This window comes from Variovorax davisae (assembly GCF_030316845.1).
Taxonomy (GTDB): Bacteria; Pseudomonadota; Gammaproteobacteria; order Burkholderiales; family Burkholderiaceae_C; genus Variovorax; species Variovorax davisae.
The window spans coordinates 224,514-279,176 of record NZ_JASZYS010000003.1 but is presented as its reverse complement, the minus strand read 5'-3'; the positions used below and the strand labels follow the sequence as shown (position 1 = coordinate 279,176).

At 63.6% G+C, this 54,663-nt stretch carries 59 protein-coding genes and 7 pseudogenes (1 of these 66 cut by a window edge); 24 read left to right on the top strand and 42 right to left on the bottom strand.

The window, feature by feature from the left end; genetic code table 11:
* Window positions 1-222: 222 nt before the first annotated feature.
* A complete protein-coding gene (locus QTI33_RS08820) occupies window positions 223-2,616 on the top strand; it encodes an AsmA family protein (RefSeq protein WP_286505404.1) in 2,394 nt (797 codons plus the stop codon).
* 52 nt (window positions 2,617-2,668) lie between these two features.
* Here QTI33_RS08820 and QTI33_RS08815 read toward each other — a convergent pair whose 3' ends face one another.
* The 7 genes and pseudogenes from QTI33_RS08815 to ligD form a co-directional block, all read right to left on the bottom strand.
* On the bottom strand, window positions 2,669-3,196 hold the full coding sequence (locus tag QTI33_RS08815) for a DUF4142 domain-containing protein (RefSeq protein ID WP_286505403.1): 528 nt from the start codon (window positions 3,194-3,196) through the stop codon (window positions 2,669-2,671).
* A 423-nt stretch (window positions 3,197-3,619) separates the two neighbouring features.
* The gene (locus tag QTI33_RS08810) at window positions 3,620-4,408 is read right to left on the bottom strand and encodes an alpha/beta fold hydrolase (protein WP_286505402.1); all 789 of its coding nucleotides are present in this window, start codon (window positions 4,406-4,408) and stop codon (window positions 3,620-3,622) included.
* 177 nt (window positions 4,409-4,585) lie between these two features.
* On the bottom strand, window positions 4,586-4,969 hold the full coding sequence (locus QTI33_RS08805) for a DUF2934 domain-containing protein (RefSeq protein WP_286505401.1): 384 nt from the start codon (window positions 4,967-4,969) through the stop codon (window positions 4,586-4,588).
* A 160-nt stretch (window positions 4,970-5,129) separates the two neighbouring features.
* The gene (locus tag QTI33_RS08800) at window positions 5,130-6,317 is read right to left on the bottom strand and encodes an OmpA family protein (RefSeq protein WP_286505400.1); all 1,188 of its coding nucleotides are present in this window, start codon (window positions 6,315-6,317) and stop codon (window positions 5,130-5,132) included.
* Window positions 6,308-8,107 carry a protein kinase domain-containing protein gene (locus QTI33_RS08795; protein ID WP_286505399.1) on the bottom strand — a complete coding sequence of 600 codons (1,800 nt, stop codon included), beginning with the start codon at window positions 8,105-8,107 and terminating at the stop codon, window positions 6,308-6,310. The genes QTI33_RS08800 and QTI33_RS08795 overlap by 10 nt, the downstream gene beginning before the upstream one ends.
* Before the next feature lie 381 nt (window positions 8,108-8,488).
* Window positions 8,489-9,082, bottom strand: coding sequence for an alpha/beta fold hydrolase (locus QTI33_RS08790; protein WP_286505398.1), 594 nt, complete (start codon window positions 9,080-9,082; stop codon window positions 8,489-8,491).
* Window positions 9,083-10,329: 1,247 nt separating this feature from the next.
* Window positions 10,330-10,489 (bottom strand): annotated as a pseudogene (ligD, locus tag QTI33_RS35265) (non-homologous end-joining DNA ligase LigD); the annotation flags it as partial.
* 256 nt (window positions 10,490-10,745) lie between these two features.
* Between ligD and QTI33_RS08785 the strand changes: the two are divergent.
* On the top strand, window positions 10,746-10,922 hold the full coding sequence (locus QTI33_RS08785; RefSeq protein ID WP_286505397.1) for a hypothetical protein: 177 nt from the start codon (window positions 10,746-10,748) through the stop codon (window positions 10,920-10,922).
* Window positions 10,923-11,003: 81 nt separating this feature from the next.
* Window positions 11,004-11,816, top strand: coding sequence for a methyltransferase, TIGR04325 family (locus QTI33_RS08780; protein ID WP_286505396.1), 813 nt, complete (start codon window positions 11,004-11,006; stop codon window positions 11,814-11,816).
* 341 nt (window positions 11,817-12,157) lie between these two features.
* Here QTI33_RS08780 and QTI33_RS35100 read toward each other — a convergent pair whose 3' ends face one another.
* Complete coding sequence (locus tag QTI33_RS35100) at window positions 12,158-12,406, bottom strand: DUF3606 domain-containing protein (protein ID WP_353506312.1); 249 nt, start codon at window positions 12,404-12,406, stop codon at window positions 12,158-12,160.
* A 177-nt stretch (window positions 12,407-12,583) separates the two neighbouring features.
* On the opposite strand from QTI33_RS35100, the gene QTI33_RS08775 reads away from it, so the two are divergent.
* Window positions 12,584-13,057, top strand: coding sequence for an OmpH/Skp family outer membrane protein (locus QTI33_RS08775; protein ID WP_286505395.1), 474 nt, complete (start codon window positions 12,584-12,586; stop codon window positions 13,055-13,057).
* 268 nt (window positions 13,058-13,325) lie between these two features.
* Here QTI33_RS08775 and QTI33_RS08770 read toward each other — a convergent pair.
* The 11 genes and pseudogenes from QTI33_RS08770 to QTI33_RS08715 form a co-directional block, all read right to left on the bottom strand.
* Window positions 13,326-13,622: pseudogene (locus QTI33_RS08770) on the bottom strand (IS481 family transposase); the annotation flags it as partial.
* Window positions 13,623-13,660: 38 nt separating this feature from the next.
* The gene (locus tag QTI33_RS08765) at window positions 13,661-14,140 is read right to left on the bottom strand and encodes a hypothetical protein (RefSeq protein WP_286505394.1); all 480 of its coding nucleotides are present in this window, start codon (window positions 14,138-14,140) and stop codon (window positions 13,661-13,663) included.
* A gap of 58 nt (window positions 14,141-14,198) precedes the next feature.
* Window positions 14,199-15,799: pseudogene (gene tnpC / locus QTI33_RS08755) on the bottom strand (IS66 family transposase).
* Between the two features lie 85 nt (window positions 15,800-15,884).
* Complete coding sequence (tnpB, locus tag QTI33_RS08750) at window positions 15,885-16,232, bottom strand: IS66 family insertion sequence element accessory protein TnpB (protein ID WP_286505393.1); 348 nt, start codon at window positions 16,230-16,232, stop codon at window positions 15,885-15,887.
* Window positions 16,229-16,627, bottom strand: coding sequence for an IS66-like element accessory protein TnpA (gene tnpA / locus QTI33_RS08745; protein ID WP_286505392.1), 399 nt, complete (start codon window positions 16,625-16,627; stop codon window positions 16,229-16,231). Before tnpA ends, tnpB begins: the two co-directional genes overlap by 4 nt.
* Before the next feature lie 100 nt (window positions 16,628-16,727).
* Window positions 16,728-17,072: pseudogene (locus QTI33_RS08740) on the bottom strand (leucine zipper domain-containing protein); the annotation flags it as partial.
* A gap of 182 nt (window positions 17,073-17,254) precedes the next feature.
* Entirely contained in the window at window positions 17,255-17,623 is a 369-nt protein-coding gene (locus tag QTI33_RS08735) for a hypothetical protein (RefSeq protein WP_286505391.1), read from the bottom strand.
* Window positions 17,624-17,814: 191 nt separating this feature from the next.
* Window positions 17,815-18,279: a CPBP family glutamic-type intramembrane protease gene (locus QTI33_RS08730; protein WP_286505390.1), complete on the bottom strand. Its 465-nt coding sequence runs from the start codon at window positions 18,277-18,279 to the stop codon at window positions 17,815-17,817.
* Window positions 18,280-18,342: 63 nt separating this feature from the next.
* Window positions 18,343-18,768: a serine/threonine protein kinase gene (locus tag QTI33_RS08725; protein WP_286505389.1), complete on the bottom strand. Its 426-nt coding sequence runs from the start codon at window positions 18,766-18,768 to the stop codon at window positions 18,343-18,345.
* A 100-nt stretch (window positions 18,769-18,868) separates the two neighbouring features.
* Window positions 18,869-20,002 carry a YsnF/AvaK domain-containing protein gene (locus QTI33_RS08720; protein ID WP_286505388.1) on the bottom strand — a complete coding sequence of 378 codons (1,134 nt, stop codon included), beginning with the start codon at window positions 20,000-20,002 and terminating at the stop codon, window positions 18,869-18,871.
* Between the two features lie 59 nt (window positions 20,003-20,061).
* The gene (locus QTI33_RS08715) at window positions 20,062-20,514 is read right to left on the bottom strand and encodes a YsnF/AvaK domain-containing protein (protein ID WP_286505387.1); all 453 of its coding nucleotides are present in this window, start codon (window positions 20,512-20,514) and stop codon (window positions 20,062-20,064) included.
* Window positions 20,515-20,985: 471 nt separating this feature from the next.
* On the opposite strand from QTI33_RS08715, the gene QTI33_RS08710 reads away from it, so the two are divergent.
* Entirely contained in the window at window positions 20,986-21,255 is a 270-nt protein-coding gene (locus tag QTI33_RS08710) for a GlsB/YeaQ/YmgE family stress response membrane protein (protein ID WP_286505386.1), read from the top strand.
* A gap of 516 nt (window positions 21,256-21,771) precedes the next feature.
* Here QTI33_RS08710 and QTI33_RS08705 read toward each other — a convergent pair.
* A complete protein-coding gene (locus QTI33_RS08705) occupies window positions 21,772-22,251 on the bottom strand; it encodes a hypothetical protein (RefSeq protein ID WP_286505385.1) in 480 nt (159 codons plus the stop codon).
* 412 nt (window positions 22,252-22,663) lie between these two features.
* On the opposite strand from QTI33_RS08705, the gene QTI33_RS08700 reads away from it, so the two are divergent.
* A complete protein-coding gene (locus QTI33_RS08700; protein ID WP_286505384.1) occupies window positions 22,664-22,978 on the top strand; it encodes a hypothetical protein in 315 nt (104 codons plus the stop codon).
* A gap of 28 nt (window positions 22,979-23,006) precedes the next feature.
* Here QTI33_RS08700 and QTI33_RS08695 read toward each other — a convergent pair whose 3' ends face one another.
* Entirely contained in the window at window positions 23,007-23,282 is a 276-nt protein-coding gene (locus tag QTI33_RS08695) for a hypothetical protein (RefSeq protein ID WP_286505383.1), read from the bottom strand.
* Window positions 23,283-23,473: 191 nt separating this feature from the next.
* On the opposite strand from QTI33_RS08695, the gene QTI33_RS08690 reads away from it, so the two are divergent.
* The 3 genes from QTI33_RS08690 to QTI33_RS08680 all read left to right on the top strand — a co-directional run bounded on the left by QTI33_RS08690 (window position 23,474) and on the right by QTI33_RS08680 (window position 24,769).
* Window positions 23,474-23,845, top strand: a complete 372-nt coding sequence (locus QTI33_RS08690; protein ID WP_286505381.1) for a hypothetical protein — start codon at window positions 23,474-23,476, stop codon at window positions 23,843-23,845.
* 38 nt (window positions 23,846-23,883) lie between these two features.
* Window positions 23,884-24,012, top strand: a complete 129-nt coding sequence (locus QTI33_RS08685; RefSeq protein ID WP_286505380.1) for a hypothetical protein — start codon at window positions 23,884-23,886, stop codon at window positions 24,010-24,012.
* 493 nt (window positions 24,013-24,505) lie between these two features.
* Entirely contained in the window at window positions 24,506-24,769 is a 264-nt protein-coding gene (locus QTI33_RS08680) for a hypothetical protein (RefSeq protein ID WP_286505379.1), read from the top strand.
* 409 nt (window positions 24,770-25,178) lie between these two features.
* Here the strand turns inward: QTI33_RS08680 and QTI33_RS08675 are convergent, their stop codons facing one another.
* The 14 genes and pseudogenes from QTI33_RS08675 to QTI33_RS08610 all read right to left on the bottom strand — a co-directional run bounded on the left by QTI33_RS08675 (window position 25,179) and on the right by QTI33_RS08610 (window position 34,621).
* Window positions 25,179-25,919 (bottom strand): site-specific integrase, encoded by a 741-nt coding sequence (locus QTI33_RS08675; RefSeq protein ID WP_286505773.1) that lies wholly within the window; start codon window positions 25,917-25,919, stop codon window positions 25,179-25,181.
* 59 nt (window positions 25,920-25,978) lie between these two features.
* A pseudogene (locus QTI33_RS08670) lies at window positions 25,979-26,299 on the bottom strand (phage integrase family protein); the annotation flags it as partial.
* 22 nt (window positions 26,300-26,321) lie between these two features.
* On the bottom strand, window positions 26,322-26,591 hold the full coding sequence (locus tag QTI33_RS08665; protein ID WP_286505772.1) for a hypothetical protein: 270 nt from the start codon (window positions 26,589-26,591) through the stop codon (window positions 26,322-26,324).
* Entirely contained in the window at window positions 26,588-26,995 is a 408-nt protein-coding gene (locus tag QTI33_RS08660) for a hypothetical protein (protein ID WP_286505378.1), read from the bottom strand. The genes QTI33_RS08665 and QTI33_RS08660 overlap by 4 nt, the downstream gene beginning before the upstream one ends.
* 77 nt (window positions 26,996-27,072) lie before the next feature.
* Window positions 27,073-27,318, bottom strand: coding sequence for a hypothetical protein (locus QTI33_RS08655; RefSeq protein ID WP_286505377.1), 246 nt, complete (start codon window positions 27,316-27,318; stop codon window positions 27,073-27,075).
* Between the two features lie 10 nt (window positions 27,319-27,328).
* The gene (locus QTI33_RS08650; RefSeq protein ID WP_286505376.1) at window positions 27,329-27,880 is read right to left on the bottom strand and encodes a hypothetical protein; all 552 of its coding nucleotides are present in this window, start codon (window positions 27,878-27,880) and stop codon (window positions 27,329-27,331) included.
* A 221-nt stretch (window positions 27,881-28,101) separates the two neighbouring features.
* A complete protein-coding gene (locus tag QTI33_RS08645; RefSeq protein WP_286505375.1) occupies window positions 28,102-28,407 on the bottom strand; it encodes a hypothetical protein in 306 nt (101 codons plus the stop codon).
* A 279-nt stretch (window positions 28,408-28,686) separates the two neighbouring features.
* Window positions 28,687-29,103: a type II toxin-antitoxin system VapC family toxin gene (locus QTI33_RS08640; protein WP_286505374.1), complete on the bottom strand. Its 417-nt coding sequence runs from the start codon at window positions 29,101-29,103 to the stop codon at window positions 28,687-28,689.
* A complete protein-coding gene (locus tag QTI33_RS08635) occupies window positions 29,103-29,372 on the bottom strand; it encodes a type II toxin-antitoxin system Phd/YefM family antitoxin (protein ID WP_286505373.1) in 270 nt (89 codons plus the stop codon). Before QTI33_RS08635 ends, QTI33_RS08640 begins: the two co-directional genes overlap by 1 nt.
* Before the next feature lie 1,289 nt (window positions 29,373-30,661).
* Complete coding sequence (locus QTI33_RS08630; protein ID WP_286505372.1) at window positions 30,662-30,841, bottom strand: hypothetical protein; 180 nt, start codon at window positions 30,839-30,841, stop codon at window positions 30,662-30,664.
* A gap of 393 nt (window positions 30,842-31,234) precedes the next feature.
* Window positions 31,235-31,501, bottom strand: coding sequence for a hypothetical protein (locus QTI33_RS08625; RefSeq protein ID WP_286505371.1), 267 nt, complete (start codon window positions 31,499-31,501; stop codon window positions 31,235-31,237).
* 58 nt (window positions 31,502-31,559) lie between these two features.
* Entirely contained in the window at window positions 31,560-31,904 is a 345-nt protein-coding gene (locus QTI33_RS08620; protein ID WP_286505370.1) for a hypothetical protein, read from the bottom strand.
* Window positions 31,905-32,081: 177 nt separating this feature from the next.
* Window positions 32,082-33,716 carry a sensor histidine kinase gene (locus QTI33_RS08615; protein ID WP_286505369.1) on the bottom strand — a complete coding sequence of 545 codons (1,635 nt, stop codon included), beginning with the start codon at window positions 33,714-33,716 and terminating at the stop codon, window positions 32,082-32,084.
* 296 nt (window positions 33,717-34,012) lie between these two features.
* Window positions 34,013-34,621 carry an HD domain-containing protein gene (locus QTI33_RS08610; protein ID WP_286505368.1) on the bottom strand — a complete coding sequence of 203 codons (609 nt, stop codon included), beginning with the start codon at window positions 34,619-34,621 and terminating at the stop codon, window positions 34,013-34,015.
* A 289-nt stretch (window positions 34,622-34,910) separates the two neighbouring features.
* Here QTI33_RS08610 and QTI33_RS08605 point away from each other — a divergent pair, with 289 nt between their 5' ends.
* Window positions 34,911-35,108 (top strand): hypothetical protein, encoded by a 198-nt coding sequence (locus QTI33_RS08605; protein WP_286505367.1) that lies wholly within the window; start codon window positions 34,911-34,913, stop codon window positions 35,106-35,108.
* Between the two features lie 190 nt (window positions 35,109-35,298).
* Here QTI33_RS08605 and QTI33_RS08600 read toward each other — a convergent pair whose 3' ends face one another.
* Window positions 35,299-35,772 carry a MerR family transcriptional regulator gene (locus QTI33_RS08600; protein WP_286505366.1) on the bottom strand — a complete coding sequence of 158 codons (474 nt, stop codon included), beginning with the start codon at window positions 35,770-35,772 and terminating at the stop codon, window positions 35,299-35,301.
* 525 nt (window positions 35,773-36,297) lie between these two features.
* On the opposite strand from QTI33_RS08600, the pseudogene QTI33_RS08595 reads away from it, so the two are divergent.
* The 4 genes and pseudogenes from QTI33_RS08595 to QTI33_RS08580 all read left to right on the top strand — a co-directional run.
* Window positions 36,298-37,014: pseudogene (locus QTI33_RS08595) on the top strand (histidine phosphatase family protein); the annotation flags it as partial.
* Between the two features lie 136 nt (window positions 37,015-37,150).
* On the top strand, window positions 37,151-37,450 hold the full coding sequence (locus QTI33_RS08590; RefSeq protein WP_286505365.1) for an NAD(P)H-hydrate dehydratase: 300 nt from the start codon (window positions 37,151-37,153) through the stop codon (window positions 37,448-37,450).
* Complete coding sequence (locus QTI33_RS08585) at window positions 37,447-37,923, top strand: ADP-dependent NAD(P)H-hydrate dehydratase (RefSeq protein WP_286505364.1); 477 nt, start codon at window positions 37,447-37,449, stop codon at window positions 37,921-37,923. The genes QTI33_RS08590 and QTI33_RS08585 overlap by 4 nt, the downstream gene beginning before the upstream one ends.
* 281 nt (window positions 37,924-38,204) lie before the next feature.
* Window positions 38,205-38,834: a hypothetical protein gene (locus QTI33_RS08580; protein WP_286505363.1), complete on the top strand. Its 630-nt coding sequence runs from the start codon at window positions 38,205-38,207 to the stop codon at window positions 38,832-38,834.
* 78 nt (window positions 38,835-38,912) lie between these two features.
* Here QTI33_RS08580 and QTI33_RS08575 read toward each other — a convergent pair whose 3' ends face one another.
* Window positions 38,913-43,541 (bottom strand): CheR family methyltransferase, encoded by a 4,629-nt coding sequence (locus tag QTI33_RS08575; protein ID WP_286505362.1) that lies wholly within the window; start codon window positions 43,539-43,541, stop codon window positions 38,913-38,915.
* Window positions 43,542-43,566: 25 nt separating this feature from the next.
* Window positions 43,567-44,562: a chemotaxis protein CheB gene (locus QTI33_RS08570; protein ID WP_286505361.1), complete on the bottom strand. Its 996-nt coding sequence runs from the start codon at window positions 44,560-44,562 to the stop codon at window positions 43,567-43,569.
* Between the two features lie 327 nt (window positions 44,563-44,889).
* Between QTI33_RS08570 and QTI33_RS08565 the strand changes: the two genes are divergently transcribed.
* The 3 genes from QTI33_RS08565 to QTI33_RS08555 are packed head-to-tail and all read left to right on the top strand — an operon-like array spanning window position 44,890 to window position 46,610.
* Window positions 44,890-45,555, top strand: coding sequence for a response regulator (locus QTI33_RS08565; protein WP_286505753.1), 666 nt, complete (start codon window positions 44,890-44,892; stop codon window positions 45,553-45,555).
* 54 nt (window positions 45,556-45,609) lie between these two features.
* On the top strand, window positions 45,610-45,912 hold the full coding sequence (locus QTI33_RS08560; RefSeq protein ID WP_286505360.1) for a hypothetical protein: 303 nt from the start codon (window positions 45,610-45,612) through the stop codon (window positions 45,910-45,912).
* 29 nt (window positions 45,913-45,941) lie between these two features.
* Window positions 45,942-46,610 (top strand): DUF3606 domain-containing protein, encoded by a 669-nt coding sequence (locus QTI33_RS08555; RefSeq protein WP_286505359.1) that lies wholly within the window; start codon window positions 45,942-45,944, stop codon window positions 46,608-46,610.
* A gap of 18 nt (window positions 46,611-46,628) precedes the next feature.
* On the opposite strand, the gene QTI33_RS35095 is transcribed toward QTI33_RS08555, so the two are convergent.
* Window positions 46,629-46,736 (bottom strand): hypothetical protein, encoded by a 108-nt coding sequence (locus QTI33_RS35095; protein WP_353506327.1) that lies wholly within the window; start codon window positions 46,734-46,736, stop codon window positions 46,629-46,631.
* A 235-nt stretch (window positions 46,737-46,971) separates the two neighbouring features.
* Between QTI33_RS35095 and QTI33_RS08545 the strand changes: the two genes are divergently transcribed.
* The 5 genes and pseudogenes from QTI33_RS08545 (at window position 46,972) to QTI33_RS08525 (ending at window position 50,198) form a co-directional block, all read left to right on the top strand.
* Complete coding sequence (locus QTI33_RS08545) at window positions 46,972-47,199, top strand: hypothetical protein (RefSeq protein ID WP_286505357.1); 228 nt, start codon at window positions 46,972-46,974, stop codon at window positions 47,197-47,199.
* 123 nt (window positions 47,200-47,322) lie between these two features.
* Window positions 47,323-47,670 carry a histidine kinase dimerization/phospho-acceptor domain-containing protein gene (locus QTI33_RS08540; protein WP_286505356.1) on the top strand — a complete coding sequence of 116 codons (348 nt, stop codon included), beginning with the start codon at window positions 47,323-47,325 and terminating at the stop codon, window positions 47,668-47,670.
* Between the two features lie 84 nt (window positions 47,671-47,754).
* A pseudogene (locus QTI33_RS08535) lies at window positions 47,755-49,105 on the top strand (sigma-54-dependent transcriptional regulator).
* A 152-nt stretch (window positions 49,106-49,257) separates the two neighbouring features.
* Complete coding sequence (locus QTI33_RS08530) at window positions 49,258-49,581, top strand: proteophosphoglycan ppg4 (protein WP_286505355.1); 324 nt, start codon at window positions 49,258-49,260, stop codon at window positions 49,579-49,581.
* Between the two features lie 38 nt (window positions 49,582-49,619).
* Window positions 49,620-50,198 carry a L,D-transpeptidase gene (locus QTI33_RS08525; RefSeq protein WP_286505354.1) on the top strand — a complete coding sequence of 193 codons (579 nt, stop codon included), beginning with the start codon at window positions 49,620-49,622 and terminating at the stop codon, window positions 50,196-50,198.
* Between the two features lie 253 nt (window positions 50,199-50,451).
* Here the strand turns inward: QTI33_RS08525 and QTI33_RS08520 are convergent, their stop codons facing one another.
* From QTI33_RS08520 to QTI33_RS08510, 3 genes are all read right to left on the bottom strand, one after another.
* The gene (locus tag QTI33_RS08520) at window positions 50,452-50,799 is read right to left on the bottom strand and encodes a hypothetical protein (protein ID WP_286505353.1); all 348 of its coding nucleotides are present in this window, start codon (window positions 50,797-50,799) and stop codon (window positions 50,452-50,454) included.
* Window positions 50,800-51,107: 308 nt separating this feature from the next.
* Entirely contained in the window at window positions 51,108-51,335 is a 228-nt protein-coding gene (locus tag QTI33_RS08515; RefSeq protein WP_286505352.1) for a hypothetical protein, read from the bottom strand.
* Window positions 51,336-51,835: 500 nt separating this feature from the next.
* Entirely contained in the window at window positions 51,836-52,999 is a 1,164-nt protein-coding gene (locus tag QTI33_RS08510; RefSeq protein WP_286505351.1) for a sensor histidine kinase, read from the bottom strand.
* An 873-nt stretch (window positions 53,000-53,872) separates the two neighbouring features.
* Between QTI33_RS08510 and QTI33_RS08505 the strand changes: the two genes are divergently transcribed.
* Together QTI33_RS08505 and QTI33_RS08500 are read left to right on the top strand one after the other, a co-directional pair.
* Window positions 53,873-54,034: a hypothetical protein gene (locus QTI33_RS08505; RefSeq protein WP_286505350.1), complete on the top strand. Its 162-nt coding sequence runs from the start codon at window positions 53,873-53,875 to the stop codon at window positions 54,032-54,034.
* A 122-nt stretch (window positions 54,035-54,156) separates the two neighbouring features.
* Window positions 54,157-54,663 carry the 5' portion of an HAD family hydrolase gene (locus QTI33_RS08500; protein WP_286505349.1) on the top strand. The gene runs 159 nt beyond the window's last position, so only the first 507 of its 666 coding nucleotides appear in the window; the start codon lies at window positions 54,157-54,159; the stop codon falls past the right edge of the window.

Genomic DNA, 54,663 nt, shown 5'->3' with positions numbered 1-54,663 from the left:
GGCATGATCCGATGTCATGGCCCTGCACCGCCACTCGGCCGGGAGGACGATACTCCAGGGGCGTGAAATCTTAGGAGTGTTTTAGGCCGTCCGATGTTGGGGCACTGTTGGGATGGGCGGTCTGACAGGAGCCCGCTGCGCCGCAAAGGGTTGTCGTCCGACGCCCGGTTCCAACGCGCTTGGCAATGATGGCCTTCGTTCGTGTACTCGCATTGAATTCCCATGCCCTCGCCCAGCCCCAACCTGCTGCGCCGCCATCCGGTCTGGGCCACCCTGGCGGCGCTCGTTGCGCTGCTCGTCGCGTTCGTGCTGCTGTTCGACTGGAACTGGGTGCGCCCACCGCTCGAACGCTACATCTCGAAGAAGACCGAGCGCGAATTCCGCACTTCGGACCTGCACGTCAGGCTCGGCTTGACGCCCACGATACGGATGCGCGATGTCTATTTCGGCAACGCCGCGTGGTCGAAGGACGAGCCCGCCATGGCCCAGGTCGAGATGGTCGAATTTTCGGTCTCGCTGCGCGACCTGCCCGAGAAGATCCTGGTGCCGAGGGTCGCGCTCACGCGGCCCAACCTGGTCTTCGAGCGGCTGCCGGACAACCGGAAGAACTGGATCCTCTCCGACCCCTCCGATACCTCGCCCAGCAAGCTGCGCATCAGCACGCTCTCGGTCGACCACGGCCGGCTGCGCTACATCGACCATGGCGAGCCCTTCGACCTGGACATCCAGGGCACGACCTTCGACCCGGCGGCGCAGCAGAAATCCAAGGACGCCGACGCCAAGCCGGACAACAGCCGCTCCACCACCCAGTACGACTTCAAGGGCAGCTACCACAAGGCGAAGTTTTCGGGCCAGGCACTCACGGGCGACGTGCTGAGCTTTCAGGAATCGGGCGTTCCGTTCCCGCTGCAGGGCCGGCTCGATGCCGGCACCACACGGGTGGCGGTCGACGGCACGATCGCCGATGCCGCGAACATCTCGGGCATCGACGTCAAGCTCCGCATCGAAGGCCAGACCCTCGCCAACCTCTATCCGTTCCTGCTGCTGCCCCTGCCGGCCTCGCCGCCGTACCGGCTGCAGGGCCACCTCGTGCTCAAGGGCAATCGCTACACGATGGACGATCTCGCCGGCAAGATCGGCTCGACCGACGTGACCGGCAAGGGCGCCTACGTCGATCGAAAGCCGCGTCCGCTGCTGACGGCCGACCTCCACAGCAAGCTGCTCGACATGGCCGACCTGGGTCCGCTGGTCGGGGTGCAGACCAAGGAAAGCGGCGGCAAGCCGAAGGCCTCCCAGGCCGAGACGAGCAACCGGCCGGCCGCCAAGGCCAAGGAGAAAGCGGACGACCCGAACCATGTGCTGCCCGCTGGCAGCTTCGATGGCAGCCGGCTGCAGAAGATCGATGCCGAGGTCGACCTGGTCGCCACCAAGCTCGTGGTGCCCGACGCGCTGCCCCTGGAGAGCCTCAAGGCCTCGCTGCGGCTGCGCGATGCGCAGCTCAGGGTGGACCCGCTCGACTTCGGTTTCGCCGGCGGCACGCTGGCGGCCAAGGTCGCCCTCGATGCGCGCGAGCCGACGATCAAGTCCGACGTGCAGGTCGACCTGCAGCGCATTCGCGTCGCCGAGCTGTTGCCCGACAGCTCGGCCCTGATCGCCAAGGGCGCGGGCCGGGTCGGCGCCACGCTTCGACTCAAGGGCACGGGCAACTCGATCGCGGACGCGGCCGCGAAGGCCGACGGTCGCATCGCCGCCACCGTGGTGAACGGCAGGATCTCGAACCTGCTCGACGCGGCGAGCGGACTCAACGGCGGCAAGGTGCTCGCGCTGCTGGCCGGCGGCGACAAGGACATCGTGATCCGTTGCGGCGGCGTGAACTTCGACGTCGCCAAGGGCCGCGGCAAGTCCACGCTCTTCGTCGTCGACACCGAGCAGACGCAGGTGCTGGGCAGCGGCAGCTTCGATCTCGAACACGAGCGCTTCGACATGACCGTCGCGCCCAAGCCCAAGGAATTCGGGCTGCTGTCGCTGCGCACACCGGTGCGCCTGCACGGCTCCTTCAAGCAGCCGGCATTCGGTCGTGAAGGGTCCGCTCGCGGCTCGCCTGGGCGCAGCACTCGGGCTCGCGGCTGTCAACCCGCTGGCCGCCCTCGTGCCCCTGATCGAAACCGGGCCGGGCGAAGAAACCAATTGCGGCGACGTCCAGCGCCAAGTGTCGGGTGCGGCGCGCCAGGCGGGCGGGCCGAAGACCGCCCGCAGCCCGGTGGGCGCGAAGCCATGAGGTCGTCGCCGGTTCTGAGGCGCTGCGATGGGGCCGAGCCGCTCGATTTGTACGATCTGCACGCTGGTTGGCGTTGCGCGTACCCGGCGCCCTACCCGGACGACAACTGGGACGCGCCCAAACATAGCCTGGATCGTTCAGTTCGCAACACCTACCGAAGCCAGTGCGAGTGCCCGGCCCCACCGGGCCCTTGCCGCATGTCTTGGATTCACAGCCGATGCCCTTGGCCGGATGCGACGGGGCTGCCGACCGGGATCGCGAGCTTCGTACGAAGTTTTCAGAATGCTCACCACTCCGTGGCTCTAAATGATAGTCGGCGCTCGCAAGCTCGCATTTGACGAGGCATACCGAACGAGCCCCCGCGGCCGCGCCAGAGCGACCAGCAGGTTTTTACTTAGCAGCCGTCCTGGCCAATTGCTCCGCGTGCTTCAGATGACCTTGCACTACTGGCAACATTTTTCCCGCCAAAGCCTTCAAATCAGCGTCATTTGCATCCGCCTGAACTTTCTTCAAGAGCTTTTCAGTGGATTCATGATCTCCCACTCCAGCTTGCTTGACGTAGCGTGAATCGAAGGTGTCTCCTTTCAGGGTCTTAAATTCGACCATAGCAGCCTTATGTTTGAGATCAGGACTATCCGGCAAGTCAATGGCCTTGGAAATGCCCAGGGTCTTGACCTCATTCAGTGCCTTCGTATGGTCGTCGACCATCATCTGAGCGAACTTCTTGATGTCGGCGTTCTTGGATTTTTCCATTGCCAGCCTACCGGTTTCGACCTCTGCGATATTGGCCGCGGCGATGTCCTTAAGCATGGACGAATCCGCGCTATCCAACTTACCCTCCGCCACAGAAAACTGAGAGAAGGTCCCCACGACAATCACTATAGTCACTGCGGCCAGGGACTGAACATGTTTTTTCATCCGATACTCCTTCGTGGTAATCATGGCAGTTCGCCCACCGTGAGCCTTCGTGTTAGCAGGCCCTGTAGTCCGTAGGCAGGTTGAGGGGTAGGAAGGGGAAGCGCTGCGATGGCTGCGATTAGTCCCCCACTCTGCTCAATCGTGGCGGATTGGCCGCTGCGAAAAAAGGGGCACTCCCCATGGCTTACTAATGGCAGATCGCTCGTCCGCACCGGCACGCGCGACTTACGTGGCGGCGGTGGAGCTGGCAGCGTCCGAGCTGGTTGTCGAGGCCGGCGACGGGGACCAACTCTCGCATCGGCTTGGCAGGCTACGGGGCTGCGTGAAAGGAGACGGACTCAGCGCGCGACAGTGGAAGAGCGCTCACACGCATGACGAAACACAACGATTCAACATATGCAAACTCCGTGAAGCTTGTGGATTTCAGGCGAAGGCCGGGTAGCAGCGCGCGAGGAATTCGCTGACCACGCGGTTGAAGTGCTCGGGCTCTTCGAAATACGCCGAATGTGCGGACTGCGGAAAGTCGTAAAGCTCCGCGCCCGGAATCAACGTCGCCACGTGGCGGTGGCTGTCGGGCGTGAGGAAAAAGTCCAGGGCGCCCCCCATCATCAGAGTCGGCACGCCGTAGCCTATGAAATCTTGCGGGTGCAGCTTGACGTCGTCGTCCTGCATGCGGCGTGCGTTAAACGGTTGATTCAGCAAGCGGATCTGGTCATAGAGGAATTTCATGCCCGGGTTCTGTTCGATGAAGTGCGGCGCCAACAAGCCAGTGGCAACGCCGCGGCCCGCGCGGTTCATGAAGCGCTCGCCGGACTCCTGGAGCACCTTCCAGTTCTGTTCGGAGTAGGCGGGCGTTGGCGAGCCGGTTAGCACGAGGCTCGCCACGCGATCGGGGTGGCGAGCCGCCAACGGCAGGCCTGCCCACGCGCCTAACGACTGACAGACGAACGCGGCTTTGTCGATGCCTTCGGCGTCGAGGATGGCCCGCATGTCGTCAGGAAAATATTTGGGATGCACGTCCTCAACCGGGCACTTCGAATTCTTAAAGCCGCGCAGGTCGACGGTGATGACGCGGTATTGCTTCGCGAAGTGCGGAACCTGCTGGAACCACGAGAGGGTGTTGCCTCCGCCTCCATGCACGAAAACGATGGGGCGACCCTCGCCGTGGACTTCGTAGTAGAGCTTGATGCCCTTCGAATCTGCAAAAGACATGTCAAGGATCTCATGGTTGCAGCCAGATGCCGGTCCCGACGGCCGCAGGGAAGGCCGATCCACAAGCCATTGCACTTACGCTAGCACCGACCATAGATACAGGATCAAGCCCGACCGGGCACAAGACGGGGCAAATAGGTATCGCACCAATTCCCAGTACGCCGCCGTGGCCAGCCGCTACTCAAGGCCTGCCTTTCCAGGCTGTGGAAAGAGTGAACGCTCGGCGTCAAGCCAGTCGTCGAGCTCGCTCCCTGGCGGCAGGCCACCACGCCGTTCCCAAGCCGCATGAGCGGCTTCGCGGATGCGCGTCTGGCGTTGTTCCTCGTCTTCCGCCTCATCGGCCTGTTGCCCGGCTTTTGAAGGCTCTGGGGTCCCGGCTTTCGGATCGATTCCCTGGATCGGGTTGTGCGTCAACTCCTGGCCGATCTCGACCACCTTGTTCTCGTTGGCTTGGTCGCGGAATTCGGCGGGCTCCTTCTCGGTCGCCTTCTCCATATTGCGCTTGACCGCCCCCCGTTCGGGGTCGGACGCCTGGCTGTCCTGCTGATTCCTGGTATTCACGAAGAACTCCTAGTTATGTCCAAGGGCACGCCGTCACGGTGTCCGGCGACCTTGTCGGCGTTTCTCGATGCGGGTCGCACTTACTCTAGCGCGAAAACGAAGCGTGGGCCCGCTGGATCCTGGTCTACGCCGCCGCGAGTATTCGCTGCTCGAGCGGTGGCTAGGCGGGGCAATCGACAATGGTGAAGTCCACGCGGCGGTCGGGTGCATCGACGACGTCGTCGGTACCGCTGCCCACCAGATTTTTCCGCGAGCCCATGCCCACGGTCCGGGTCCGGCTCGCCAAGTCGTTCGAATCGGCAGTGAGCTTCTGGCGGATGAGCGAGGCGCGCCTGGCCGACAAGGTGTCATTGGCGGCCTCCGGCCCGGTCTTGCTGGAGTGGCCGACGATGTCCATGCAAATCTTAGAGATGCTCGCCTGCCGAGCAATCTGGCGCAGCCACATGCTGTAGGCACTGGTGAGTCTCGGGTCGGCCCAAAACTCGGTGCTGCCCGGGTTAAAGAGGAACTTCACGCTCAGGTTTTTCTGCTTGAGCCCGTAGGCCGCCAGGCGCCCGAAGGCCTCCTCGGCCTCGGCAGCCCGTCCGAGCTTTGCGCTGCTTAGATAGATGCCATTCAGGACCCGGATCTGGTTGCCGGCGGGGGTGCCATGCAGCTTGCGGTACTCGGCGAGCGCGTCCGCGTAGCGGCCGGCGTTGTACAGCGTGGCCGCTTCGTTGATCGCCGTGCCCGCGGCAATGCGTCCGAGATACGTAGCGTCGCCCGCCTTGCCAGTGGGCGTGCTGGTGGTGCGCAAGTAGCCCTCCACCGTGTCATCCTTCGTCAGCACCGGGCTGTCGCGATAGTAGTTCAGCGGCTTCATGTCGATACCGTCTTGGCGCGCAAGGGCAGAAGCCTGGGCCACCACGAGGCCGGTCTTGATGTCCAGCAAGGCGAAGTTCAGCCGGTAGCCACCCTGGGCACGTGCGATCGAGCCGACGAGCAGATAGTGGGCGGAAGCCATGCTGCCCGACTCGAAGGGGAGGAGGTCGAACTGCGGCGCCTTCCGTACGCGCTCGCCGAGAGAGCGGTCAATTCGCTGGGTCGCCACGGTCTGCTGCCCGCTGTCAGCGTCTAGCGTGGGATCGAGTACGACAGTCTGCTTTCCTGGCTTGGCAAGGAACATCGGGAGGGTCTGCGTTTGCTCGAAGAGCGTATCGGTGGCCGCGTGAATGGCGCGGTCGAATGACACGGCTTGGGCGCTCGCCACCGGCGGCGTGCTGCAGCCCGTCAGCGTGGACATGGCGCCGACACCCAGCAGCAGGCTCGAGAGCAGCGGGATGGCGAGAAATGGGCTTCTCACTTGCATTCGGTCCTCTGAAAGGTGATTTCGTCGGCGCTTAGGCCGTCCAGCGACGACTTGAGCACGAGATCGCTGCAACGATGCTGTCTCCCTGTGTCGGTCACATCGGCCTTGGACTTGCCTTCTGCTGCACGAGGCGGGTCGGCCCTGTCTAGCGCGCCTGTAGAGAGCGTCGCGCGCATGGGCGCGGGCTTGGCCGCCGTAACGGCGGCGCGTTCCGGGGCAGCACGTTCGATGGGTCGGTGGGCCCTCGGACCAGGCGTATCGGCGGGCGCGCGTGCCGGCGGCGGAGATAAAGTTGGTAAGGGCACAGCTAACGAGGTAGTTGTTCCCGTCCGCCGCGCCGCCGCAGAGGGTGATGCCGGAGCCGGCATGTCCGTCGGACGTGCTTCGTCAGTGGCCTGCCCGGACCGAGCCACGAACCACGCAACAGAGCCGATCGTCAAAGCGAGTGCGAGCAGCGCCGTCGGCGCGACGCAGACTCGGCGCCCCGGTGCCTCGGCCGGCGCGGGCTCCGCCGTTGCCGGAGAGATGTACAGAGTGGTCCAGCCGTGAGTCGCGAGCAACGCCCTGCGCAGCGAGGCACGCCGTGCGCCTGCAGCCCGGCCGTCGCTGGGGGGCGCTTCGGACATCCCCTGCCCACGTGTTACGGTGGATTGGGCGCGCCGCGCCGCAGCGGGGTCGTCAATCAGCGCCCGAAACTGCGCCACGTCCTGCGGCCGGGATTCCGGACGCAAGGACAGAGTTGAATCAATGGCATGCAGGAATGCTTTGCTGTAGCGTCCGCGATGTGATGCCGAGAGCGGCTCGAACGCATCGCGGACCACACGCGCCGCGGAAGCCGGTGGCAAGCGCCCTGTGATTGCGTGATAGATGACCCCAGCGAGCGCGTACAGATCGGTCCAGGGCCCCTGCACCATTTCCCCGCCGTACTGTTCGATGGGCGCGAAACCCGGTTTGAGCACCGCTGTGAGGCCCTGTGTCATGTCGGTGATCACGCGACGAGCAGCCCCAAAGTCGAGCAGCACGGGGCCGGTGCTGGTGAGCAGGATGTTGTCAGGCGAGATGTCTCGGTGCAGGCACTTGGCCTGATGGAGTGTCGAAAGCGCGTCCAACAAGGGACACAGCCACTCTCGCAATTTCTTCTCGGATGGCGCGTGGGTCTCGCTCGCAAACGCCTCCTTCAGGGTCGGGCCCTCGTAGTACGCCATAGCCATGTAGGCCGTGCCATGAGCTTCCCAGCACCGGAATACCTTGAGAAGCGCGGGGTGATCAAACCGCGCGAGCAGCCGAGCTTCGTTGACGAAGCTCTTGCGCCCCGCCTCGAAGGTGTCGCGATGGCGCTCAGAGCGCATGGTAACCGCCAGCGTCCCGCTGTCGCGAACGGCCAACGTGGCAGGCATGTACTCCTTCAGCGCCACGTGACGTTCCAGCACCGAATCCCAAGTGAGGTACACGATCCCGAACCCGCCTTGGCCCAGGAGTCGCAGGATCTTAAAACCCTCGATGACCGTTCCGTTCGGCAGTCCGTGCGTGGACGTCGCACTTTCCGACGGGGATTCCACGCGCGTGAATGAAGAGGTTGCCGGGTATTGCGGCGCGTGCGGGAGCATCAGCGGCTGCGCATCGGCTAACGTACCCTTGAGCGGCCCGATGCAAACGAGGCAGAATCTGGCGGCCGCCCGGTTGGTAGCGCCACAGGCTGGGCAAATGGCCTCTTCCAGCGCTGGCTGCCGACCGGCGACCGCCCTAAGCGCGCGCTCCGTCACCGCGACTGGCACCGGCGATTCGCTCATGGTCGAGCAGGTATCCGCAGGGTACGGGTCACGCCACAGCCAGTCTCCGGGCGCTCTTGCCAATCCGGCTTTTGCGTCCGCCGCCCGGTGGGTTCATGCTGTTCATCGGGGAAGTATCGGCTCTCACATTCAACCGCGCATACGTTCGTTTGCAGAATCAGCTGCGAATCGTGATCGTTATCACGAGGACAGGCGTTCTGATTTATCTGCATATCCGGACCGTGAGATCGTCTCGCGCTCGGCCAGGGCCTTTGATCGCTTTCTGTTGATCGCCTCCGAGGGCTCTGGCTTCCAGCGGCAGGCTCGCGCGGGCAATGCGCAGTGGCTCTGGCTCGCCCGTGATCGCACGGATCGGTGCAGTCGGCAACTGCACGGACACGTTCAACACCGCTGCAGACTCGACGCCGCAAGCATGCGCTTCCACAATTCAAGCCAGGGCTTCCAATCATGTCTGCCTGTCAGGGTGAATACATCGCTCGCTGGCAGAGCCTCTGCGAGAACTTGCACCACGGGAGCGTTCCAGTCTTGAAGTCCATAGCCCACGTAGATAGGGAATTGAGCGCGTCCTCTCCGCGAAAGATCGCCCAGACTGCGCCATGCCTGCGTCTCGAGCGCCATACCGAACGGCGGCTCAGAGGGCGCACGCCAACGCTTGAGACCGCCCCCACGCGCGATTGCTTCGGCGGCGCCTGCGTTGCCGAAATAGGGAGAAATCAAGAAGAGGCCGGCCACATCGGCGGGATGCGCATCAGCATATAAAACTGCCCCGAGACCACCGAGCGAAATGCCTGCCAGCCAAATGGATGTGTAGCCTTTCGCCTGCGCAGGTGCGATCACGTCGGTTCGCAGGCGCTCCACAACGGTGTGATCGATGTAGTAGGCGCTGTGTGCGTCTGCCCGGACCAAGTCGACGTTCAAACGCAGGGACCGCACGGCCTCGACGAATCCGTGAGTTTCCAGTTCGCGCACCGGCATCGCCCGTCCCGGAAGTATGACCAAGAGGGTGCCCGTCCCCCTTGCGCAACTGGCCGCGTCAACGTGCACGGGTATCGGAACTGAGGCATCGCGAAGGAGGGCACCGCAACCCCCCATGCACAAGGTCGCCACAATGGAAATCAAGTGACCGCAGACGGTGTGCAACCGCGGTAACGGCAGCCAGACCCCCCGGGAAAACTGGTCGATGCTCACCGGCTGCTGCCCAGCAGGGCGCCGTCCCATGCGTCAGCGACTGCGGTGCGAGATACCGTCGATTGCAGTCAACCCCCGCCGATGCCTGCCGTTACCGTTCCAGTGCCATTGCAATCCACGCAAGTCTTGCCCGCATCGTCGCGACCACTGCCCCCGCAATGAGGGCAGACATCTTCGCCGGTCCCCGGTGTACCCGCGGGCGCGTCGTCGCCAGGTGCCATGGGAGGCTGACTTCCGAGGGCGTCGCCGATTGAGTCTCTGGTCATGTTGATCTCTCCTTGACGGCGAATGCTTGCGTCTCTACAGCGCTTCCACTATGAGAGACTCGCCACGTTTTCTGTAGGACGACCTATGGCCTCGGTCGTGCAGGCAATCGGCACGCCTTGGGATCGGACCTGCTGGGTGTATCGGAGATTGACGGCGGCGAGCTTGGTACGCGTCACTAGCGCCTCCATCAGTTCGTCGCCCTTCGAACGATCTGCGATTCCTTTATTCCTTCCGAGTTCGCGCGCGGGCTTTGCTACGTTGGGCTATGGAATCCCTCTCCAACGGCATGGCGCTCGTGGAGCCGACGGGGCCGCCGCCTTAGCGTATCGGTGCCTTGCCCCAGAAAGCTGCCATAGCCTGGAGTCGTTCAGTCTCTTCGGTATTCGTTGTTGTCAACGATGAAAACGGAGTTCGCTCACGGAGCGTCGCCGCCCCGGACCGCGCTGTCAGTGCGGAGCACTGGGTGAAGCGGCGGATCTCAAACCTGACCAAGCGCAAGATAAAAAGAGCCCGTGCAGCGGCGCCGCACGGGCCGAGAACCCCCGGCGGCCCTCACAGCCCTAGGGGATGGGGTTAACCCTACCACGACGAGGAGGCAAAAAGAGGTTGTCTAAAGACATGCGGGCGTTCGTCACTCGGGTTTGGGTGTCCCTCCGGTCGCCGGGTCGCTTCAGGGAGGCTTCTTGATTCGAATACCGTTCGGGCTGCACGCGCTCGATGGTTGACCCGGTTGTCCGGTTGGCGGAACCCCGACCCCGTCGCGGATCAGGCCACAAGGCGGGATCAAGCTCTTTGACGCCCGGGATGCTGATTTTCTCGTCGTGCTTTTGGAAAAACAGCTCGCCCGTGACGCCGCTGGGGCCGCGGACCAGTGAGCAAGGGCGGGACCTTCAAATGAGGCAGTATCCATTCCGCGACCGACTCGTGATCAGGTCTCCGTTTGGCCATGGACGCCAAGGAGCAGACTACCGATCTGAGGTCGCGCGACACCCTCTAAACAGTGTGGTGGTCAACCCGGCTTGTGTTCCCATTGCCCGGAAAACAGGGCGCATCGCTTACTCGCCTACAGGGAGAGTGCCGACCCGCTGATCTTCGCGCGAGATCCGTCGCGCGATATGTGGTGGGCTGGGCTTTGCATTTGAGTCGTCACCCCCAGCGGTGCCGTCTGATCAGGACCACGTTCATGAAAGCCCTCGTCTATCACAGCAGCAAGGAGACCATTCTCAATCCGAAGGGCATCCGCCTAAGCGCGGCGCTCTTCGGCTTTTCCCGCTCCTATTGGGGAGTCCCCGGGGGGCAGGCCGAACTGGTTCGGGTGCCCAAAGCTAACGTGGACCCTATCAAGATCCCACATTCTTGAGCGACGAAAAGGTGCAAGGCGGCCGCCACTGCACGTGTCGATCCCCCGCGCCGTACAGGTGCTGAAGACTAGGAGGCAAGGATGACAATGCTCAATTGGGCGAGACGGTTGCAGCAGCTGCCGAATGTCCCGGTGCTTCGCTCGGCAATGCTCCGGTTGAAAGCCGAAGAGTTCCTCACGCCGGAAGGATTTTGCAAGTATTTTGGCGTCTTCGAGAGCTTCGACGCCGCACGTGCTTGGCTGCCCCCCAATGAAGGATTCGACCACGCGGCATTGGCCCGAGGCTACGATGAGCACGCCCATCATGTCTTTGCCTATGACTATCCCGTCATGTGGTGGCTTCATCACGCTTTTAGCGATGGCTCCAGAACGGTGCTGGACATCGGCGGCTCCTTTGGCGTGCACTACTATGCCTATCGGCGGTATATCGAAATGCCGGAGGACCTGATCTGGGAGGTAGCCGAGTTGCCGGCAATGATTGCCCTCGGCAAGGAGTTTGCCGCTCAGAAGGAAACCGCGCTTCGTTTCACTGGCGATATCCAGGAGGCCGGAAGGCACGCCAGCATCTGGCTTTCCTCGGGTACCCTTCAGTACATGGACGGAGGTCGAATAAGTCGCTTGCTCGGGATCGCCGGGGCGCGACCGTCTCACATCCTGCTAAACAAACTCCCGATCTATGAAGGAAGCGACATCGTCACGGCCCAGAACATCGGCTATGGCTGCTACTCGCCGGTGCAGGTCTACCACCGCGCTAGCTTCATCAGTGAGGTCGAGAATCTTGGCTACACGCTGAGGGACGAATGGAAGGTTCATGAGAGAAGCATGTGGATTCCAGGGCACCCGGAGTGCACCATACAGGCTTTCTCAGGATTCTATTTTTTGCTGGCAGGTTAGTTTCTCTCGTTGCATGGAAAACAAGATGATCTCCGCCGCAGGCGCCAACCCATGCACCGAGCGTTGAGCGCGCAATCGGGGCTTTAGGTCTTTGCCGTGCCACGACTGCCCTCCCAGCGTTGACATAGAGCGCGGGGGGATGCAGCCCCTTGTCGCCGCTCTGCCGAGAGAGGAGCCGCCCTGATAGCGCCGAGGTCGCTTCGTTTCAGTCTTGATCTGCACCGTCGCGGTCGGCGGCGCTCTTTGTTTAAGATGATCACGGATTTTCTCGTTGTCTTCGACCAAGAAGACGGTGAGGGGCAGAAGACCGCTTCCCAGTTTTTCGCCCTCGGCATTGACTCTTATTCCCATCGCTCCCCCCAATGAGGCTCGGACAGCGGGCGATCCAAGTAACGACGAACGTCGACCGAGTTTTCTCCGACTGCTCGAATCGCCAGCATGAGATCCGTCTCCGTGACGCCCATCTTGCGACACCAGTACTCAAGCTGCCAAGGCTCTTTCAAGACAATGACGGTGGGGTCGTCCGGACTCGATAATGGTGCATCCTGCAACTCTTGAGCCCGACGTGCTCCTTTGGCGCGGGACGGCATGTCGACCGAAGCTAAGAAAGCGCTGACAAGGTTTACTCTCCCCCTTAAAGGTCGGTAACGTGTCTTTGAGTAGCGGGGGGGGGGACACCTTTCCGCAGTGCTGCCGAGGATTTCACCGATAAGTGCTAGAGCCTGCCTCTGTCAGGGAGCCCGCCTACCCACAAGCACCATGACAGCATGGTTGCTGGTCGCCTAAATTACGCCTTGGTCTTATTTGCGCTGCTTGCTCTCAGCAACTCAGCTGCCGCAGAGCAATCAGGTTACATTGACGTGCGCCGGATACTGAGGGAGACCAGCGGGAAGGCAGCAGGACGTGACGAAGAGGGGGGTTTGAGCAGGCGACGGATAATTGAAGAAGCCCTCACACTGGATACCCGCGACGTGGACCCCAAAGCTAGCGATGCCGGCGCTCTTCGGGACGTCCACTCCGGGCGCATCGGGTTCTCCGCCGAGCGCCCTGGGTGGTTGGATGCCGACACGCGTGGCCGCCGGGAGGAAGACGAAAAGTTTCAACAAGCACTGCGAACTGCAGTCCGGCACCTCGCAGAGCGGCGAAGCCTGGATTTCGTCTTGGATGACATGCTTTATGGGTCTCCTCAAAACGACCTGACGCAAGAGGTGATTGAGGAGATGAATAAGGTTGGCTATTGATCGCCGGAAAATCATCTTCCACGCAACTTATTGTCAGCCCGGGCGGCAGGGATTAATCTCACTAATTGTTCTTCTTTGCGTCTTTTATTGCTTGGAGCAATGCTTCGGCGTCTGTTGGTTGTTGGAAATCTTGACTCAAGGTCGGAGATAAAAGGGGCCCTCGGTCGCGGGAAAGTTCGTTCAAAATCTGAAGCGCCTTTGTGACTTTTTGTTCCGTCAAGAGGTTAGTTTGAAGATCCAGATGCGCGCGATGTTCGGAGAGTTCCGCCAGGGCCTTGTAATGCGCCACGGCGGCCTCCAGGAAGGCCATGACCGAGGGCCTCTTCTCGTCCGCCTGCATCTGCACGAATTCCACTCGCGAGTGGTCGTCGATGGCCACGTGCGCCACCTTCCAGCCAGCCCCGCGGGTGTGGTCGCGAGGATCTCCCGTGACGCGGTGGCCCGGCGCGGCGATACGCCCGAGCTTTTTCATGTCCATGTGCAGCAGATCGCCAGGCGCCTCGTGCTCGTAGCGCACCACGGGCTCCTTGGGGTCGAGTGCCTTGAGGCTCGACAGGCCCAGAGTAATAGTCCGCTCAAGGCCGTCGTTGACGATCGAGGGGTTTAGGGCGTGACGTCGACGATTTTCTGGAGCAGACCGAAGGCGACGCGCCATGCGCGTCCGTCGCAGTGAACCGTGGCTGTGCGCTGGTTGATCCGAACGATTTCTCCGACGCGCCGCTTCAGGCTTTGGTCGGCGAAGCTCACACGCTGGCCGACGCGGAAGTCCTGTTTGTGATTGATCTCAGGCGGGGGCCTCAGCGGCGCCGCTGAGGGTGACGTGGACCCTTGTTGCTCATCGACCGGCACGATGGCTGCGTACAACACGCTAAAGCGCTGTTTGCTTTGCTCGTCGATCAGCGTGACCTGACGGTCCTTCATCGCCGCGATGCGAGCCTGGCGTAGCTTGCCAGTGCCCCAGTCCCAGTACTGCACCAGTTGGCCCATGTGCAGTTGCGAGCGTGCCTGCACGATGCGCCTCGGGTCGGCCATGAGTTGCTCGATGACCCAGCTGAGCTGGTACAGCTCGGCGCTGGTGGCCATGGGGAGATCTTCAATCTGCTTGACACGCATGCCGGCAATTTTGCCAGCGGCGACACGATCAGGCCGCCAGCTTGCCTGCCGGTTGGGAGGCCGTAGGCGCAGCCTTGGCAAGCTCGCCGGCGACCGCCCACGGGAGCAGCTCGTCGATGCGGTTGCTCGGATGGTCGGCGATGCGCTCGAGCACGTGGCGCAGGTAAGCCTGCGGATCAATGCCGACGAGCTTGGCCGATCCGATCAAGGTGTAAATCACCGCGGCGCTGTTCCGGCCGCTGTCGGAACCGAGATGCAAGTAGTTCTTGCGCCCGATCGCGACGCCTCGCAGCGCGCGCTCGGCTGCGTTGTTGTGGGCCTCGATCCGACCGTCGTCGACGAAGCGCGTGAGCGCCGTCCAGTTGCCCAGCGAGTACCCGATCGCCAATGCCATCGGCGACTTCGCCGAGACCTGCGACAGTGTTGTGTTCAACCATTCCCTCAGGTCGTCCAGCATCGGACCGGTGCGTTCCTGGCGAACCCGCATTCGCTCATGCGGTGGCCTGCCTCGGATCTCGGCTTCCACGCCGAAGACCTTGCCGATGCGCTGCAGCGCCTGGTGCGCCAGGGTGCCGCTAAGCTTGTGCTGACGCTCGTGGATGTCCCACACCTTCCGCCGCGCGTGGCTCCAGCATGCCGCCTCGACCACCCGGCCGTCTTCATACAACGGGTGGTAGCCAGCGAAGGCATCAGCTTGCAACACGCCCTTGAAGCGCCTCAGGTGGCGCACTGGATGTTCGCCCTTGCGGTTCGCCAGTACTGGAACCACACCGCCGGCGGCGCCGTGTCGCCGCTGGGGCGGTCGTCCCTCACGTACACCCACAGGCGTCCCGTGCGAGCCTTGGCCCCGGCGCCGCCAAGCACGCGGATTGGTGTGTCGTCGCCATGGATCTTGTCGGCCGCCAGCACGTAGCGGCCGATGGCGTCGGCCAGCGGGCTCAGCAGGCGTGCCGCCTGCGCCACCCAGTCCGCCAGGGTCGAACGCTGCAGCTCCACGCCTTCGCGTGCATAGATCTGGCACAGCCGGTACAAGGGCGTGTGGTCGCAATACTTGCTGACCAGCACGTGTGCGAGCAGGCCGGTGCCAGCCATGCATCGATCGATGGGGCGGCTTGGAGCTGGCGCCTGCGTGATGGTGACGCAGCTCGCGCATGCGAGCTTGGGACGAACGTGGCGCACGACATGGAAGGTGCCGGGCTCGTAGTCCAGCACTTCCGAGACGTCCTGGCCGATCTCGCGCAGGCCGCGACCACAGGCCTCGCAGTCGCAACCGCTGTGCGGCGTGTGCACCACGGTGCGCCGCGGCAGGTGGTCCGGCAGATCCCGCACGCCAGTACGCTGTTGCGCCTCGCGTTTCTTGCGAGCCTGCTCGAGGGACGTGACGTTGGAATGGTGCTCGCCATCAGCAGCGTCCTCGCCCGGCACCGCTGGAGTCACCGCCGGCTGCGCGAGCTGCCCGCCTACGAGCTCGAGTTGCGCGTGTTCGAGCTGCTCGCTGGAGCGGCCGTACTTCATGCGACGCAGGTAAGCCACCTCGACCTTGAGCTTCTCGACGGTCAGCAGCGCGATCTTCAATGCCTCTTGCGAGCGCTGCACCTCGCCGCTGAGCGCAGCGTTGGCGGCAAGCAGTTCCTGCGAGGTCATGGACACGACTGTGCCCGCCGCAATCCCCGGTTACAACGGGAGATGTCCTGTCGGCTGGACCGCCGGTCCGCTATGCCGCTGCGCGTGGCTGCCACGTGCGTTCAGGTCTGCGCCAGTCGATGCCTTCGAGCAGCATCGACAGCTGTGCGGCGCTCAGAGAGATCGATCCCGACTCGGCCTGGGGCCAGACGAATCGACCTCGTTCCAGGCGCTTGGCCAACAGGCACATGCCATCGCCGTCGCTCCATAGCAACTTGACCAGGTCGCCGCGGCGGCCGCGGAAGACGAAGACGTGGCCGGAGTACGGGTCCTCGGTGAGCGCGGTCTGCACCTTGGCTGCCAGCGTGTCCATGCCGCAGCGCATATCGGTCACGCCGGCGGCCAGCCATACCCGGGTGCCAGCGCGCGGGCCGATCATGTGCTCTGGCGCAGCGCGCGCAGGACGCTGCACAGGCTGTCTTCGTCGACAACACCACGCAGGCGCAATTGCGCGCCGGCGAATTCCAGCTCAATGACGCCGCTGCGCGGCGTCGGTCTCGACGGCGGCGGCGTTGGCCCGATTGAAGTGGCCATCGTCATGACCTCGGCGGCCGGCGCGATCTGCACCGGCAACAGCACCGCCGCCGTCGTGCCGCATGCAGCTCGAACGTGCTCCCTGCGCCACTTGAACAGCATGTTGGCGTTGATGCCGTTGCGCATCGCGATCGCCGACACGGATGCGCCCGGCTCCAAGCTCTGTCGCACCAGCTCCTGCTTGAACGCCCGGTCGTGATGCCGTCGGCTTGCATTCTGCGAGTCCTGCTCCCTCTTCATGGTGTGCACCGTCCTGTTAGCGCACACCTCCAAGCGGGTACGCGCCTCGGGTCAGATGCTTGCCGCAACCCTCGTGTCAGGCAAGGACGGCCTTCGTCGGACTATTACGGCCCAGATGTGCCAGCACGCGACTGATGGTGGCGACGCTGCGGCCCACGACCTGGGCGATGCGTCGCATGGGCATGCGCTTACGGCGCAGCCCTTCGATACGTTGAGCCAACTCGGCATCGACAGTGCTGCGCGTGCGCACAGGCCGGGAAGTCCGATCGATCAAACCCTCGAACCCGAGCAGCTCAAAGCGATTGCGCCACTTGTTGGCTGTGCGGCGGCTGATGCCTGCGGCCTCGGCCGCAGGCATCAGCCCCATGACCGCTATGCGTTCAATCAGCAGCTTGCGCCCTTCGAAGGTGAGTCTGGCATTCTTTGGCTGTTCATCCGGCGGGATTTCTCTGTGATCCTGAAGCGTGGTAACTCCGGGTGAACAACCTATTGAAACATCACACCTAGGGCCCATAGGAGGCGCGGCATGGGCCGGATGTTTGTGCCTCATTCGAAAAATGCTTGCCGAATGAAATGCACGGCGGCAGACACTCGGCGGGGACGTCCAGGTTGCAGGCGACGCTCCACTCAGCGGCTGCGGCGTGTGAGCAAGAGTAGCGCGGCCGACAGCAACGCTCCACCGATCGCTGCCATCTTCACCGCGCGAACCGGGTCATCGTTGATGTATTCGGTCGCGCTGGCCTTGGCGGTTTCTAGTTGCGACTTTACGTCGCTTACCTTGCGTCCGGCCGCATCCACTGCGTCTTTGGCGTACCCCTTGGTTGTGTCTACTGCCTTCTCACCCACCTGCTGCAGCTTGCCCGCGGCATTGGAGGCAGATTGCCGTGCCTGGTCAGCGACATCGGCTGCACCCTTGACACCGGTTGCGGCGTCGGAGGCTGCGCTCTTTGCATCACCCCCCGCATTTGGGGCACTTGTGTTCGATGAGTAGTCCATGGATTCACTCCTGAAGAGCATGCAACGGCGTCGCAAACGGAACTTGATGTTTCGCCGTTTGTGAGCGCGCCTGTCGCCATGTCGCCCGTTGCGCTGTAGGTGATGGTGCCTAGGGTCAAGTCTGCGAACGCAACGATTCGATGTCCCTGTCAGCTTGCGACAGGGGGGTTTCTCTGTTTTTGGTAACAGCCTCACGCGAGGAAGGCCGCGACAGAATTGTGCAATGCGTGGGCAATGGTCACCAACAAGAACGGCTTGCCACCATTTTCGGGATCCCTGACGGCGAACCCATACGCAAAGACCAAGCCGATCAGAAACGTGGCCACGACGTCGCTCAGGCTGTACCAATGGGAAAGCCCAAAGAGAGTCGCAGACAGCAATATGCCCCAGCGGCAAGGAAGACCTAGCTTGCGGATCGGCACCCATTGAAACACCGCAGTCTCAATAACTGGAATAACCAATACGGTGAGCAAAAGGCCCAGCCCCAGGTGATGGACTTCAAAGATAGGGCCCGCCGGTTGCATGGCAGGAAAAAGCAAATAGCCCAGAACAGCCACCACATAATTGGCTGCGACGAGCAACACCACGAATGTCGCTGCGCTCCGACGACGCAGCCAGCGCGACAGCGGGTCCTGCATCGGCTGGAATGGAACCATTGACGGCACCGGACGGGGAGCCGGCTAGGGTACTGGGCGCTTGTGTTCGCCTCCCATGCTTAACTATTGAGGCGTACCAGTTTTTCCCGAGGGATTGGTCGGGACGTCCGGACGTTCGCCTTTCTGACCCATCTGAGGCTTCAGCTCCCCCGTGGTCGGCTTTACCTCGGCTCGGCTCAAGCTGCCGGTCGGCTGGGCGGGGTTGGGCTGGTTGTTCTGCGTTGTGGAAGACTCTCCCTTAGGCAGATTGGTGTTGGCACTATTCTTATTCTCCATACGCGCTTCGGCCTTTACCGCTTCGCGGGAGGCTGGGTTGCTTCCATCCGGCCTCTTGGTGGGGTTCGCTACACCGGCCTGTGTCTTGGTGCTGACCTGACCCCCGACTGCGGGATCGGGTGCGGCGGGCACTGCCGTCGTTTGAGACAGTACGACGGTTGAGGTCGTCAAAAGTGCGGCTGCTGCACTAAAAGCAAGGATTGTTTGCTTCATACATTCTCCTGATTCGCGGTGGAGAGGATCAAGGGACCGCGCAGCGGTTGCCCAGGGTCGCTCTGAAGTTCATGGAGCGCGAGCGCGCATGTCAAGGCCCTTAAAGCGACCTGTTCTTGTCGACGTCGACCGTCGGATCGACCTGCTCGGCGACGCCCTTGCCGGCCAAGCCGCCGGCCACTGCGCCCACGGCCGCTCCGACCACCGTACCCACTGGCCCAGCCACGGTCCCGACAGCTGCTCCGGCGGCCACGCCGCCAGCAACTGCGCCCACGCCGGTCCCAACCGGATGTGCGCCTGGCGTACCGGTGATCGGATCACGGTTGTCTGCAGCCCGGCCCAACGCGTTGTTGTCCGCTATTGTCTTGCTGCCGCTGCCGCTGCCGCTGCCGCTGCCGCTGCCGGTCATGTCTGGTGCGCCGTCGAGCTTCTCGACGTCGACATGGGTCTTGCGGACGGTGTCGCGGATCGTTTCCTCGCGCTCTGTGGAGGTTTTGCCGATCTCGACTTCGCCCGTGACGCGGGCGGTTTTGCTGACCACAGCTTCTTCGGCCATCTCGCGGACCTCGATGCTGCCTTCCTTGAACGCCGCGAGGTCAGCTTCCGTGGCGGGGCGATCAACGGCAGTGCGCTTGACGTCGGCATGCTCCTCCCGCAGCATCACGGTCTCGCTGACTGGAACTTCAGCCACGCGAGTGAAGATACGCACGCCGCCCTTGGCGACAGCACGCTTGCCGACCTTGAGCTCTTCTTCGACTTCTTGGAGTTTGCGAGTAGCGCCCGTTTCAAGAGTCGAAGTCGCGCCTGCCACTGAGCCCACGGCGCCACCGGTCCAGCCTTCGTTGCGCCAGGATTTCGCCTTCTCGTCAATATCGAGGGCGCCGCAGTCGTTCAGGATCCGCTCTGCTTTATCCGTCTCTGAAGCATCACCGGTGCTTACCGCCACACCGTACGAACCTCGCCTGAAGGCTTCCCGATAGGTGTCGGCGTAGCCTGCTCGGTCCCTCTCGTCGACGCCGCCCCCAAAGATGCTCTCTAAAAACCGCGCAAATACCCCTTCCTGTTGTGGCTCTTCAACGTTGGGTGCACCCGCGGGCGGCTCCGAAGAAGACGGACTGGTGGTTCCACCCGTCAGCGTCACTGCGCTTGCAGCAAAACCGGCACTGATTAACTGACTGCGTGCTTCATGCGCAGCAGGTTGACTCTCGAACATTCCGACCAGAACTGAACTCATGGCGTTGACTCCTGTAAATGCCCGGCAGGGCGTGATGTGCTTCGCCTCGGGCTAAGCGACTAAGAAGAATCCTTCCCGGGCCCCTCGACGGAAAGGTGCTCCACTTCGATGTGTTCTTTCCGAAGGGAGAATGTCTGCGGATCACGGTGGGTCTGCTGCGTGCGCGTGATCCGCACCTCCTCGACCAAAACCAGCCGCTTGACCGTGACGAGAACCTCCTCGATGACGGGGAGGATGAGGGTGTCGCCTTCCTGACGAATTCCAGGGATGGCGTCGTCTGGAAGGGGGACGTTTACAGGGCGACGTTCGACCTCAACATGCTCACTGCGAAGGAGTTCGTCCACCAGTTGCTCTCTGGTCTCCACCCGTTTCGTCACCCGTACGCCCCCGCGCTGCACCCGCTCTTTCGTCACCTCAAGCTCCTCTTCAATCACAGGCAGGCGTCTCACGCCGTCGTGCGCTGTCAAGAAGGTGGATTCCGGGATACCAAGGATGGGTTTGGCGGGGTTCAAAAGGAGGACCTCGATTCAATCAAAGACGTGCTATCGCACCGCAGCCCGCCGAAAGGACGTCTTCAAAGGTGCCGTGTGTGGGTGACAATCCCTTCAACGTAGGCACGAAACTTGGCGCTTATCGCAGTCGGAATCCTCGACTTGGTGTAGTCAATATCTGCGCACGGTGTTACTTTGCCTTCCTGGCGGGGCTACCCCTGGCTGCAGCCGACCCCTATTCGTGAGTCTCGCGGCCGTCTCCAACGACGCTTGAGCCGGTGACATAATTCGGAACCTCTAGCCGTATGGCGGCGACGATGGACGCGTAGGAGGAAAATGAGGAACGGCGGCAGTTCTTCAATCCCACCATCGGGAGACTGGCCCGCAACGGGTTGCGCGTGCAGGTTGCTGCCTACGGATTTTCAACGGCATGTCCTATAGGTCTGAGACGGGGGACACCTGACGCTCGCATTTTTCAACAGGAGCCGCGTCATGAATCTCATCATTTGGCTGGTGATCGGAGGCCTCATCGGCTGGGTAGCCAGCATGATCATGAAAACCAATGCTCAGCAAGGCCTGATTTTGAATGTCGTCGTCGGCATTGTGGGTTCGATCTTGGGCGGATGGCTGGTGGGCCCGCTTCTGGGGGCAGGAACGATCAATCAGAACGATTTCAGCCTGCGAGGACTGCTGGCGTCCCTGATAGGCGCGGTGATCCTTCTGGCGATTGTCAACTTGGTTCGACGAGGCGCAGTACGCTGAGGTCGGCCCAGCAAAGACGGCGCCTTCATGCCTGGCTCTGTTTCCGAGCCGCCGATTCAAGTCCCCTCGCTCGCCAGATTGGGGGGATGCCAGGGCATAGAGGTGGTGTCGATCGACAATCTCGCAGTCACCATCGAGATCAGAGGTGCGGCTGGGTTCCTGCGACGGGCAGAGTCGATGCTCATGAGGGATGTGAATGTGGCGCTGCTCGATGGGCGCCCTGTCCTGTTGCAGCGGGCGAGTTGGACGCAACTGGACCAAGTTAAGCTTCGCGCGTGCCTTAGCTACATTTCTCGCTAGTGGGAGGCCGGGTGGAGCGGCTGCGGCAACGCAAGAAGATCAGTGTGACGCGCTCACCACAGCGCGGATCATTATCTTCTTCCTTGCGTTTTAGCCGTTCGCTCCGCAATGTGTGCGGTTGCCTATGCTCGTCGTTTCTCACCTGTTGATCGGGTTGCTGGGTGCTGTCGCTGCCTGCGCCGTCAACTCTCGGCCATTCGTCGATTGCGACGACTTCTACCTCAATACAGAAGAAATGACTGCCACGGAAGGGTGGCCGCGGCGAGCAAGCCGATCGTCAGCGGGCCAGCGCGACCCCCAGCCCGCGTCCCAGACCAGCGAGCGCTTGCCGGCCTCCAACTCTTCGGGCGAGACGGAAGGTTGAGGGAGCGGAGCGAGAGCATTCGGTGTCGGCTGGGCGACGGGATTTTTCGACTCTGCGATGGCTGCAACGGCAGCAGCCGGTGAAACTTCGCCGCCATGAACGAGGAAGGTCGCTCCTTGGCCGGAGCCTGCCAGCTTGGGCATCACCAGCACATTCACGCTGTAGCCTGCCACGGTGACGCTCATCCCGGTCTTGATCACGTCATTCCGAGCGTCCAGCAAAATTTTCAGCGCCGTTTCTTCAGTCATTTCTGGATTCTGTTTGGCGCGCACACGCGCTGGGGTTGTCGCGTGGTGAAGGAGCAACGGTTCTTCCTTCAACAATTTGAGCATTTGTGGGCATTTGCTGCTCACTGAGAGGCGCGACTACGGCGCCATTCGCGCGCGAGGGCGGTCGGCGCGCCGTGGAGGGGCAAACTAGATCAACGACTTGCGTCACACACCGAATGTCGGATGTGCGGCGGCGCGTGGATGGCAGTTGGGATACACCCATCAACTATGGGATTCACCCCGCTGCAACCCTTTCACGTCGTAACGCCTTGAGTTCGCCCTGAGATAACCGCCCCTTTCTCTTGGAAACGGTGTTAAGTCATGCAGGATTCACGCGGGTGGCGTAGCCTCCAAAGATACGGTCTGCCGGCGCTGGTAGAGGATGCTTCGGCGCCATCATCCTAGATGGTTTCCTCGATGCCGCCAGTCCGTTCCTCTAGCTTTTTCCCTCTGACATTCCTGCAGGGAGATTGAAATGGCCATCGACCTTTTGAGAGAGATTGCGTCTTCACCGCTGCCGAAGTCTTTCCGATCGCTCGACGAAATCGACCAGGTCAGGCTTCTTCGCGCCGCCGGCTTGGTGATTGCATTTGTGCCCGCTCGGGCGGGCCCCGAGTCGCTCGCTGGACCTGAGCACATCGCTCAAGTGCTGGCCGTGACCGACAAGGGAAGGCAGGAGCTCGAACCCAGCCGCTATCCGGACGAGGAATTGGTGAGCAGTCAGTCGAATGGCAACTTGGCGCAGCGGCTGCGATGGGCCGCAGCTCGTGTGCGCCAGGCGCTTCATTGAGGCGGTCTCCACGCCCCGAAGTCTCGCCTTATTTCTTCATGGGCTCCCCAGCTGTGCCGCTTTTCGTCATGGAAGCGCCATCCTTTTTCATGAGGTCGGCGCACATGGCGTCCTTCTTCATCTGAGCATCGTTCTTTTTCGCGCCGGCGGGCGACATAGCCATGTGTTCTTTGCATTGCTGCATGGTCATGACCATGGTGGTCCCGCTGGTTGAGCCGTCCTTTTTCGTCGCGGCCTGGGCGCAGGCGCTGCCTACTGACAGAACCATGGCGATGCCCAAAAAGGTTGTTGTGAAAGCTTTCATGGCCGTCTCCTGAAATTTGAAAAGTCCAGATTGGGGCCTCAGATCCAAGCAGCCATCGGAGCCCGGCCTGCAACACCGTAGGCAGTGACGCACTGCGCCACGCTTCGAAAGAGAGCAAATCGCTGCGCTGGTGTCAGCAGGAGCCGTGTACCTACATCGGGATGGGCCAACCCAACCTTGAAGGATTAAGCATGAATAGCACCACCTCCGCAGATTCCGGACGCCTCGTCACGGGCCTCTTCCCTGATCGTGCCAGTGCAGAGAGCGCCTACGGCGCCACGCAGGCGCGCGGCTACTCGAAAGACGACGTCAACCTGGTGATGTCCGATGAAACCCGAACCCGTCATTTTTCCGATGAAGTTGGAGTTGAGACGGAGCTGGGTAACAAGGCTGCCAAGGGGGCTGGCGTTGGTGGCGCAATCGGGGGCACCGTTGGGGCGGCGATCGCGGCAATCGCTGCCCTCGGTACGAACCTCGTGCTGCCCGGCCTTGGCCTGGTGATCGCCGGGCCCCTGGCCGCGGCTGCGGCCGGCGCGGGTGCGGCGCTGCGAGTGGCGGCCTGATCGGCGCGCTGATCGGATGGAACATCCCCGAAGAACGCGTGAAGGACTATGAAAGTGGCATCCCAAAGGGCGGCATCCTGATGGGTGTGCGGGCGAAAAATGATGAGGACGCCCTCCACTTCGAAGACCAATGGAAGCAAAACCGCGGCGAGCACATTTACCGCTGATTTCTTTTGGGGAATCGATCCCCTCAGGCCCTCACTTGGCGGGGCAGCGGGAGGCTTCGGCCGGTGCTATCGACCCGACGCCCCCTTAAAGCTCGCGGAAGCGGCCCCGGTATGGGATCGACTTAACCAGTCGTCCACCCCATCAGCGCTCTTGACCTCAAGGGCGCTGATGGCGCTGTACACGCCAGGACGAAGGCGCGCGAAAAGGAGACTAACTTGCCGCGGCCGCAACTGCCTTATTTTTGAGCAAGCCACCGCAAAGAGGGCTCAAACGCCGAGCCCGACTAGATCAATTCATCGGCCAAGAAGAAATATGCACAACCTTATCCACAGAATCGGTGTGCAACCGTAGGCGCGTGCTTGCCCCCGAACGCAGACATGGCCTTGAGCCGTTGCTTCGGTGTTGAGGTAGCCCGAGGTCGTCCCGATCGAAGGGTGACAAAGGTTGGTTTCACGACCAGGAGGGGTGGCAGGGCGCACCGCGGACCCACCCTTGCTGAACCTGTTCAGGATGGCTACTTCAGAATTTTCCTCAGCAATCACGCTCCTCGATCGGCCCATCCGAGTGACCTTGTCGGCCAGCTCGTCGACCAGGTCCTGCGGGGACTTCTCTGATCTTGCTACCTTTTCCCACGACAGTGAGCATCCAGCCAGTCATGCCGACGCCATCGTCGTCCTCAAATTCGAGTGGTCGCGTCCAGCCTTTGCCGCGCCGCCTGCCGAGGCTAAGGGCTGGGCGAAAGCAATCACTTGCTAGGCGGGGAGATATGCACGGATGTGGAGTGCCGCCTACGGACTAGGATGCTTTACCCCAGAAGGCTGCCATAGCCTTGAGTCGTTCCGCTCTCCTCGGTATTGAGGTAGCCCGAAGTCGTCGCGATCGACGAGTGGCCAAGGTTGTTTTTCACTCGAGTCGGAGCGCGCAGCGCTGCATGAAGGCTTGGACAGCCTTGTACAAACCGGAGTCGGACCAGGTGGCAGGGGGCACCGCGCCCCCGCCCTTGCCGAACCTGGCCAGGATGACGACCTCCGAGTTTTCCTCAGCCGTCACGCGCCTCGGTCGACCCATCCGGGCTAGCTCGTCGCCCAACTCCTCGACCAGGTCCTGCGAACGGGGACTTCTCTGATCTTGCTGCCTTTCCCCACGACAGTGAGCATCCAGCCGGTCAGAGCGACGCCGTCGGCGTCCTCGAATTCGAGCGGCCGAAGATGCGAGCATCGCGCGTCGACCATCTAGCCAGACGCAGGCCAGTTACATATAGCCAGCGGATTGCACGGTCGCGCCGGCGCGCTGCGGCGTTGTCGCGATCTTGCCCGAGTTGGGAGCTGATTAAGTCCGATTGCTCAAACGATAGGGCCCGTTGAGAGCCCAGTCTGGTTTCAGCAGGCAAGGCGACTCCCACGAACGGATTGCCCACCACGTAGTTCTGATCCTTCAAGAAGGAAAACAGGCTACGCAGAATGATCAATGTCTGACGCAAGGCGGGCGGCTTCAGTGCGCCCTCAAGTGGCCGCCACAAGGGCGACCACCGCTGGTGATATCGATGGCCGCACCACGCCAGCGGCGGGTCTTCGAGGAACGCCCGGTATGCGGTGACGTCCGCCACAGCCAGCGCGGACAGGGGCTTGCGTCGCTCCAAGATCGACCAGAGAAGGAGGCGCTCCGCCTCCTTGCGGTAGGCCCGTTGGGTCGACGCTTCCTTGTTGCCTTCGGCGCCGCGCTTGCTTGCGAGCCATTCGGCGATCGCCTCATAGTCGTTCGAAGCTTCCAGCATGCACAGGGCGGGATCCGCACGGTAGCGGCCGGCCGATCCGTCCAGCTCGGCCGGCACAAGGAATTTCTCGAAAGGGACAAGCGCTGTCGACTGCGGCACCACGGCGCCAAGTTCTGCCGACTGCAGCTGCATGCGGGCTTTCGTGCGTGCTCACCGATCGTCATGCCGATCGCGGCCTCGTGCATCGCCAGCCATTCGACGATGCGGGCGGCTTTCAGTTCGCCAATCTCAGGAACGCAGGTCCACCACCTTGCCCCGACGCCGTTGATGCGCTCGACAAGCGCGAAAAGGGTCGGCATGCCTGCCCGCTCGATGCGGTCGGCCCGCGCCGGCGTGAGCCGCACGCCAACCGCGTCCCCAGGCTTCGGATCTTGCGCGACCAGGTGCTCGAGCCATCGGAGGGCGTCCAGCTGTCGGTTGACGAGCTGGGCCCTGCGCGAGGTGCGGCGAGACTTGCCGCCGTAGGTTTCCTCATATGCCTCGGCCTGCTCGGCCTCGGAAAAATCTTCCATGCCGCGCTCACGCGCGAATTCCTCAAGGGTTGGTAGCTTCGCCGCTGCCGGCAGCAACGACGCATCGATGAGGACCAAGCGCGCTGTCCCCGGCTTGGCTTCGCGCCGCTGCAGCAAATTCAGAGCGTATCCATGCGATCGTCGAGTTCACCTTGCGGGTGTCGACGTGCTCACCTTCCAGGCGCAGATAGCGGTCCCAGGCCGAGCGTGCGTCGAGCCCCTGGGCCACCGCCCGCATGAAGGCGAAGTGGCCGCTGTGCAGCTTGCGAGTTCGCTCCGGAGCGCGCTTCACGGGCGGGGAAACCTCTGGGGGCGATCCTCGGCTTCCGCTTCGACGCGCTTGATTTCCGCCTGAAAGACCTCCATCACGGCATCTTCAAAGTTCGACGAATAAATGCGCGTTCCATCTGGTCCGAACAGTTCGAAGACCGAGCCTTGCTCCGAGCCTTCGCCGCCCACCACGACTTGGCGCAGCAGGAGAAGGCCGCGGTCGGCACACACGAAGTGCGTGCGCCAGTGGCGCTGTCTGCGCAGATCTTCCTGGCGGGCTTCGATCCACCGAAGTGCTGCCGTGGCGTCCTCTTGCAGAAGGCCGGGTTTGCCGCGACGCGCGGCCTCCAGCAGCAAGGCGTGGATGCGCCCGGGGAAAGGCTCGGAGGAACGTTCGGGGGCGGCGTCAGGATCGAGAGTCACCATGCCTGCTTTCCTTTTCATGGATGTCGTTCAAATTCAGGTCCACGGGGTTCGCCAGCGCGAGCCTCGCGGGTTGGTCTTCACGCATCAGGGAGCGGGGGCGGCGCGGTAGCGCCTCCTACGTCGTCGGCAATCGGACGCGCGAGCAGGGCGGTCATCGCCGCCATGGCCTCATGCACCTGTCCAAACACGGGCGGCATGGTCACGCCGTCCGGGCCGACAAGCTCATAGGCCACTGTGCCCTTGCTCGTGTTCACCTTGTAGACGCGGTAGCTACCGGCCGAGGCCACCTGCTCGCCTTCGTGTGGATCGTCGGGTTTTCTCATCTGAGCCTCCTCAGAAACCGTAATGATGCACGCTCCAGGCCTTGAGGACCTGATAGGCATGCTCAGGCAAGACGATTTCTCCATTCTCTGCGGCCTTGATGACGCGATAGGCGGATTCGTCATGGACTCGATTGCCGTGCAGCATGTAGAAGTACCACGCGAAGGGCACTCCTACGCGGCGGTCCAGCTTGTCGAGTCGCTCATACAGCTCGTACACACTGCCCTTGCGGCCTTCTACCTTTGCGACCTTCTGGGTGAAGGTCCAGGCCGGGATGATCGACATCCAGCGTTCGCCCTTTGCGTCCGTGTGATCTGCCGTCTGAATCACCCACTTCTCGCACAAACGGGCGCCGCTGCGTCCAGCGCTTGAGGCGGCCCAATCCAAAAAGAACCGTCTGGCCTTCGTCGGGCGGCGGTCCCATCCGGGATTGAGTTCGTCGAACGACATCATGCGGTCCGTACCCGAGTCCATATTGGTGACGCGGAGTTTGTGACCTCGACGCAGATCGTTTTTTTCAGATTCAAGCGTGTCCAGTTCGGCAATGAATATGCCGATGTCCACGACCTTTTGGCAGTCTGTAGACCATCGGGCGCACCCGCTTGCGATCCGCTTGGTCCAACTCAAGGCCGGGCTGGTCCATCAAGTCGCGCACGTCCCGTGGCGTACTGAAGGTCCAATCAGAAAGGAGATGCCTGCGGTCCATTCGTCTTCGACGAAGACCTCGGCCTGTACAAACTCCGCGGGATTGCCGGTGCCCTGATCGTGGACCAGGTACAGCGTGGTTAGGCTGCAGTGCGACAAGATATATCCGGCGCCCTTCGGCGCTCGTATGTGCGTGCAGCATCCCCACCATCGGCTGCAAGTTGTTCTCCGAACCATGCCTCATGATCCTCGTGCACCACAGTGCCATCGGAGTTCAGGACCATCCTCTTGACCAACGAGTAACCGTCGCGCGTTGTCGCAAGCCGGGCGTTCTTCATTCGCTCGAATGAGCGCAGGGTAGCGATGAGCTTTTCGTGCTTCGGCGTCACGCTCGACGCGGCGATTGCCACAGCGAGGTCGGCAATTTCAAGTTTGCTGTTTGGCATTCTTTGTCTTAGCCTCAGGTATTGGCTTCGAGCCAGTTCTCCGACGTGAGCCACGAGTCGTTCTCGATGCCCGCCTGGCGGATAGGCTCCCTGCCACCCAGACCATCGCGCCAAGACACCGCGCTGCGGCGTCCAGGCCTTTGACGTACCCAATGAGTTCTTCAAGGTCCGCCGCATCAAGGCCGGTTTGCTTGGCCGTTGTCGAACCTGCCGAAAAGCATCATGGCGGGGTCGGTGTTGAACGCCGGCTTGCCAGCACCGGTTGGGCGCGGTCTTGCTTCATCTCGGCTCCCAAGGATTCATGAGTTTGACGCCCGCCCCTTCGAAATCCCGCACGTTGCGCGTGGCGAGCGTGAAGCCATGCTCCAGCGTGGTGGCTGCGATCATCGAATCGCGAAACGCCTTTCGGTCGGGCACTTGCATGGCCGCGCAGCGCATGGCGATGTCGCTTGTGAACGGCAGGACCCGGCCCTCGAAGGCCTTGCGCATGGCGTCGAACCAGGCGCGCAGTGCACGGCCCTCGGGTGGCGTGCGGCGCTCTAGCGGAAGGATGCCCATCTCCAGCTCCAGAATGGTGACTGCGGAGATGAAGAACTGCCCGTCTGGGATCCCAGCGGCCCAGGCTCGAACCACCTGCGACTGGTGCGGTTTGCCGGGCCGAAGCTCGGAGACGACATTGGTGTCCAGGACGTACATCAGTCGAGGTGCGCCGGATTGAAATCGATGTCGGCGCGAGGCGGGTCGAAATCGACGCCTTCCGTGCTGGGCAGGCTGTCCATCAGGTCCAGCAGCGAGCGCTCGGGCTGGCCGGTGATGCGGTAGTAGTCCTCGATGCGCAGCAGGGCGTAGGTAGGCCGGCCTCGATCGGTGATCAATACGGGGCCTTCGGCCGTGGCGCGCTTGGCGCTGGCCAAGTCGCGTGCGAAGTCGCGGCTGGAAATGGTGTGGACGCTGCCAGGGGTCATGGGGAGCCTCCGATGCAAGTTACAGAAGGGTGCGGTGGGCAATGTGCAGTTCGGTCCGGGGGCGTGCGATCGCCACCTCGTCGGGACCCCCGTTGACGCTCACGATCGCGTCCAAGTCCTTGCTGAGACACCATTGCCGCAGCATGAACTACATGACGGAATCGTCCCAGCCGCAATGTTGCTGAATTCCAACAAGGAGGCGCAGTTGAAGTCGGCGGCGCGCAGATGGCGGAGGACGCTCAGATCCAACAACTCCGCTGCCGCGTCGGTCCAGGTGGCAGGCTCCACAGGCGCTGCCCCGGTAGCGCAGTCGACTCTCCTCTTGCTGCGTGGTGAACAGCATGCGATCGATATCGAGCGCGAGGCCGGGGCGCCCGCAATGCCACAGCCCAGTGCCCGCTTGGGAGCTGGGCGCGCAGACCGCCTTGGGCCTGCCACCGGGCATCGAGCGCTTGCATGGCTGGGGTGATCGTGGCTGGCTCGGCGTAATGGGCTTGCATGTCAGCATGTTATGACACATGTGCTGCCGGTGCAAGTCCCGATTGGATTCTTGATAAGTCATGCCATCAACACACGATTTTTCTCAAAAAAACGGATGTGGCGTCCAGGGGCAGAAATCTGGGCGTGGTTTTTTCACAAAATGACCGCGCCTTCATGCTGGCTCCACCGCCTCCTGCAGTTGGAGCGCCAAGTCCTTGTCGCCCTTCGGTTCGGCTCTCGAGCATCGTCGGCCAGATCCAGGCCTTGAGCCGCGGCGCTTCACGGACATCCTGAGGTCGGCGGCCTGGCCGGCGGCTACAATCTGCCAAATCCGGTCGGTCGCCATCGCTAAAATTGGCGGCGTCCACAGTTTCCCCGAAGAGTTCATCTTGCGACTACTGCGACGAATTGCTGCCTCTACGGGGCTGGTAGAGCTAGTCGGAACTTTGGATATGGAAACTGCCTTGGAGTACGAGAGTAAGGGGTGGGTGGTCGTGCATCGGACCCACATGCCGACAAAAAGAGATCCCGGCGCGTATCAGACGATGTACGCACGCATAACAGAGGTCGGGCGGCAGGTCCTCAAGGGTGACGTGGAGCATTGACTGCAACGGATTTCGCCAGTTGAGGCCTGTCGGTCCGTCAACTCGCCTCGCTTTCGGCGGGTGGGACCACTTCTGGACTGAAAGCGACGGACGGCTGTCGGCCAAGAGCGGACGGCCGCCGCTGCCTTGCAACGACGGACTTAAGAGCGTGCGCACTGACAAGCTGCGGTCAACCATCGGCCGTCAGCAGTCGTTGGCCGCTAGTCATTTCGACGCGCCAGCGCCTTCCAGCTTCGCGTGCGCCTGTTCCACCGTGAAACTAGCCGCCTTCTGTCGCGGAGGAAATTCATTGAATGTTTCCATGAAGGCTCCGACCACGGCCTGTGTCGCGAACATGCGATAACCCTTCGACATGTACCAGTCGTAGTAGGTGTTGGAAGTCACGTCTGTCCGTGATGATCGAAGACGGTGACTGCGAGAACGTCCGAATGGTGCTGGCTGAGAAGGCACGAGCTTGGATAGCCGCCTTCCTCGAACGTGGGCGCAGGGCGTCCGCATAGGGTTCAGTCGACCCACTTATCCGCTGAAATCGGATCGCGCGGCCAACGGCTGGAGGGCGCCAACGCCCGGCCGTGGGAGCGATCCCCGGTTGGGAGAGCACTGAGCGCGGCGTCTTCATAGGGATCTACATCCGCATCGAGTGGCGTCTGGATTCAACGTCGACGGCCGACTCTACTAATCCACAATGGGCAACCCCCCGACAGTGGAAAAAAAATTCAGGTTCGACCGCGCTCGCTGCGCACGGCGTTCCCCGCCTTTCTTTACTGAGGTGGGCTCTTAGAACTGCCCCTGCCCATCGCCGGTGCGGTCATGGACCCAGCGCATTGCCTGCTGCTCGGCGTGACGCGTCGCTTCGGCTTCGGTCCCATAGACAATTTCCTCTGTGTCGTTGGGCAGTCGCATTTCTTCCTCGCCCGCGGGAGTTCGAACAAGAACGACGATAGGCTGATAGCCGCCGCGAACGGGCTGAGCGCGTAGCTCAAAGCGGAAGCCGCGATATTCGAGCGAGTGACCATCGGAAATGGGATGGCTGGGGTTTAGCATGGTTCTGGCCTCTCGGGAACTTTCTCGAGCGAAGACTGATTTGAGCGGTGAGGCTCCATTAGTCGAAATCTCCAGTGCTGAGCTTCAAGGGGTTCGCTGTCGAGTACACGTTGCCCGCTGGAGCGAGTTCCAACACCTTTGCGTTGATGCTCTCGCTATGCTGGAGGTAGGCTGCGGCCAGATCCTTATCGCCCGGCCCTGCTCCAAAATGGTCCTCCATCGCCTCTCGCGTGGCGCGCACCGGTATCGAACCACCAGCCCGCGACACGCGGAAGGTCAGCCATCCTCCCCTGTCTTCGAGGTTGGCAAAACCGCACAGCGCCGCGCCGCCCGCGCTGCCCCAGTCCGCAGGGGATTTCTCGACGTCTTCCCCTGCGTCCAAGGTCAAAAGATTTTCGGTCATTGAGCCCTCCAGTTCGATGGAACAGGATTGTTGCCATGAGCTGAGCCTGCCGCTGCAAGCCACATTGCGGAGTGAATGCAGGACGACACCCCACAGGTCGTCGTGAGACCCCGCGCGCCGTGATCATCGCCACCGTTCGCGCAATCGCCGAGATCCGGAATCGGTACTTGCGGCGGGCTAGATATGTCCACCCAGATCCGACACGCCCGCAGCAGCGTTGGCCGGAGCCCAGCAGGGGAGCTCTACGCGGAATGTGCTTCCCTGCCCCAAGCCTGCGCTGAAGGCCGAAATGCTTCCGCCGTGCTGCTCGACGAGCGATTTGACAATCGACAGGCCTAGGCCCAAGCCACCGCGCGAGCGCGCGTGCCCCGCTTGAGCCTGCGAAAACAGGTCGAAGACGCGCGTCACCATATCCGGGTCCAAGCCGATTCCGTTGTCTGTGACCGCGACCCCAATCTTGTCACCCACGACGGTGGTGACGAGGTCGATGCGACCTCCGTCGTCGCTGTATTTCGATGCGTTGGTCAGGATGTTGGAGAACACCTGAACGAGTCGTTGCCGGTCGCCGACAACCTGGCACGACGCTTCGGCCTGCACCTCTATACCGACCGTCTGGTGCTTGTCATCGATTAGCGGGCGCGACTGTTCGAGGGCGTCGTCCAGCACGCTGCGCAGGTCGAATTGCTCCAGCTTGAGTTGCAGGCCACCGCGGGAAATGCGCGCCACGTCCAGCAGGTCGTCGAGTAAGACGCCCATCAGGGCCGTCTGCTTGATCAAAGTGCCAACAGCCAGCTTGGCGCGGGGGTCGGCCAGTGGGAGACGATTCAGCAACTCGGCGGCCGTCCGGATCGGGGCCAACGGATTGCGCAGCTCATGGCCCAGGAGGGTGAAAAACTGATCCTTGCGGTCGTAGCTGTCTCGCAGTTCCTGTTCCGCCTGCTGCCGTGACGTCACGTCGCGCAGGATGACCACCAATCCGAGGGCGAAATTGACGTTGTCCGCGATCCGGTCGAATGTGGCTTCGACGAATTGGGCGCCGGCCGTGGGCACGGTGCGAAAGGTCGTGCTGCTATTGCCATTGAGCATGGCGAGACCGCAAGCGGCCTCAAAGGCGTCGGCATCCTCGAATTGCGCTGCCAGCGCCGTCTCCCTCGCCTGTTCCCGTGTCAGCCCGAAGAGCTGCGTGGCGCCGTGGTTCCAGGAAACGACCCTCCCGTGACGGTCCAGCGAGATGACAGCGTCGAGGGAGCTTTCGACTGCCGTAGCGACATAGCGATCGGATTCGATCAGTCGTTTGTACTCGGCTTCCGCTGCCTGATCGGAAGGTGCCATTCGTTGCCGCAGTCGGTTCAGGTTCGCTCGCAACCGGTGCTGGTGGCCGGCATTGGCCAGCGCCTTTGCAATGATTTCGACGAGTTCGCCGTCGTCGCTGGCGGGGCGCACGATCCAACGGCTGGTGTTCGGCTCGGCGCGGTCCGCCATTCGGCGCGTCTGCACAAGCCGCTCGCCGGTGAGGGCGAGCAGGATCCAGACTTGGGGCCAGTTGCGCGTGACGCGGCGCGCGATGTCGACAGGCTGGCGCACTCCAGGGTCGATGACCAGAAGGAGTGCTCCAGCGGACTGCAGGGCGGTGTTCACCGCGTCCAGCAAGTCGTCATGATCGGTGGTGACGTAGGCGTCGCCGTCGACCCGGCGCGCCTGCTCGACAACGGATGCCGCCACGGCCGAGCGGCCGGGAGATGGTTCGCCGCAAAGGACGATGATTCGGGCGCCGTCATTGTGGCGCGAATCCGCGCGGGCTGAGTTCGACATCTTGTAGTTTCGTCAAAAGCGTTAAGACTCATCGGTGTTGCGAAGCTTCCCTTCACCTCACCTCTATGCCTGGACGGATCTGATCGTGGTTCTTTCACGAGGGTGATCGCGCCTTCTCTCGCTCCATCGCCTCCTGCAGTAGGAGCGTCAAATCCTTGTGGCCATTCGATTCGACTCTCCTCTAGCCATCCGTCTGCCAGATCCAGGGCCTTGCGCCGAAGCGGCGAGTCACGGACATTCCTGGGGTCGGCGGCCTGGCCGTTCCGCTGCGGTCGGCCAGAACCGGCCGTCGCCAATCAGGCAGAATCTGCGCGCGAAGGCGGCCGGTTGCGAGCAAAATGCTCGCAAACCATGGCCTCGCAGGCGCTCCAGAGTACTGGTGAACCGCGGCGGATCGTCGGACCATACCTTTCCAGCACTTGGAAGAGGTCGACGCGACCATCAGTCCACGTTCCTCCGCCAGTGAGGACATTGGCAATCAGTGGCTGCACTCGGTCAAGCGCCTTGGCAAAACGTGCGTCTTCGGAGTCGCCTTCTTCAAACTCATGCCAGAGTTTCAGAAATTCCGAGCTTTGGGGTTCGGGCAACAGACCAAACAACCTGCAGGCCGCCTTGTGCTCCAGTTCAGCTTGCATGGGCTGAGAGGCACCGCCGTGTAGCGGCGTGTCACCTACGTCGACTTCGACGATGTCGTGTATCAAAAGCATCTTGATCACTCGTTCGGAATTGACCCCTGAACTGGCGTGTTCTCGCAGAAGCAAGCCATACATGGCCAGGTGCCAAGAGTGCTCTGCACTGTTCTCCTTGCGACTGCAATCCAAGAGCGGTGACTGTCGTGTCACGGACTTGAGCCTGTCGATCTCGCGGAGGAACGCGAGTTGTTGAACCAGGGTATCAGATGGCATGGAAGTGCTTGAGCGCAGGCGCGTTGCCTAATGTGATTTCGACACCACGTACCATGCCACAGGTGGTACGAAGTAGCCATAGATCGGGCGCTATCCGGGCTGCCAGATCCAAGTTTATCGCATGGGCGGCTGCGAGACCTGATGTCGACCCGGCGGCGAGGACGTGGCGGGCACGGCCAAGTCACCGCCCGATGACCTTGTGACGCGGCGCGCGTTGGTCACTCTGGGACGACCGTGGCAGCTCTTCGCGGCTACGTGGACATGCCCACAACGTGCCTTCGCAAGGCCAATGGACAGCGCTGCTTTCGTTCACGACGAGAACAACATCCTGATCGATACCGGGGCGGGGGACTCCATGGGCCCGGCGATGGGAGATGCTGACCAGGAGCAGGCGCGCACAACAAGGTTGCGTCTCCTGCAACGTTCGAACATCCCCGGGCAATTCATCGCTGGTGCCCACCTCGAGCTCCCGGCGTTGGATATGTGACAACGCAGTATAGGTTCACGCCGGTCTGATGTGCCAGAGGCACCCATGCAGTTCCTCTCCACTCCTGCTTACTTGGCACGGCACCCGTCCACATTCTGCCTTACGGCCCGTAAGTGTGCACGAGCTCCGTATTGTGAGCAGTAGTGGGTAAATCAAGCAAGCGGACTTTCAATCGGAGCCTAAGCAATCACTAGCGCTCGGGAGAGCAACGAGGCTTGCGGAGCTTTTTGGGTGCACGCGCTGCGGTCGGCAGCGCTTCGGGGCGGCTTTGGTGCGGCAACAACGCGGGGGGCTGGCCCGTGGCCAACCACTCGTCATAGAACGCAATCTTGCCGTCGATGAGTTCCAAGGCCTGCAGCCACTGGGTGATGGTGGCCTGGGCGCGCACGCAGTAAGCCTGCAGCAGTTCCTTGCGCTGGCCCAAGCTGCTCCGACCCTCGCGCACGAGCGCGGTGTACTCGCGCATTTCAGCAATCGATCCGGTGCGGCGCAGCCGATGCATCAGATCCAGCCAGCCGAGGTGAATGACGTGGTAGACGCGCCGGCCGCCAGCGTCGCGGGCGACGCCGGGCATCAGCCCTTGCGACTCGTACCAGCGGATGGCGTGCACGCTGCGATTGCTGCGCGCCGCCAACTCACCTATGCGTAGGCCCGTATCGCTCATGTGCCCGCTCTCGTGGGCGGCGTGAGCACCGCTTCGGCCAGCGCACTATCCATGTACTCGGTCAGTTCCTTGAGTTGCCCGCCCTCAAGGCGACAGACGTAGCAATACTGGCTGTTGTATGACTGGCCCGACTTGGTCGTTACACGACCCTGGCATTCGGAACTGACCCCCTTGCGACATAAAGATCTGACCCCCTGGTTTCATTCATCTGTTGTCTTTGCGGACGCAGTGGCTGCCTGGCCTATCAAGCCAGCACGGCGCTTAGAGCGAAGCCGGTAGTGGGTCCGCAGCCAACTAGCTCGAATTTGAAAACGAAAGGGCCCCTGGCACGTAAACGATTTGATGCAAGCGCCCGCCCCCGGCCTTAGCCACCCCTGAAAGGCAGACGGACGGGGCCCACCGGCATCGATGTCGGATTCGGCCTGCGTAATGTCGCGCCGCGCGCTTCGGATCGGCCGCTGTCGCACGTGCCATGTTCATTCCATGCATTCCAGCTGGTCCCAGGCCCTTTAGCTCGTCCGCCATGGACAAAGTGCGGGAAACTTGGCGCGCGACGCCGCCGAGTCGGGGGGAAAGGTCCTGATCGAGCTCGACTGGCGCGACATCGATGTGCCGCTGTCGGCACTCGGACGGGCGCAGTCGTCCGCCCTCGGTGACTGGTTCGCGACCTTGCCGAAGGACAAGCAGCCGCAGGTCATCCTGTGCTCGCCCTATCTGCGTGCACAGGAGACCGCGCGCCTGCTGGCCGAGGCCTCCGGGGTGACGCCGAAACTGCGGCTCGACTAGCGTCTGCGCGAGAAGGAGTTCGGCATCCTCGATCGCCTGACCAAGCTGGGCATCCAGCAAAAGCATCCCGAGCTCAACGAGCAGCGCGTGCACGTGGGCAAGTTTTACTTCCGCCCGCCCGGTGGCGAAAGCTGGTGCGACGTGATCCTGCGCCTGCGCAGCATGCTCGAGATGGTGACGCGCGAGTACGCGGGCTGCCGTGTGCTCGTGGTCGCGCACCAGGTTATCGTCAATTGCATGCGCTACCTGCTCGAGCACATGGACAAGAAACAGATTCTCGACATCGACCGTCAGGGCGACGTGCCCAACTGCGGCATCACCGCATACCGCGCCCTGCGTCGCAGAGACGTGGACGAGGCCCTGCAGCTGGAACTGGCCAATTTCGTCGCGCCGCTGCGCGAGGCGGCCATGCCGGTCACCACTGCCGCCGATCAGGCCGTGGCGCCCGAGCCCTGAAACGCCGAGCCTGCGCCCATGGCCGAGTCCCGCGCTGCGCCACTGACCGAAGCCACGCTCCATCAATGGCCGCTGCCCGAACTCGGCCCGGATGCCGACAAGGAGGGGCGCGGCCATGTCCTGGTAGTCGCCGGCAGTGTCGAGATCCCAGGCGCCGCGCTGCGCTGCCACGGCAGCACTTCGTGCGGGCGCCGGCAAGCTCACGATCGCGGCGCCCGAGCGCGTGGCATCGGGCCTGGCGCTCGCGATTCCGGAGGCCCGGGTCATCGCGCTCGCGGAGACGCCGGACGGCGGCTTCGATGTGAGCGGGTGCGACGCCCTCGCACCAATCGCCGAGGGCGTGAAAGCGCTGGTCATGGGGCCGGGCATGCAGGATAAAACGCGCAGCGTGATGTTCGTGCGAGCGATGCTGTCGATGTTCTCGGCAGCACGGTGATCCTGGATGCGCTGGCGATTTCGATCGTCCGCGAGGGACCGTTCTGTTCGAACGACGTGGTCCTGACGCCCCATGCGGGCGAGATGGCCTACCTGTGCGGACTGACCAAGGAAGTCATCTGCGAGCAACCGCTGGCCGTCGCGCAGGAAGCCGCGATGCATTGGAACGCGGTGGTGGCGCTCAAGGGCGCGCGCACGCACGTCGCGCGGCCCGACGGTCGCGCCCGGCGCTTCTCGGGTGGTGGTCCGGGGCTCGGCACCTCGGGGTCGGGCGACACGCTGGCCGGTCTCATCGGCGGCTTCGCGGCGCGGGGACTGCCTGCCTTGCAGGCCTGTGCCTGGGGCGTGCTCGTGCATGCACGCGCCGGCGCGTCGCTGGCGCGGCGATACGGGGCGGTCGGCTACCTGGCGCGGGAGCTCGCGGGCGAGGTGCCGGCGCTGATCGACCGGCTCGACCGACAGTCACGACGTTAGTGGCCATCGCCACCTTCAACTTGCGCCACCTTCTTCGAAGTGCGGGCCCAGGGTCGGGTCATTCGTGGAGCGCGGAGGGCCGGCCTGCGTGGCGCGAACGGGCCGCACGAAGTCCGGATGGAAGGAGCGTGTGCTTCCATCGGCGAACGCGATGTCGACCCCAATGGCATCGGCCGCCAGCCTGGCCGATGCCGTCTAGCGGGACGCTATCCCAATGCAAAAGAACTGAACGAGGTCATGCCGCCCTGCGATCGGACCCGCCGGACGCCGGCGGATGGACCTTGGCGACACTGCAGGTCAAGTTGCATGCGCCCCGCAACAAGGTCCAGGTGGCGCTGGACGTGCTGCGTCAACAGCGGGTCGTGCGTCGGGCCGCAGACCGTCGGCTGTCGATCCGACGCCCGGATGTCACCACCGAGGCGCTCGCCGGCATGCTCGACCTGTACCGCGCAAAACGCGAGCAGGATCAGGCAACGCTGGAGCGAATGGTGTTTTACGCGCAAACCGGCCTGCTCAGGCTTCGTCGTCGTCTTCTTTGGCATCGTCATCCCCGCTTATGGCCAGTTCACTGCTTCCGGATCGTCGAGGGAGACCGCCGTGTCGAGCGCGTCCTGCGGAAACGTTCCGATGCGGTCGGGAAGGATGTCGGCATCGGCTCGCGGCGCGCTCCATCAACCGACCCCCGCTCGCCGGTGCCGCCTGCATCGGAGCTGCTTGCGTGCGCGATCGGCAGCGCGCCCCCCGACCCTTCATCGGGAAGGGCCGAGCGGTTGCGGTCGGCTTGGACGTCGCTGCCGCTGTCGCTGGAATCGCTCGGACCGAGCGCATCGACGTCGGTGCCTCGCGGGCGCGCCGGCGCGTGCTCGCCGCCGAAAATGCTGCTGTTGGTCATGGATCTCCTTCGACGGTAGACCCCGTCACTCTAGGGATTGCGACCGCGACCCTCGTAGTCCGGCACGCAGCAGGCGGTGTAGGCCAAGGGGCAACCCCTAGGGCGCCGCGCCCTCTTGGCGGCGCGCGAGTTGCTGAGCCATGAGCACGCGAAGGTGCTTCACATCCACCGGCTTGGTCAGATGCGCATCAAAGCCCGCCGCCAGCGACTCCCGCACGTCGGCATCCTGCCCCCAGCCGGTCGCCGCGATAAGTACCATCTGCGCATTGTCCAGGGCGCGCAGCCGGCGTGCGACCTCGTGTCCGTCGATGTCCGGCATCCCGATGTCGAGCAGGGCAACCTCGGGCTTGTGGCGCAGGGCCAATTCGAGCGCTTCGATGCCATTGCTGGCCACCATCACCTTGAAGCCGGACATCTCGAGCAATTTGGCAATGCCCCAGGCGGCGTCGGCGTTGTCATCAGCGACCAGCACGGTCGCATCGCCCGTCGGGCGCGTGACGCGCGGTGTCGCGTTGGCATGTATATGCATCGCATCGCGCGCGGTCGTGGCACGCAGCAGCGGCAAGGTGAAGCGGAACTGGCTTCCCTTGCCAGGACCTGCCGAACGGGCGCTGATATGCCCCCCGTGCAGCTGCACGATGCTACGCGAGAGTGCCAGACCTATGCCCAACCCGCCGTTGCTGTGGCCCGCCGTCCCCGAGGCCTGGGTGAACATGTCGAACATCTCTTCGATGTCCGCCGGCTCCATGCCGATCCCGTCATCGGCGACGGTGACCACCACCTCGTCCTCCACCACGTCGGCTGAGACTGTGATGTGCCCGCCCGGTGGCGTGTACTTGGCGGCATTGTCGATCAGGTTGCCGACCACCTGCGACAGTCGGCCAGCGTCGGCGTCGACCTCCAGGCCATTGGACGGCAGCTGCACCAACAACTGGTGGTCGGCGGCTTGCACGGTTGGACGGGTGGCTTCGATGGCGCTGTCGATCACCTCCCCGATGTCGGTCGGCTTCAACTGCATGGCGAGGCGCCCCAGACGCAAGCGCGAGATGTCGAGCAGATCATCGAGCAGCATCGCCATCGCGGCCGACTGTCGCTTCACCACCTCGGCCGCCCGAGTGCGATCGGCGTCGGCGTCGGGGGCGGCGGCGTCAAGCACCGATGCCGCGGAGGCGATCGACGCCAGCGGATTGCGCAGCTCGTGCGAGAGCACGGCCAGGAATCGATCCTTGGCCGCGTCCGCAGCCTCCAGCGCCTCGAATGCCGACTGGTTGCCGCGCAAGGCCTCGACGAGCTCAGCCTGGCTCTGCTCGGCAAGCTGCTGCGCGTTGCGGACCTGGGTCTGGTCGCGCAGCACCTTCACGAAGCCCACGGCCTGTCCCGTGGCATCGCGCATGAGCATCATCGCGCCGCTGGCCCAGAACCGCGTGCCGTCCTTGCGCTGGTGAAAGCGGTCGTCGCCTGCGCGTCCGGTATCGCGGGCGACCTGCGCCTCGCGCACCGGAGCGCCCGTCGCGCGGTCTTCGTCGGTGAAGATGATGTCGGCCGGTTGGCCCAGCACCTCTTCCTCGGTATAGCCTAGAAGCTGCTGCGCACCCGCGTTCCAGGTCGAGATCCGGCGCTCCAGATCGGTGGAGAAAATGGCGAACTCGTTGGCGTTCTCGATCACCAGGCGCAACTGCTCGCGGCTGTCACGCAAGGCTGCCGCCACCTTGTTGGCAGCGGTGATATCGCGCGCGGTCGCGGTGCCCGCCATCACCCGGCCCGATTCGTCGTGGATCGGCGAGACGGTCAACGACACCGCGACCTCCACCCCGTCCTTGCCGCGCCGCACCGTCTCAAAGTTCTGCACGGTCTGCGAGGTGGCGATTCGCGCGATCAGTTCCTCGGAGTCGGCGTCGCCGTCGACCGACAGCAGGGACAGCGGTTGCCCGATCGCCTCCTCGGCCGTATAGCCGAAAATGCGCTCGGCCCCGCCGTTCCAGCTTAGGATGGTGCGGTCGAGCGAGAAGCTCACGATCGCATCGGAGGACGAGGTCACGACGGCCGACAGCCAGAGCCGCACCTCCTCGGCTTGCTTGCGCTCGGTGATGTTGACGAACGAGAGGACCACCCCCGCGATGCGGTCGTCGATGGTGCGGTAGGGCAGCAGACGCGCCAGGTACCACTTGCCGTCAGACTGGCTGACCTCGCGCTCCACCGGCACCAGGCGTTCGAGCACGCGCTGGGCATCCTCGCCCAAGTCGTGATAAAGCAGCTGGGTCGTGAGATCGGTCAGCGGCCGGCCGACGTCGGTGGGTATCAGGTTGAACAGAGTGACGGCCGATGGCGTGTAGCGCGTGATCCGCAATTCGCGGTCGAGGAACACAGTGGCGATCGCGGTGGCGTCCATCAGGTTGTGCATGTCGCTGTTGGCGTGGCCAAGTTCATCCACCTTGCTCTTGAGCTCGTGGTTGACTGTGGTGAGCTCCTCGTTGATCGATTGCAGTTCCTCGCGGCTGGTCTCCAGTTCCTCGGTGGCGGAACGCAGTTCCTCGTTCATCGCCTGCAGTTCTTCATTGCTGGCCTTCAGCTCCTCGGTCGACGCTTCGTACTGCTCGACGGTGTCGCGCAGGTGCGACTTTAGGCGCTCGAGTTCGCGGTCGAGGTGGCGCGCCACCGGGTCGGAGTCGCCGCGCAGCGAGGGCTCCACCGCCGTGGCCGTGAGAGCCTCGGGCGCCTGTGCCTGCAACATTACCAGGAACATGTCGGCGCCGACCTCGTTGAACGGCACGACCCGGATCGAGATTGACAAAGGCTCCTCGCCGAGTTCGACCTGCACGTCGGTCACCTCGGCCGCGCTCCTGCTCTGGGCCGCCTGATAGAGCGCCGCGCGCAACTCGATGCGTAGGCTCGGATTGACTGCCCGCAGCAGATTGCGGCTGGGCTCGCCGCCGCTGTATTGGAGGAACCGGCCCGCGCTCGCCGACAGATGGGCGATGTCGTATTCGCCGTCCACCAGGATCGATGGCGGTGCCAGCTGTTCCAGCAGCCGCAGGTGCAGATCGCCCCACGAGGTGTGGCGCGCGGCCTCGACCGGACGGGATCGGTTCGCGGGCTGTGGGTTGTTGGTCGCCACCGCCCCGGTCGCAGTCACGGGGCCGGCCTGGGCCGCCTGCTGGGCCTCCAAAGCCAATGCGAGGGTTCCGGGTCCCCTGGGCACCGGCAGGCCGCTGCGCGCCGTCGGACGCTGGACGTAGACACGGTGCTTCTTGTCGATCACGCCGAACAGGGGGCTGCCGTCCTCGACTGATTCGGAAGAGCCCAGGAACAGTTTGCCGCCCGGCAGCAGCGCGAACTGGAAGGTCTCGAACACCCGGGCCTGCGCCTCGCGGTTCAGGTAGATCAACAGGTTCCGGCAGCTGATTAGATCGAGGCGCGAGAAGGGCGAGTCCTTGAGGACATCGTGCACGGCGAACAGCACCATCTCCCGCAGCTCGCGCCGCACGCGATAGCCGCGATGCTCCTTGGTGAAGAAGCGGCGCAGGCGGTCCTCGGAGACGTCGGCCTCGATGGCGCTCGGATAGATGCCATCGCGTGAGGCCTGGATCGCCTCTTCGTCAAGGTCGGTGGCAAAGACCTGAATCAATGGCGGAGACTCCAGCATGCGGGCGTGTTCGCTCAGCAGCATCGCGATCGAGTAAGCCTCCTCGCCCGTGGCGCAGGCGGCAATCCAGATGCGCAGGCTGTCGTTGGGGCCTTTACCGGAGAAGAGCGACGGGATCTGCGACTCGAGTGCAGTGAAGCACTCCGCGTCGCGGAAGAAGTTGGTCACGCTGATCAGCAGGTCCTGCAACAGGGCACCGGCCTCGCCGGGGCGGGTGCGCAGGCAGCCCAGGTAGCCGGGCAGGTCGTCGATGCCGTTCACCTGCATGCGCCGCCCGATGCGCCGGAGGATGGTCGCGCGCTTGTAGTAGGAGAAGTCCCGACCGGTGCGGGTGCGCAGGAAGGTCAGCACGTCGCGCAGCGCGGATTCATCGTTGATGGCAGACGGGCGCTCCAGCGCCGTGGGCGGCCCGTTCTCGGGCGGCAGGCGCAGCCGGTGCTCGAGGCGGAAATACTGGAGCAGCTTGCCCACCATGTCCTCGACCGGCAGCACCCAGTCAACCATGCCGGTGGCGATCGCCGCGCTCGGCATGCCGCCATGCTCGGCCTGGTCTGGATCCTGGGCGACCGTTAGACCGCCGCGCTCCTTCACCCGCTTAATGCCGCTAGCGCCGTCGCCGTCGGCGCCTGAGAGCACGATCGCCGCCGAGCGCGGGCCATGCGTGTCGGCCAGCGTCCGGAAAAAAAGGTCGACGGCCACATGCCGCCCATGGTCCGAAACGAGTTCACCAAGCTCCAGGTTGCCGTCGATGGCGCGTAAGGAGCGACGCGGCGGGATCACGTAAACATGGTTGGGCACGATGCGCAGGGTGGTCTGGACCTGCACCACCTGCATCGAGACACCGCGCTGCAGCAAATCCGCCAGCGTGCTCTCGTGCTCGGCTGACAGGTGCAGCACGACCACGTAGGCTAGGCCGGAGTCCACCGGGACGGTGGCGAAGAAGGAAACCAGGGCTCGGATTCCACCGGCCGAGCCGCCGAGAGCGACCACCGGGACACTGTCGCGGCCGTCCGCGGGCACCACCTTGTCCATCTCGTCGAAATCGGTCTTGCGGGTCGGCTTCCCCGGCTGCTGCTCGCTCATCCTGCGTCCTCGAAGAAGGCCACAATTATGCGCCGCCGGCCGGGTCCGACTCGATCATCCGCGCGAGCTCGCGCGCCTGCTGTTCGATGGCAGCGCCCCGCTTCTCGCCGGCTTCCGCCTCTGCCGTCTGCCCGCTGCTGCGCGCGACCGTCGCCAGGCGGCGCAGCAGCAGCGCTTTCTCCTGCAGGGCGCGCGCGCCGCTCCAGAGCGCGGCCTCGACAACTTCGCGCTGGGCGTACTGCAGGTTCCGCGGCGAATACGCATGGCCGGTATGGCAACGGAATCGAAGCGGCCTGCCGCCCTCGATCTCGAACAAGGCGCCGCCGCAATCGGGACAGGTCAGCCCGGACGGCTGGCCCACCTGCAACAGAGGGTCTAGGGTGTCCGTGCCCTGGTTGATCCGGACTTCGCGCTCGACATCCTCGGGGATTTCCCCAGCGTCCGGGGCCGAGGGCGGAGCAGCGCTCACCATCGCGACCAGGGCGGCGGGAATGTCCTCCAGCGCCAGGCAGAAGTCGATCTCCGCCTGCAGGAGGGCATTCATCGGCATCCCGGGTTCGAGCGCGGTTTGGGGGTCCTGCACGATCGTGCGTCCGCCGCACTGCTTGATCGCGCAAAGTCCCGCCGCGCCGTCGTCGAGCTGGCCAGTGAGCAGCACGCCGATCGCCCGCTCTCGGCAGTGCAGAGCCACCGAACGAAACAACGGATCGATGGCCGGCCGGGTGTGGTTTTCCTTTGGGCCGCACCGCAGGCTGAGCCGATCGCCGTCCAGCGAAAGATGCCGGTCGGGAGGCGCCACATAGATTGTCCCGGGGACCGGGCGGAGGCCGTGGGTGGCATGGACCGCCGGATTGGGGCCTCGGCCCTGCAATAGTTCCGGCAGCACGCTGCGATGGATCCCGATATGTTGCACGACGAGCATGATCGCGGGGAAGTTGGGCGGCAGCTTCGCCGCCAGCTCCTGCAGGGCGGACACGCCGCCGGTGGACGCGCCGATGGCCACGACATACGGTTGTTTCATCGGGGACCTTCCGGTTGTTAGACGCACTGTGGGACGTTTCGGTGCCTAGCGCGTAGTCCCAACTCGCCTAGCGGCGAAAGACGCTAAGCCCTGAGGCGAGCGGAGCGGGCACGGCGCTTGCTGGATGCCGGCGTCACATCGAAGGACTGAAAATGCTCCTAAGCAAGACCCCCGCCGAATCCGACATGCCCGTAACTCCGCCGCTAAGGCCGGTGGCCCCCGTGGAGGCCGAGGTGGGGTCCCTCGATCTCGAGGCGGGAGACGGCGCCAGCGGTGTCCAGGAGGCCGAACCCGAATCCCGTGAAGCCCGGATCCGGCAAGCGGCCTATGCCGCCTGCTGAACTGACTGCCCGCCCGACCGCGGCGATCGACGTCGGCGTCCTGGACGACCACCCGATCGTGCGGCGGGCGCTCTCGGCGGTCCTTGCCACGCAAGATGGCATCAGGGTTCGCGGCGAGGCGTCGAGCGTTGCCGAGGCGCTCGAACTGCTGCGCGCTGTCGCGCTGGACGTGCTGGTGCTGGACCTCGGGATGCCGGGGCGCACCGGCCTCGATGCGATCAGCCTAATCCGGAGCTTGGCACCTCGGACGGCGGTTCTGGTTTTCACCGGGTATCCGGAAGATGAGTACGGGGTCAAGCTGATCCGCCTCGGCGCCGACGCCTACTTGCACAAGACCTGCGCCCTGGAAGAGCTGTTCGCGGCCATCCGGACGATCGCCTTGGGCCGGCGCTACCTCACGGCGTCGCTGTCGGAACTAATGGCGAATCAGGTCGGTCGACCCCCGAGCGCGGCGCATTCGCTGCTCACCGACAGGGAGCTCCAGGTGATGCTCAAGCTGGCGCGCGGCGTTCGACCGATGCATATCGCCGCCCAGCTCTCGCTCTCGGTGAAAACCGTGAGCACCTACCGCACGCGCCTGCTCAACAAACTCGATCTTAAGACGAACGGGGACCTGACGTACTACGCGATGAAGCACGGGCTGATGGACTAATCTGTTGCCCTAGGCACGACACTTGCCACCACCTTTGACATGCACGAACCAAACATGTCCGCCCCCTCCGAGCCGCCCGCCGCCGACGTCGCCTTCTTTGCGGCGCACGCGGAGGACGGCGAAATCAGGTTCAGCTACAAGGGCTGGCAAGTTCAGTTGCAGCTGGACGGTCACACGCCAGAAGGTTGCGTCACCGGCCATGCGGAAGTTCGGGCTGGCAGCTTCGCCTGTCGCCTGGTGATGGCGAGCCATCACCACGACGACGTGGGCGCGCTGGAGGCCCTGGCGCAAAAGGCTCGCGAACTGATCGAGGACCGCGAGACCCTTGCGGCGGAGAGCCTCCGCATCTCGATCTGATCACACACCTAAGCCTCGTGCCACGTCCCATGATGGATCATGCGCCTCACCGCGTGCTGAGACTTCTGCAAGAAGCCTCACTGGTCCAGGTCCTTTATAAAGTGGGCCAGATCCGCAGTGCGCGGGGCGATGCCGAGGCGCCCGCATGGGATCCGGTCAGACTTGCCGCAAGATTGGCCGCTTGTCGGCAAGAATTGCTGCTGGTGCAGCCCCTTCTCCCGCCCGATGTGGGGGGCCAGATCCGGGTCGGACGCTCACTGTTTTTGAGGATGCTGCTGGCCAGCGCGCCGCGGCGCATGGCGGGATGGTCCGCCCAGGTCGCGCTGAGCCGTGTCCCGCTGTCGCAGTTCCACGAATGGCTCTCCAACGACATCGAGAGGGCGGAGTTGGAGGCCATCGAGAGCGCCATGACCGCGCAGGAAGCCTCGCTCTATGGTCGGCTGGGCGCTTCAGAGCTTTCCCGTGCTGCTGGCCCGAACCGAATCGATCGCGCACCACCCGACCAACGGAGGCACACGATGCCCGATGAAATGCTCTTGCGAAGCCCCTTGGATAGCACCCAGATCGATGTCTGCGAGGAAGACGACATCCGCTACTGGACAGCCCAGCTTCACATCACCGAAGAGAAGCTCCGGCTTGCCGTGGCGGCCGTCGGGGTGGCGGTTGCGGATGTCAAGGGCCACCTCGTCGTGGCGTGATGCGCGCGCTGAATATTCTCAGGTCGTCGACGTTTGTTGCCTGTTCATTTGGGCGACTCGATGCCGACCATCTTTGACTGCGACCTTCAGGCTCTGGCGGTACTTGGTGACGGTGCGGCGCGCGATGAGAAAACCCCGGCGGGCGAGCTCGCGTGCAGCGCCGCATCATTCCGGCTGTTCTGGCGCTCGCAGGAGGTCAGCTCCAGATGACCGCCTGCGGGGCCAGCGGGGCGCGCGCGTCGGAGCGCTATGGCGGCCCGGGGGGGAGGCCTCACAAGACCTACCGCAAGTGTTGTCGATCCAATTCACGCCTCGGGCACGAAGATTGCCATGGGCCATTGGCATCCAACACCGAGACAACATGCCCATCCTGCTTCTTCGGCAACTTGCGACACAGTTGCTTCCGATGAATGTGTCCGACCGGGACAAGATCGACGAGTTACGCGTGCTGGTGCAGGCCGGCCTCATCGCGGCGCTTGAGGTCCGCGAGGGGGACGACCGCGATCGCCCCAAGATCCCCACGGTCCGCATTCTCGCCATCACTGGGGACGGTCGGCGCCTGCTTCAGCGAAGCGCCCAGGCGCCTTGAGAAGACCGCTCACCAAGCCACGTGGGGTCGACGTGGTATTGCGCACGGCTGCAAAATGATGGGCATCCCTTCAACCAGCCGCCTCAACCCAGCGTCGTCGGTAGGCCCGATTCCTTCCTGTCCATGCCCCAGCGTCCATCGGCTTACTCGTGGGTCCGGCGCCTTGCCGTCGCCGCCGGCACAGTTGTCGCCGTTAAGGCCGTGCTGCAGTTGCGCCGGCGCACGGTAACGCGCCAGGCCTCGCTCCAGAGGCAGCAGCGCGAATGGTCCGACCGGGCCATCCGGCTGGAGCACGACCTGCGCACGCCCGTGGGGGCGATAGCCATGGCGCTAGAACTGTTGCAGACATCGGGCGAGGTAGCCGTGCGCGCGCAGGCCGTCGAGGTGCTTCAGCGGCAGGTGGCCCGCATGACCTCGTTGACCGAGGACGCGCGCGAGTTGGCGCGCGCCATCGGCAAAAACCTGCCCTGAGTCCGCCCACCACATTGTTACCATCCGAAAGCCCCCAGCCGTCGGGGCGGGCATTCCGTTCGGCAAGCAGGATTGGAGTGTGAAGTGGGCCACGCGCTGGTAGTTGAGGACGACGAAGATTCAGCACGCATGATCGCTGCGCTGGTGGCCGGCGAAGGTCACACGGTGATGTGCGCGCATTCGATCGCTAACGCCCACCAGATGATCGCCATGCGTCGCCCGAACCTGCTGCTGCTCGACCTGCACCTGCCAGACGGCCACGGCCTGAGCCTGCTGGAAGACTCCGACGCCCTCAGCGACACGGTGCTGGTGCTGATGACCGGGCAGGCGAGTCTGGAGACCTCGACTAAGGCGCTGCGCCTGGGTGCGGCCGACTACCTCGTCAAGCCCATCAACCCGCAGCACCTACGCGGCCTGCTCGCACGGCTCATTGCGCCGTCGCAGCTGCGCGCCGAGCTCGACGACGTGGAAGCCCAGTGGCGCGAGACCGGCTGCTTCGGCCGCCTCATGGGACGCTCGCCAGGGATGCAGCGCGTCTACCGCCAGATCTCCCGCGTCGCCGCCACGGCGGTGAGCGCTCTTCATCCACGGCGAAAGCGGAACCGGCAAGGAACTGGTGGCCCGGGCGGTGCATGACCTGAGCCGACGGCGCGACCAGCCCTTTCTGGCGGTCAACTGCGGGGCCCTGTCGCCCGGCCTGATCGAAAGCGAGATCTTCGGCCACGAGCGCGGCAGCTTCACGGGGGCCGAGCGGCAGCACCAGGGCTTCTTCGCGCGCGCGCACGGCGGCACGCTGTTTCTCGATGAGGTGACCGAGATGCCGCCCGAGCTGCAGGTCAAGTTGCTGCGCGTGCCGGAGAGCGGCACCTTCACGCGGGTGGGCTCGACCCAGGTGCAGCAGACCGACGTGCGCATCATCGCCGCGACCAATCGCGACGCCGCAATTGCCACGGCCCAGGGGCGCCTGCGCGAGGACCTGCTCTATCGCCTGAACGTCTTTCCGATCGCGCTGCCGCCGCTGCGCGAGCGCGGAGAGGACGTCCTGTTGATCGCCCGTAGTTTTCTGGAGGAGCTTGGGCGCCAGGACGGGACGGCCAGGCATTTCACTGCAGCGGCACAGGAGCGTCTGGCCGCGCACGATTGGCCCGGCAATGTCCGCCAGCTTCGCAATGCCGTGCAACGTGCCTGGGTCATGGCCACCGATGACGTGGTCGAAGAGGAGTGGCTGCCGCAGCCGGCCGGTGCCTCGCACCCACCGCCGGAAGGCGAGGAGGGGCGGCTCGTCGTCGAAATGGGAACCCAGCTCGCTGACATCGAGCGTCGGGTGATCCTCGCGACCTACGAGCGCTGTGGGCGTCACAAGGAGCGCACCGCCGCGCTGCTGGGCATCAGCATGAAGACCCTCTACAACCGGCTGAAGGAATACCAGCAGTGAGAGCGAGCCGGTCGGGCGCCGAATCCGCGCATTCGTCGTGAAGGTGAAAAGCCGCCGCGCACGCGCTCCACGCTGACAGTCCGCGCGCGCGGGCGGCGGCACTCTCTGGGCTGCGCGACACCCGTCGGGCATCACCTTCTGGAGACTTCACCATGGAACACGCTTCGCACCTTCGCATCCTTCGCACGACTGCCGCCGCCTTCGGCCTAATCGCAGCGGCCGGCCTTGTCGCCGCGCAGGGGACGCCGCCTTCGACCGCATCGCCCAATCCCGCCACAGGTGCCGGCCAGCAAACCCAAAGCGGCACCCCGATGGGGACGACCGGGGCCCTGCCGGAAGCGCAGCGCGGCACCGCGGCTCCGGCGCCTGCGGCGAGCCCTGCGACCGCCAACGCCATGCCGAACACCGCGATGCCCAACGACACGCCCACCGGCACGACCCGCAATGCGCGCATGGCGCGTGCCGATCGCAACTGAGGCGGGATCATGAGGCGAGCAGCCGGCGCATCGCCGGCTTGTACGCAGGGCTGGCCATCATCGCGTTGGTGGCCGCGGCGCCCGCGCGCGCCCAGGTGTCGCTCGACGCATTGCTGTCGTGGGTGCGCGCGAACGGGGACAACCAAGGCGCCGCTTTCGTGGTGGTCGACAAACGGGCCGCCAGGGTGCATGTCTATCGGAATGGGACAGAACGCGCATCCTCGCCGGTCCTCGTCGGGCTGGCACGGGGGGATCTGTCGGTTGCGGGCATCGGCGAGCGCAAAATGCAGGACATACTCCCCGATGAGCGGACCACCCCCGCGGGTCGCTTCGTGAGCGAGCCCGGCACGAACCTCCAACACGAAGACATCGTTCGGATCGACTACGACGCGGCCGTCTCAATGCATCGGGTGCGGGCGAATCAGCCGGCCGAGCGGCGGATGCAACGGCTCGCGAGCCTCGACGCTCAAGACCACCGCATCACCTACGGTGCGTTAACGTCCCGGCCGCGTTCTACGACGCTTACATCCGACCCGAGTGGGGGCAGCGTAAGGGGCTTCATCTACGTCTTGCCGGAAGCAAGTTCTTTCAAGGCCGTTTTCGAGAGCAATCCCTGATGTCAGGGATCGCCGCTGCTGCAGAAAGCGGCGCTAAGCCGACAGCTGAGTCACTGCAAAAAAGCGTCTACGTAAACTCGAGCGCTTGCACTCGAATGCCGGATGCCGACGGCCGTTCGGGGCAGGCTGAGCGCTTTCGAACGCATGGTTCTCGATTCGCATCTGGAGTTCAAGCAGCTGTCGGGACATCACTCGTGCGCCGGGCAGAGCTTCATTCCACGCGCTTGGTTGGGGCGGTTCACATGAGGTAGGGTCAGTCCGGGCGAAGGGCGTCTTCATCGTCCTGGGCCGCCAGCCAGTCGCCCGGCGTCGGTTGCCACAGACGTTCACTCGCCGAAAGCCGCTGGATGAGGTGCTTTCGTTCTGCGGGCGTTCGAGAGGGTGAACGCGGGACATGAACGCTGTCGAGATAGGCGTAGAGCGCGTCCTTGGCAGTGCGCCCCAGGTCGGCGACGCTTTGGTACTCGTCAGCATGCGGCCACTCGCCCCGCTGCTCGATGGCTGCTTCACAACGCGCCAATAGTCTGCACTGCGCGCCCAGGTGCGCATCCGTAGCACGCTCGAATGCGACGCGAAGTGCCTGTATTTCCCCGAGCTTCATGCCAGAATATCCAAGGGGTCGTTAGCTACGACATGTAGGATAACGCCGCGCACGCACCTTGCACGACGGGTCCGGCACGATATCCGACTCGATCAGGCGTCGAATGGGGGCAGGACACCGCCCTTCGATCCAGCCGCGGCCCCGGGCAAGAGCCCCTCATGGAACGCTCGCGCCTGGCTTTTTGGCCTGTTTTTTTAGAGCGGGCGAAGATCTAGTAGTGGCAGATTGGCGGGCGACCGTGCCGCCCCCTCGCTCGCTGCCGTCAAAGCGTGCAGCGAATCCGGAGCCTAGCGCGCCGAGTACGCCGCTCAGGCCCTAAGCGACGCTGCGCGAATGCGGATGTCTTCCAAAAAGGCTGCGAGCAAGCGGGATGCGCGAACCTGAAGCGCCTCGACCTCTGCGATCTCTGCCGGCGCCAGGGACTTTCGGCTAGCTAATCCTCGATGGGCTGAATAGACGCGGCGTTCTGCCTCTTGGGCTTCGTGCTCGGCCTGCTGCCACGCAGCGAACTGAGACTTGAACTGGTTGCGCAGCACAATGCACCTCCGGCTTTCAGGTGCATCGACAGGACTGATGGGGCCAAGCAAGCTCCGCGGCTTAGGGCACAAAAGAAAGCCGCTCAGGACAGCCGGCTCTGACGGCCGGCGCATAGAGCTTACCAGCCTTCAGACCGGGCACAAGCGGAGCAGGCCTCGACATGTCGCACACGGGTACAACATTGTGCTAATAAATAAATGCCTGACTTCCCCTCTTGCAAGGGACGCACAGTCGTTGTCTGTGGAAGGACGTCGAGCATGACCGCGCAGCCGTCTTACTCGCGGCTATCCCGGGTTGCCCGAACCGCGCATCCCACCGAAGAGCACTGACAATCTGCCGTACTGCGTCGCTGCTCGGGGGTGGTCGGGACAATCGCTGATTGCCAGCCACAAGACCTCGAATCGGGCCAGGATTGCCGCATACGGTGCAGTTCGGCGACCCCCAGGCGAAAGGCGACCATCCGAAAGTCTCGCGCATCGGCCATCAGGCAGCAAATGACTTAGTCCTGCTCGCCGGGCACGGGTCTTGTGAACCTTGGACTTCCGCTCGCAAAGCGAGGCAAGCTCATAGTGAAGATCGTGATGCCCGACTCGGACGTGGCCGCGATCTTTCCCCCGTGTGCCTGGGCGATCGCCTTCACGATGAAGAGGCCCAGGCCAAGGCTGGCCTGATCGTCCTCTCCAGCCTCGGCACCCCGCCGCAAAGGTTCAAACAGTTCATGGAGCGAGGCATCCACCAGCGCTGGACCCGAGTTGGCCACTGAGAGGACAATCTCATCTGAGTCGCCCTGTAGCTTCACAACGATCTCAGAGTGGGGGCGCGCGTAGCGCGCCGCGTTGTAAACAAGGTTACCGAGGGCCTCGCGAACACGAGAGGCGTCGAACTCACCATCGCACGGCCCTTCGACGTGGAAGCTTAGCTTTTGATCTGGCAGCGCCGCACGCAGCACATCGAGCTCATCGCGGCATGCCTGGGCGAGCTCCGAAGAACGACGTTGAACTGAAATGCCCATCCCGAGTGAAGCACGACTGAACTCGAGGAGATCGTCCAGCAGGCCTTTCATACGCTGGCCGCTGCGTATCAGCCTCGTCGTCGCCTGGGACACAGGTTCTTCGGTGGATAGCCTTGACAACACCTCTGAGGTCAGGAGGATCGCGTTCAGGGGGCCCCGCAGGTCATGCCCGAGGACACCGAGAAACACATTGCGCCAACGCTCGACCTCTGCAGAGAAAACAGCCACCGACTGAGCAATCGACTCGTCGATCGCATCGTTGAAGCGGACAATCTCGTCAGCACTGTCCTCGTCCAGAGCCTGCTGCGACGACAGCCAAAGGCGCAAAACGCCGGCGCGCAACGCTCGGTACTCGGCCACCAGTTGCTCGATGTCGAAACCTGCTTTGGCGCGCTGCAGCGCATGGGCCTGCGAAGCCGTACCGGATGCGTCTTTGGAAACCGGACAGCGACCAAGAGATCGCAAGCGACGCTCATCGGCACTGTGGAACAAACGAAGGTCGGCAGACATTGCCGCTAGAACGTGCGGCATGTGATCGCGTAGCGCTTCTGCATCCAGGTGCGCCGCCGCCGGCAGAAGCGTGGCGGCGAATTGTTCCGCTGCGTCTGCAATCTCGTCAGCGTTCTTATCGATGAAATCCGCCAGCCGCATGGTATCCCTTTGCAAGTTAGCCCTATGGTACGCCGCTCCTTCGCAGGTCCCCACACGTCTGAGCGTCGATATTGCCCAGGCCGACGCGTGGTCAATTGCCTTTTGGATGCCACGCACCGCCAGGTTCGGTGGCGCAGGGTCGTCATCGGTCTGTACCACGTTGTGGTCGCCAGCCAGCGCATGGGACCGCCGGTGGACAGTAGCGACGCGGCATAGCGTTGGAGGCCCTCGACCCACCGCAGCTCGTACTCGACCTTGCGCCCTCGCTCCAGATCGCCGTCCTGTGGGCGGCCTCGGCAGGTTCCGGCGGATCCCGAGCCGCGGCCTTGTCCGGCCTCGCTGACCGCCCAGCGTGGCGAGGTCGGGCCTCTACCGCGGTAGCGCCGCAGAGCCTCGCGGCCGCATCAAGCGGCTCCCGTCGGCGGCGATCCGCAGGCCGAAGCCGCGGTCTGCGCAGCAGCACGCCAACTCCAGACTGATGCCCGACGACGGGCCGGTGACAGTCGCGAAGGGCGTGGCTGGCTGACGCCGGAGCTGGATTGGGCCGCGGCTTTCTCGACACGGCCTTGCCAAGGCACGGCGCATCATCGACACCGAAAGACATGCCTTGGCCGCGGGCGCAAAGCGAAACGACGTCGTCACCAAGCACCTGGACGGGGCGCGTCGCACGAGACCCTGTTCCGGCCGGGCACGTTCTGCCACTTCGACGTCATAAAGGAAAGGCCGTGAGAGTCCTGACCTACCAGAATCCAACGTCTCGGGGAGTCGGCTGACAGGCAGGACACCGCGGGCCGGGTAGGGTGCTTTATGCCGAGGTGGAGCCGCCAGCAGCGCGAAACGGGCAAGCCGCGACAGCTTTAAAGGAGAGCGCGAATGACCGACCCCTACCGCCGACTTGCCGTTTTCGTCGACAGCCCGAGCGCACACAACTACCTCTGGGTCATGCTTGAGAGCACTGACGATCCCGCTGTCTGGCTTGACCTCGAGGCCGGCGAGGAAACGTTCGATTCCCTGAGGCGCTGCTTGCCTATGTAGAGGATATGAGCGTGGACCCGGTCACTGCCCCGGCTCTGGACGACGACCGAGATGAGCAGGATGATCGATCCTGATCCCAGCCGGTTGACCTATCGCTCGCGCTCCAGCGTTAAGGGGAGCATATGCGCATCACGCTGAAAGCAGTGCTGCTCGATATCGACGGGACCTTGCTCGACAGCAACGACGCGCATGCGCGCAGTTGGGTCGAGGTGCTCACGCGTCGCGGCCAAGAATGCACCTATGCACAGGTCCGCCCGCTGATCGGCAAGGGCGGCGACAAGTTGTTGCCTGAACTCACCGGGATCGATAAAGATCAACCAGCGTACGCGGAGATCTCGGCGGAGCGCACGGCGTTGTTCGTCGACAGCTATCTTCCCACGCTACAGCCGACGGCGGGCGCGCGCGCACTGCTCGAACGCATGCTGTCAGAAGGGTTGAAGCTGATCGTAGCGACCTCGGCAGGCGCAGAGCTGGACCTCCTGCTGAAGCAGGCCGGTGTGGGGGATCTCATCAAGCACGCGGTCAGCTCCGAAGATGCAAGTCGCTCGAAGCCCGACCCGGATATCGTCGATGCGGCGCTCCAAAAGGCCGGCGCTCCGGCTCGGCATGTCGTCATGCTGGGCGACACA

Coding starts and splice junctions, on each gene's coding strand:
- QTI33_RS08820 (WP_286505404.1), top strand. CDS start 223: ATGCCCTCGCCCAGCCCCAACCTGCTGCGCCGCCATCCGGTCTGGGCC.
- QTI33_RS08815 (WP_286505403.1), bottom strand. CDS start 3,196: ATGAAAAAACATGTTCAGTCCCTGGCCGCAGTGACTATAGTGATTGTC.
- QTI33_RS08810 (WP_286505402.1), bottom strand. CDS start 4,408: ATGTCTTTTGCAGATTCGAAGGGCATCAAGCTCTACTACGAAGTCCAC.
- QTI33_RS08800 (WP_286505400.1), bottom strand. CDS start 6,317: ATGCAAGTGAGAAGCCCATTTCTCGCCATCCCGCTGCTCTCGAGCCTG.
- QTI33_RS08795 (WP_286505399.1), bottom strand. CDS start 8,107: ATGAGCGAATCGCCGGTGCCAGTCGCGGTGACGGAGCGCGCGCTTAGG.
- QTI33_RS08790 (WP_286505398.1), bottom strand. CDS start 9,082: ATGCCGGTGCGCGAACTGGAAACTCACGGATTCGTCGAGGCCGTGCGG.
- QTI33_RS08785 (WP_286505397.1), top strand. CDS start 10,746: ATGAAAGCCCTCGTCTATCACAGCAGCAAGGAGACCATTCTCAATCCG.
- QTI33_RS08780 (WP_286505396.1), top strand. CDS start 11,004: ATGACAATGCTCAATTGGGCGAGACGGTTGCAGCAGCTGCCGAATGTC.
- QTI33_RS35100 (WP_353506312.1), bottom strand. CDS start 12,406: ATGCCGTCCCGCGCCAAAGGAGCACGTCGGGCTCAAGAGTTGCAGGAT.
- QTI33_RS08775 (WP_286505395.1), top strand. CDS start 12,584: ATGGTTGCTGGTCGCCTAAATTACGCCTTGGTCTTATTTGCGCTGCTT.
- QTI33_RS08765 (WP_286505394.1), bottom strand. CDS start 14,140: ATGGCCACCAGCGCCGAGCTGTACCAGCTCAGCTGGGTCATCGAGCAA.
- tnpB (WP_286505393.1), bottom strand. CDS start 16,232: ATGATCGGCCCGCGCGCTGGCACCCGGGTATGGCTGGCCGCCGGCGTG.
- tnpA (WP_286505392.1), bottom strand. CDS start 16,627: ATGAAGAGGGAGCAGGACTCGCAGAATGCAAGCCGACGGCATCACGAC.
- QTI33_RS08735 (WP_286505391.1), bottom strand. CDS start 17,623: ATGGACTACTCATCGAACACAAGTGCCCCAAATGCGGGGGGTGATGCA.
- QTI33_RS08730 (WP_286505390.1), bottom strand. CDS start 18,279: ATGGTTCCATTCCAGCCGATGCAGGACCCGCTGTCGCGCTGGCTGCGT.
- QTI33_RS08725 (WP_286505389.1), bottom strand. CDS start 18,768: ATGAAGCAAACAATCCTTGCTTTTAGTGCAGCAGCCGCACTTTTGACG.
- QTI33_RS08720 (WP_286505388.1), bottom strand. CDS start 20,002: ATGAGTTCAGTTCTGGTCGGAATGTTCGAGAGTCAACCTGCTGCGCAT.
- QTI33_RS08710 (WP_286505386.1), top strand. CDS start 20,986: ATGAATCTCATCATTTGGCTGGTGATCGGAGGCCTCATCGGCTGGGTA.
- QTI33_RS08705 (WP_286505385.1), bottom strand. CDS start 22,251: ATGCTCAAATTGTTGAAGGAAGAACCGTTGCTCCTTCACCACGCGACA.
- QTI33_RS08700 (WP_286505384.1), top strand. CDS start 22,664: ATGGCCATCGACCTTTTGAGAGAGATTGCGTCTTCACCGCTGCCGAAG.
- QTI33_RS08695 (WP_286505383.1), bottom strand. CDS start 23,282: ATGAAAGCTTTCACAACAACCTTTTTGGGCATCGCCATGGTTCTGTCA.
- QTI33_RS08690 (WP_286505381.1), top strand. CDS start 23,474: ATGAATAGCACCACCTCCGCAGATTCCGGACGCCTCGTCACGGGCCTC.
- QTI33_RS08675 (WP_286505773.1), bottom strand. CDS start 25,919: ATGCAGCTGCAGTCGGCAGAACTTGGCGCCGTGGTGCCGCAGTCGACA.
- QTI33_RS08660 (WP_286505378.1), bottom strand. CDS start 26,995: ATGGTGACTCTCGATCCTGACGCCGCCCCCGAACGTTCCTCCGAGCCT.
- QTI33_RS08655 (WP_286505377.1), bottom strand. CDS start 27,318: ATGAGAAAACCCGACGATCCACACGAAGGCGAGCAGGTGGCCTCGGCC.
- QTI33_RS08645 (WP_286505375.1), bottom strand. CDS start 28,407: ATGCCAAACAGCAAACTTGAAATTGCCGACCTCGCTGTGGCAATCGCC.
- QTI33_RS08640 (WP_286505374.1), bottom strand. CDS start 29,103: ATGTACGTCCTGGACACCAATGTCGTCTCCGAGCTTCGGCCCGGCAAA.
- QTI33_RS08635 (WP_286505373.1), bottom strand. CDS start 29,372: ATGACCCCTGGCAGCGTCCACACCATTTCCAGCCGCGACTTCGCACGC.
- QTI33_RS08625 (WP_286505371.1), bottom strand. CDS start 31,501: ATGCTAAACCCCAGCCATCCCATTTCCGATGGTCACTCGCTCGAATAT.
- QTI33_RS08620 (WP_286505370.1), bottom strand. CDS start 31,904: ATGACCGAAAATCTTTTGACCTTGGACGCAGGGGAAGACGTCGAGAAA.
- QTI33_RS08615 (WP_286505369.1), bottom strand. CDS start 33,716: ATGTCGAACTCAGCCCGCGCGGATTCGCGCCACAATGACGGCGCCCGA.
- QTI33_RS08610 (WP_286505368.1), bottom strand. CDS start 34,621: ATGCCATCTGATACCCTGGTTCAACAACTCGCGTTCCTCCGCGAGATC.
- QTI33_RS08605 (WP_286505367.1), top strand. CDS start 34,911: ATGGACAGCGCTGCTTTCGTTCACGACGAGAACAACATCCTGATCGAT.
- QTI33_RS08600 (WP_286505366.1), bottom strand. CDS start 35,772: ATGAGCGATACGGGCCTACGCATAGGTGAGTTGGCGGCGCGCAGCAAT.
- QTI33_RS08575 (WP_286505362.1), bottom strand. CDS start 43,541: ATGAGCGAGCAGCAGCCGGGGAAGCCGACCCGCAAGACCGATTTCGAC.
- QTI33_RS08570 (WP_286505361.1), bottom strand. CDS start 44,562: ATGAAACAACCGTATGTCGTGGCCATCGGCGCGTCCACCGGCGGCGTG.
- QTI33_RS08565 (WP_286505753.1), top strand. CDS start 44,890: ATGCCGCCTGCTGAACTGACTGCCCGCCCGACCGCGGCGATCGACGTC.
- QTI33_RS08560 (WP_286505360.1), top strand. CDS start 45,610: ATGTCCGCCCCCTCCGAGCCGCCCGCCGCCGACGTCGCCTTCTTTGCG.
- QTI33_RS08555 (WP_286505359.1), top strand. CDS start 45,942: ATGATGGATCATGCGCCTCACCGCGTGCTGAGACTTCTGCAAGAAGCC.
- QTI33_RS08545 (WP_286505357.1), top strand. CDS start 46,972: ATGCCCATCCTGCTTCTTCGGCAACTTGCGACACAGTTGCTTCCGATG.
- QTI33_RS08540 (WP_286505356.1), top strand. CDS start 47,323: ATGCCCCAGCGTCCATCGGCTTACTCGTGGGTCCGGCGCCTTGCCGTC.
- QTI33_RS08530 (WP_286505355.1), top strand. CDS start 49,258: ATGGAACACGCTTCGCACCTTCGCATCCTTCGCACGACTGCCGCCGCC.
- QTI33_RS08520 (WP_286505353.1), bottom strand. CDS start 50,799: ATGAAGCTCGGGGAAATACAGGCACTTCGCGTCGCATTCGAGCGTGCT.
- QTI33_RS08510 (WP_286505351.1), bottom strand. CDS start 52,999: ATGCGGCTGGCGGATTTCATCGATAAGAACGCTGACGAGATTGCAGAC.
- QTI33_RS08505 (WP_286505350.1), top strand. CDS start 53,873: ATGACCGACCCCTACCGCCGACTTGCCGTTTTCGTCGACAGCCCGAGC.